Raw genomic sequence first — 57,671 nt, forward strand, 5'->3', positions numbered from 1 at the left:
GCTCCGGGTTGCAGCATCAAAAATTCTATCATTGGTCCGCATGTGGCCATCGGCAGCAACACCACGGTCAACTATTCCATCATCCGCGACAGCATTATTGGTTCGTACACCAACCTGTTTGAAGTAGTGCTCGACAACAGCCTGATTGGTAGCGATGCCAGTGTAAAAGGCCTGAGCCGAAGCCTCAACATTGGCGACAATACTGAGATTGACTTTGGGTAATATTTTGAAACGAAAAGCCGCAAGGTAGCTAAGGATTTTACCACAGAGAAGCACAGGCAACAGAAGGCATCTATTCTGAATAAATTCGTGTCATTCGTGATTATCGAGTGTATTCCAATTTGTGCTTTACTCATTCGTGAAAGTTGGTTAATCCGTGTTTCACTAAATTGCCTGCATGCAAAACAGAATCATCTCTTTATTCGATATTGAATTACCCATCATTCAGGCCGGTATGATTTGGGCCAGCGGCTGGCGACTGGCCAGTGCCGTAGGCAATGCCGGCGGCCTTGGCATGCTAGGCGCCGGCAGCATGTATCCTGAAGTGTTACAATCACATATCCGCCAATACAAAGCCGCCAGCAGTAAGCCCTTTGCCGTAAATCTGCCGCTGCTTTATCCCGATATCGACAAGCACATTCAAATAATTATTGAAGAAAAAGTGCCCATCGTTTTTACCAGCGCCGGCAATCCAAAAACATGGACGGGTATGCTGAAAAGTAATGGCATAAAAGTGGTGCATGTAGTAAGCAGCAGCAAGTTTGCACTAAAGGCACAAGAAGCAGGCTGTGATGCAGTGGTGGCTGAAGGTTTTGAAGCCGGTGGCCACAACGGCCGTGAAGAAACCACCACGTTGGTGCTCATTCCTGCTGTAGCAAAAGCGGTAGACATACCGGTGATTGCAGCCGGTGGCATTGGCACCGGTGCACAAATGGCCGCTGCGTTATGCCTGGGTGCAGAAGCCGTACAGGTAGGCAGCCGCTTTGTGGCCAGCCACGAAGCCAGCAGCCACGAGGCTTTTAAGCAAGCCGTGGTGCAAGCACAAGAAGGCGACACCAAACTCATGCTGAAAACCCTAACGCCAGTCAGATTGCTGAAAAACGAATTTTACCAGGCTGTTGAAGCTGCCGAAAACAATGCTGCCGGCAAAGAAGAACTTGCCGCATTGCTGGGCCGCGGCCGTGCCAAAAAAGGCATGTTTGAAGGTGATATGCAAGAAGGAGAACTGGAAATTGGTCAGGTGAGTGCTTTAATCAATAGCATACAACCAGCTGCAGCAATTGTGCACGAACTCTGGCAAGATTGCCAACGCAGTTTGCAACAAACAGCTACTGCGTTTACATCCAATTTGAAAATTGGCTAATGGAAAGGCAATAACAAATAAGCAATAAAGAATAAGAAATAAGGAAATACAAACAGCCATCACAAGTCTATTCAACTCGTGAACCCCTCGAACACTGGAACGCTGGAACTTTTGAAAGCTCAAACTTGTGAACTCGTAAACTTGTAAACTTACCAACTTCCTTACCCCATGCAACACCTCAAAGTCATAGCCTTCGACGCCGATGATACCCTCTGGGTAAACGAACCTTACTTCCGCGAAACGGAAGATAAGTTTTGCGCCCTGCTCGAAGATTTTATGCCGCTGCATACAGCGCAAAAAGCACTGTTTCAGATGGAAATGAAAAACCTGAAACTCTATGGCTACGGCGTAAAAGGCTTTATGCTCAGCATGATTGAATCTGCTTTGGAAATCAGCAACCATCAGGCAAAGCCTCTCGTGTATGAAAAGATATTGGCTTTCGGAAAAGAGCTGTTGGAAAAGCCGATAGAACTACTGCCGGGCGTAGAAGAGGTCTTGGAGAAATTACAACCACACTACCGCATTGTGGTAGCTACCAAAGGCGACCTGCTCGATCAGGAACGCAAACTCAAAAAAAGTGGTTTGGAAAAATATTTTCACCACATCGAAATCATGAGCGACAAGCAGGTGGCCGATTATGAGAAACTCATCCGCCATTTAGACATTCAGCCTTCTGAGTTCATGATGATTGGCAACTCACTGAAAAGCGATGTGCTGCCGGTGCTCGAAATGGGTGGTCATGCGGTGCATGTACCCTTTCATACCATATGGGAGCACGAACGCATCGACCACCAGGTGGAGCACAAAAATTTTATTCAGGTGGAGCATGCCAATGAGCTCTTATCGGTTTTGATAAAACCCTGACGAAAGCGCCGAATGCTGTAGTAATGTTTCGATTTTGAGGCAAAAACATTGACAACATCTTTTCAAATGCGCAGACTGCTTAATTTTCACACCTTAAAAGACAAGCAGTCATATGAAGGATGTAAAAATTTTACTGAGCGAAGATGAAATGCCCCGGCACTGGTACAATATCCAGGCCGATATGCCCAACAAGCCATTGCCACCCTTGCACCCCGGCACCAAAAAGCCGGTGGGCCCGCAAGATCTGGCACCGCTTTTTCCCATGGAACTTATCAAGCAGGAAGTAAGTCAGGACCCATGGATTGAAATACCCGACGAAGTGCGGGACATTTACCGCCAGTGGCGCCCCTCGCCATTGTTCAGGGCACGCCGGTTAGAAAAGCTGCTGGATACACCCGCTAAGATTTACTACAAATACGAAGGGGTGAGTCCCAGTGGCAGCCACAAAACCAACACAGCAGTTGCACAGGCTTATTACAACAAACAAGAAGGGGTAAAACGCATCACTACCGAAACAGGTGCGGGCCAGTGGGGCACTGCACTCAGTATTGCCTGCCAAATGTTTGGCATCGAATGCGAAGTGTACATGGTGCGCATCAGCTTTGAGCAAAAGCCATACCGCAAAGCACTCATGAATGCCTTTGGTGCCAAAGTATTCAGCTCTCCCACCAACCTTACCAATGCCGGCCGGCACATACTTGCTACCGACCCCAACACAGCGGGCAGCCTGGGCATTGCCATCAGCGAAGCCATTGAAATGGCTGTGCAAGATGAGCATACAAAATATGCATTGGGCAGTGTGCTCAACCACGTACTCATGCACCAAACCATCATTGGGCAAGAGTGCTTATTACAATTAGAAAAAGCCGGCGACTATCCCGATATCGTGATTGCACCGCTGGGCGGCGGCAGCAATTTTGCGGGCATGGCCTTTCCGTTTTTGCGTCACAATTTGGTGGATGGCAAACAAACCCGTTGCATAGCTGTAGAGCCCGCCAGTTGCCCCAAACTTACGCAGGGCGAATTCCGCTACGACTTTGGCGACTCTGCAGGTTATACCCCATTGCTGCCCATGTACACCTTGGGCCACAACTTTCGGCCCGCAGCCATACATGCCGGTGGCCTGCGCTACCATGGCGCCAGTGTATTGTGCAGCCAGCTGCTGAAAGATGGTTTGATTGAAGCCAAAGCCCTGCAACAATTGGAGTGCTTCGAAGCAGGTATTCAGTTTGCCAAGGCAGAAGGCATTATTCCGGCACCGGAAGCTAACCATGCTGTGGCGCAAGCCATCCGCGAAGCAAAGCTGTGCAAAGAATCGGGTGAAAGCAAAACCATTCTCTTCAACCTTTGCGGCCATGGCCACCTCGACCTGCAGGCCTACAACGACTACTTCGATGGTAAGTTGCAAGACCACTACCTCACCGAAGAAGAACTGAAAGGTAGTTTGAAAGAATTGGCCGACTACCCGCCGGTTGCATAACTGCACTTTCGTGATACAATAACAAAAAGGCTGAAGCAAACACTTCAGCCTTTTGTTTTATTCATCAATGAGCATTAGTCTTTTCTAAAAGCCCATTTCCACATTTCTTTCAGTGTTACTTTTTTTCCGTACATCAAAATGCCTGTGCGGTAAATTTTGGCACTCAGCCAGGTAGTACCCAAAAAGCCCAACACCAGCGATACCATGCTCAACGCCAGTTGCCAGTAAGGCACTGTACCCGGTACGCCAAAGGGCAGGCGGGCCATCATTACAATGGGTGAGCTAAACGGAATGATACTGGCCCAGGTAGCCAAGGCACTTTCGGGACGAGTTACCGCATTCATCATAATGACAATACTGAAAATAATGGGCATGGTAATGGGCATCATCAGGCTTTGTGCATCCTGCGGATCTTCATTTACTGCACTACCTACGGCCGCAAACAACGCTGCATAAAACAGGTAGCCAAATACAAAGTAGAACAAGAAACAACCTACAATGAACCACCAGTTAACGCTGCTCAATGTATGCTTAGCTTCAGCAAAAGCCATGGTAGCCTGATTGGCCTGAACAGCCATGCCCGCACCGGGTACACCTTTGTTCATGGCATTTACCTGCTCCATTACTTCGGCGGGTACAAACAGCCCAATGAGAGACGTGAGTCCCACAATGAGCAACACCCACAACACAAACTGCGTAACACCCACCGCACCAATGCCAATGATTTTTCCCAGCATTAACTGCTTTGGCTTTACGCTGCTCACCACCACTTCGGCTATGCGGTTGGTTTTTTCTTCCATCACACCACGCATTACCATGGCGCCGTACAAAAACAACGTAATGTAAATGAGAAAGCCTGCGCCATATCCCACTGCATACGCCACGCCGCTATTACCGGCTTTTACTTCGCTGCCGCCATCAAGCACTTTGTTGTCGAAGCCCACTTCTTTGGCCTGGCTGCGGATAGAATCATAAGCAGCTTTACTCATGCCGCCCTGCTGTGTAACCATGCGGGTTTCAATAGCATCGTTCAGCCTGCGGCGAATGCTGCCTTCGGTAATAACGCTCAGGTTTTTTCTGGTGTAAATTTCGAAGCGTTCTGTGGTGCTGTTCATGCCGTTGCCCGGCGCCAACAGTACAGCAGAATAACCTTTCGACAATAAAGAAGTATCTGCACCGGGCAAAAACTCAAATTTGAGTTGCTCGCCGGGCTCCAGAAATTCTTTGAGCAAACCGTTCTTATCAGCCACTGCAATTTTTTCCTGCTGCACATTTTTTACCGTCATAAAAATGACAGCCGCAATAATGCCTGCCAGTAAAATCGGTGTCAGAAAAGTACTGAGAACAAAAGTTTTTTTGGATACCCTGGTCAGGTATTCCCGTTTGATGATTAACCAGGTTTTATTCATAGAAAATAAGCTTGTAGGTAAAAGAAAAAGTGAAGGGCATTACAACGATGCATCAAACTTGCGGGCAGTGGGCGTGCCTTCTACAATTTTGATGAAGATGTCGTTGAGAGAAGGCAGAATTTCATTGAAGGATTGAATAGACACACCCTGCTGAATGAGGTATTGCAGCACTTCGTTGTTGCTCACACCGTCTTGCAGTTTGATGATGGCTTTCTGGTCTTTTTGCCCAATGACATTAAAGAGAGGCGTTTGCCATTGCCCTGCATCGGCAGCAGCACCTACAGCAAACAGATGTTCTTTAAAGTCTTGCTTTACCTGATCCACGGTGCCGTCCAGTACTTTTTTGCCTTTGTTTACCAGCACTATTTGTTTACAGATTTCTTCTACCTGCTCCATGCGGTGTGTAGAAAAAATAATAGTAGCACCTTCCTGTGCCAAACGGAAAATTTCGTCTTTAATAAGGTTAGCATTCACCGGATCGAGACCGCTGAATGGTTCATCGAGAATGATCAGTTTGGGGCGGTGCAGTACGGTGGTTACAAACTGCAGTTTCTGGCTCATACCCTTGCTCAGGTCTTCAACTTTTTTGTTCCACCAGCTTTCCATTTCGAGGCGTACAAACCAGTCTTTAATAGCGGCCATGGCATCGGCACGGCTCATGCCCCGCAGCTGTGCCAGATACAGTGCCTGCTCACCAATTTTCATTTTTTTGTACAAGCCTCTTTCTTCGGGCATGTAACCAATCTGGGCAATATCTTCTTCCGGCTGAAACTTGCGGCCATCAAAACTGATGCTGCCAGCGTCGGGAAAAAAGATACCCGTAATCATACGGATGAGCGTGGTTTTGCCGGCGCCATTGGGCCCGAGCAAACCAAAGATGCTACCCGGTGCAATGGAGAAAGAAATGTCGTCGACGGCTTTTTGCGAAGCAAAATGCTTCACCAGGTGATTGACCTCTAGAATGTTCATAAGTGATAGGTTGGAGCCATGAAGATAGGCACTACCTCTACTCACTTCATCTTTCTACACCAGTGGTTGCAGCGGCTTATCAGTTACAATAGCGCAGTAGGAATTGCAATACATGCCCCGCTACTTTACAGGCCATTGCGCCGGGTCATTGCTATGAAAGCGATTGTCGAACGAAAGCCATAACCATTTTTTGCTCCCTTTTATTCTGTACCATTTTTCTGCCACAATGCGGCCTTTGGCATCGTATTCAAAATACAAGTAAATGAAGGGGTCTTGCTTGTATGAAATACTGGCGCCATTTACAGCAGCGCCCTTTTCCTGCATCAATTCGATAGTATAACGAGCCTCAATGCTGTTGTAGCTATCTGTTACACGAACGGCATATTTATCCAGCTTCAATTCATCGGGTATCCATTGAATTGTTTTTTCATTAGCCACATTTTTACTCACCCTTATCCGGGATAATTTATTGTTGAAGCCCATTTGATATTCGTACATCTCTGGCTTTTGTAACAGTAAAAGATGAACGTCGAATGGCAGGATAGAATCTGCCATGAAATTCTGGCCTTCATCATCCATGGCATCTGTAAAACTGCCCCGCCAGTTGTAGTTGAGGATTACACTGGGACCTGCTTTGCCGTCAGCATCATAGGTAGTAACCACCCGTTGGCGAATAATATTGTCGAGATAATTAATGGAGTCTTTGTATTTAATGCCCACACCATTGAGTGTAGCAACTCCTCCGGCTGGGCCAATTATTTTTTGCCCAAGACCATACAACAAAATCGCATCTACACCTTCGGCCTTTCCAAGCTCCTGCAGTTTGCTGATGAGTTCGTTTGTTTCTACCGAAATATCAGCACTCACTTCTACAATATGCGTAGCGATATACGGCTGCGTTGGTTTGCTGTCGGGTAAAAATATGGCAGGTGTTTTGCCAGTATATACCAATGGCAACGGATGCAGCGAAGCAGGTGTACGTACAATAGTTGTTTGCGCATGCAATACAGTAGCAGCAAGGCACAACAAGATGCCGGAAATGAGCTCTCTCATACAACAGAATTTACAGAGCAAGTAACAGCGATTGGCAATGCCACTGCGCCAGCAAAACGTTAATCGTAGCGAAAGAAAACGCTAATGTTATGCAGCGAAAATAGGAACGAATTATTGGTAAACACCCGCTATTTTTTTCACGGTGTTCTCGCCATCCATGGCAGCACTTACAATGCCACCGGCATAGCCAGCACCTTCGGCACAGGGGTACAAGCCTTTAATCTGCGGATGTGCATGCGTATCGGCCAAGCGAGGAATGCGAACTGGTGAACTGGTGCGGCTTTCCGTAGCTACCAATACTGCTTCGTTGGTATAATAGCCTTTCATTTTTTTACCAAAAGCCTGCACTCCTTCCCGCAGGGCATCGGCTACAAAACGGGGTAATACCGAGCTCACATCGGCGGCGGTAATGCCCGGTAAATAAGAACAATCGGGCAAATCGCCGGAAGCTTTGCGTTGCACAAAATCTACCATACGTTGTGCCGGTGCTACCAACTTGCCGCCACCTGCAGCATACGCTTTACGTTCTACGTATTGCTGCAAATACATCATGCCCAATGGCGATTCCAATACCGACTTCGGCATGTCCATCACCTGCGAAAAATCTTTGTAAATATGCGGCACATCATTGAGGCGAATTTCCACCACAGTACCACTATTGGCATAAGGATTATTGCGTTTGCTGGGGCTCCAGCCATTCACCACAATTTCGCCGGGTGCAGTAGCGGCCGGCGCAATAATACCACCGGGACACATGCAAAAAGAAAACACGCCACGGCCCGCAGCCTGGTGCACCAAACTGTAAGAAGCCGGTGGTAAAAATTCGCTGCGAATGAGGCAATGATACTGTGCCGCATCAATCACCGTTTGCGGATGCTCAATGCGAACGCCCAATGCAAATGGCTTTGCTTCAATGGCAATGCCTTGCTGATGCAACATTTGAAAAACATCACGGGCAGAATGACCTGTGGCCAACAAACAATGATCGGCTTTCATCACATCGCCATTGGCCGTTTGCACTGCGGTGAATCGATCACCATCAATATGCAACTTCACCACTTTGCTATTGAAATGAACTTCGCCGCCATGTGCTTCAATCGTTTCACGTATGGCGGTAATGATATGCGGCAATTTATTGGTACCAATATGCGGATGCGCTTCGTATAAAATACGTTCATCAGCACCATAATTTACGAGCAGTTGCAATATGCGGTGTACATCGCCCCGCTTGGTGCTGCGGGTGTAGAGTTTACCATCGCTGTAGGTGCCGGCACCACCTTCACCAAAACAATAATTACTTTCTGCATTTACTTCGCCCTGCTTGTTCATGGCGGCCAGGTCGCGGCGGCGGCTGCGTACATCTTTACCCCTTTCGAGCACAATGGGTTTGATGCCATGCTCCAAACAGCACATGGCGGCAAACAAGCCTGCGGGGCCGGCGCCAACAATTACCATGCGTTTATCGGCATGGCGAACATCGTGATGTTGAATGTGCAATGCTGGCCGCTCCAGAAAAGGTTCGTTGATGTAAGCCTGCACCTGCAGGTTCATCCAAACAGTTTTGCTGCGGGCATCAATAGATTGGCGGCGGATATAATACCCCGTAACCGCCGAAACCTTTACACCGGCTTCGGCAGCTATCAGTTGGGTAATGCGTTGTGTATCGGCAGCTTCCTGAGGAAGCACCTTCATGTTGAGGAGCTGTTGCATGTACTCGTGTTAGGTAGTTATCCTAAAAAACGGTGAGAGAAATTAGAACGGCAAATCGTCGGCACCCATGTCTGGTGTGGGCGGATCAATGAACTGATCGGGAGCCGAACCTTGTGCGCCAGATTGCACAAAGCCTTCAATACGCCAGGCATCGAGGTTGGTGATGTAATTTTCACGACCATCCTTCATCCACTTGGTGCCTTTGATGTTGAAATGCACTTTTACTTCTTCACCTAATTTAAATTTATCCAGCAATGCAGTTTTATCCTGCACACATTGAAACTTAGCGTAGTTAGTGATGGTTCGGCTGCCAATATCTTCTGTTTTCTCTACCACAAATTCACGGGTTTTGAAAGTTTCGCTGCGCTGCATTACAGGATAAATGGCGGCAATTTTGCCAGTCAGTTCGTAAGACATGAAATGTTGAAATTTTTGGGCAAGTTCTTTGACAGCTATCAAAAAAACGGGCCTGTTGTAATGGAAAGTTTGGCGCCAAAACTACGGGCATTTTTTATTTTCTATTTTTTATTGAGAAAACAAACCGGAATCAGCTATCCCTATTGATTTGCACTGCATTTTTGCAGGCTCTTATGAAACCACTGTTCCGCTATTTTTTGATACTGGCATTAGGCTGGCAAAGCTGTGCCCCCTCCTATTATCAGGCGGGCCAAATGGCCTACACCCGATACGACATCAAACCCGGGAAAAAAGACAGCAGCGTACAGCAGCTGATGGCGCCCTATGCGCAGCAAATCAACAGCACCATGACGGCGGTGATTGGCGAACTCACCAGCACCCTCGAAAAAAAGCAAAGCGACAATACCCTCGGCTACTTCATGACCGATGCTTTTTTGAGTGAATCAAAAAAAGTATTTCAACAGCCCGTAGACATTGCCTTGATGAACTTTGGTGGCATTCGTTCGCCTGCCATGCAAAAGGGCAACATTACCGTGGGCACGATTTACGAACTGATGCCCTTTGATAACCTGATGGTATTGGTGACTATGAGTGGTACAGAATTGCAGCAGTTGCTCAATCATGTAGCTGGCCGTGGTGGCTGGCCCATTAGCGGCGGCAGCTACAACATTCAAAACAAACAAGCGGTGGATGTACGCATTGCTGATGCAGCATTGCAACCCAACAAACAATACACCGTAGCCCTCAGCGATTATGTAGCCAATGGTGGCGATGACTGCAGCATGCTTACCAAACTGAAGCAAATCAACAAAGGCTATTTGCAACGCGATGCCTTGATTGATTATGTAAAAAGCCTGACGGCTGCCGGTAAAAAGCTGGACATACCTGCTGGCAAGCGTGTCAACATTCTCTAATTTTTGCTCAACCCCTTTCGGCTGTTATGAATAGAAGACATTTTTTGACACAATCGACGCTGGCTGCCGGTAGCCTGCTGCTGCCCAACTGGAGCATGGCCGAAGACAATGCCACACAACAGCTGGTGATTTTGCACACCAATGATGTGCACAGCCGCATCGATCCTTTTCCAATGGATGGTGGCCGCAACCAGGGATTGGGCGGCGTGGCCAGTCGTGCTGCTGTGATTAATGAAATACGCAGCCAGCACGAACATGTGCTGCTGCTCGATGCCGGCGATATTTTTCAGGGTACACCCTATTTCAACCTGTACAAAGGCGAACCCGAGATTAAAGCCATGGCCGCCATGCAATACGATGCCTGCACCATGGGCAACCACGACTTTGATGCCGGCCTCGACAATTTTGCTACTCAACTACAGCATGCTGCTTTTCCAGTGCTCGTCAGCAACTACGATTTCACCGGTACCGCCATGGAATACAAGGCGCTGCCTTATAAAATATTCAAGAAAGGAAGATTGAAAATTGGTGTATTTGGCGTAGGCATTGAACTGGAAGGTTTGGTGCCTGAAAATTTATATGGCAAAACCATTTATCAGGACCCGATTGTAAAAGCCAACGAAACTGCAGACTTGCTGAAGCGCAAAGAAAAGTGCGACATGATTATTTGCCTGAGCCACCTGGGCTACGATTACAGAGGCAGCAAAAAAGTAAGCGATAAAATATTAGCAGCAGAAACACAGTATATCGACCTGATAATAGGCGGACATACACATACGTTTATGGCTGAACCTGAGCTGGTAAAAAACAAACAAGGCAGCGATGTACTCATCAATCAGGTGGGTTTTGGCGGCCTTATTTTGGGTCGCTTAGATTACGTTTTTTCTGACACAAATAAGAAAAAGTTTTTTGGAAGCAAATCGATCTCCATTGCGAAAAAAACTGACATCTAAAAAATTTTTTTTTCAACAGAAAGAGTTGATATTCGCTTTATCCTCACTTATTCACAGTCATGCAGAACAGTATACTGTAAATATGTGAACCACCAACAAAGGATTCTTAGTAACTCTACAAATTGCTATCCGAAGAAATGACGAAGACTTGCGAAATAGTTTGGCAAAATTGTCTGGAAATAATAAAGGACATCGTTGATTGGCAACATTTCAAAACCTGGTTCGAACCCATCACTCCCGTATCACTCAAAAATAAAGTTCTCACCATTCAGGTACCAAGCCAGTTCTTTTATGAATATATTGAAGAACACTATGTAAACCTGCTTGCAAAAACACTCAAACGTGAACTTGGCAAAGAAGCAAGATTGGAATACCGCATCATGGTGGACAGTGGCAATAGCTCACACCAACCACAAACGGTAGACCTGCCGACCAACAACATCAAATTGTATAATAACAATGTAATGGACTTTCCACTGGTGACGACAAATCCTGTAAAGAATCCATTCGTGATTCCCGGCCTCAAAAAGATTCAGATTGATCCACAACTGAATCCTACTTACACCTTCGAAAGTTTTATTGAAGGCGATTGTAACCGTGTGGCTCGTCGTGCCGGCAAAACCGTAGCCGACAAGCCCGGCGCCAACTCATTCAACCCACTCGTTATTTATGGTGGCGTTGGTTTGGGTAAAACGCATTTGGCGCAGGCCATTGGCAACGAAGTAAAAAAGCAACACCCTAATAAAGTAGTGTTGTATGTAAGCAGCGAAAAGTTTATCAACCAGTTTCAGGATCATAGCCGTAACAACGCTATCAACGACTTCATTCATTTTTATCAACTCATCGATATCCTGATTATTGACGACGTGCAGTTTTTTGCCCGTGCCGAAAAATCTCAGGATGCTTTCTTTGCCATCTTCAACCACCTGCACCAGAGTGGCAAGCAGCTGGTACTTACATCAGACAAAGCCCCCAAAGACCTCGATGGTTTGCAGGAGCGTTTGCTGAGCCGTTTCCGTTGGGGCCTCAGCGCCGATTTGCAAATGCCGGACTACGAAACCCGCATTGAAATTCTGGAACGCAAAATGAAAAACGATGGCCTTGACATGCCACGTGAAGTAGTAAAGTATCTCGCCTATAATATCAATACCAACATTCGTGAACTCGAAGGTGCGTTGATTAGCCTGTTGGCTCAATCATCGCTCAATAAACGCGAAATTGATTTGGAACTGGCGAAGAAAGTATTGCGCAACCACATCAAAACCAGCAGCAAAGAAATTACCATCGAAAATATTCAGAAGATGGTATGCGAATACTTTGATGTGCCATACGAAAAACTGCAGCAAAAAACCCGGAAACGGGAAATTGTGCAGGCTCGTCAGATTACCATGTATCTCGCCAAAGCTTTTACCAAAAACTCACTCAAAACCATTGGGGAGCATTTTGGTGGCCGCGACCATACTACTGTTATTCACAGCTGCCAAACGGTAAAAGACCTGATGGACACCGACAGCGTTTTCAAAGAAAACGTACTCGAATTGACGCAGAAAGTGCAACTGGCTGCATTGTAATTACAACAGCCTTTTCCATAGACCAAGCGGTCGCCTCTTACCGGGGCGACCGCGTTTGTTATCGGCGGTTAATTATGGTTAATACCTTAAACGTTAGGGATAGGCGCTGGTCATTGTATTGTCTCTTGATTATAACACACAAAAAAACAATACCATGAAAAAGACAATGCTCCTGATGCTTCCCTTCTTTGTAGCCATAGTGGCCATAGCTCAACCACCACACCCCGCTGGCAAGCCCGGCAAAGGCCCGGGCGGCAAAGCAGGTATGGAAATGATGAAAGACATTGACCTGACGCCGGAACAAAAAGTGGCTATGCAAAAGCTGCAAGATGAATTGCGCCAGCAAATGCAAGCCCTCAACCGCAATGAAAGCATTACGGTAAAAGAACAACGCGACCGCCGCGAAGCCTTGCTGAAAAAACACAAAGAAGCGGTAGACAAACTGCTGACAGCCGATCAGAAAAAACAACTGGCCGACAAACGTGCCAAGGCCCGTGCCAAAGCGGGTGAAATGCAAGCGCAATACCTGGCCAAAATGGCCGACAAACTACAACTCAGCACAGAGCAGGTAGCCAAAGTGAAAGCCAGCCATACAACGGTAAAAACAAAAATGGATGCAGTGCTGAAAAACGACAAACTGAGCCGCGAAGAACGCAAAGCCAGCATGGATAAAATTAAAGCTGAACATGAACAAGCCATGGCAAGCATTTTAAACGCCGACCAACTGAAGCAGTGGAAAGAACTGCGTCAGCAAGGGCCAAAGCCGGGCATGCACAAAGGCGGCAAGGGCATGCATCGTCATCATGAAGGCATGCGCAATGGTCCGACCGCTGCCAAGTAAACAGTAACGTTTCCTTTATTACAGCCGGCTGCATAATGCAGCCGGCTGTTGTTTTACCATACCCTTACCATGGCTGGCCAAAGCCATGTTTGTTTGCTGGCCACAATAGAAGCATCTTTGCAGCACTGCACAAAAGCAGCATCCATGGGTAATTTTGATAAATTTTCGAAGAAAGAAATAACCGGGGCCAAAAAGAAAGAGGCTTACAGGCAAGACAAACGTCAGGCCAAACAAGAAACCGCCGCTTTTTTTAAAGCCAAAAAAGCACAACAAAAAAAGGGCAGCATTCCTGTGGATGCCTTTGAAAAGAAAGGGCCGGTGGCTGCTAAAAAAACGGTGGACAAAAAAGCTGTAGACAGCAAAGGCATAAAGCCTGAGTTGAAAATCGGGGCCGCATCAAATAACAGCGCCGTGCCTTTGGAAGATCAGATGCCCCTCAATAAATACCTGGCTCATGGTGGCATTTGCAGCCGCCGCGATGCTGCTATAATGGTAAAAGAAGGCAAGGTGAAAGTGAACGGGCAAGTGGTACTGGAACCCGCCTACAAAGTGCAGCCCGACGATATCATTATTGCCAATGGTAAAAAAGTACAACGCATAAAAAACCTGGTGTACATTTTACTGAACAAACCCAAAGATTTCATTACCACTGCCAGCGACGATAAAGGCCGCAAAACAGTGATGGACATTATAAAAACGGCTACCACAGAGCGGGTGTATCCCGTAGGCCGGCTCGACAGAAATACAACGGGCGTTATGCTGCTCACCAACGACGGAGATCTGGCACAGCAGCTCACCCATCCAAAATTTGAGATCAAAAAAATATACGAAGCCAAGCTGGATAAACCCATGACAAAGGCCGACCTTGACCAACTGGTACAAGGCATGACATTAGAGGATGGCCCCATTGCTGCCGACTCTGCTGCCTACGCCGACCCATCCGATAAATCGGTGATTGGTGTAGAAATTCACAGTGGCCGCAACCGAATTGTACGCCGCATGTTTGAGCACCTCGGCTACGATGTAAAAAACCTCGACCGGGTGATGTTTGCCAACCTCACCAAGAAAAATGTAGACCGCGGCAAATGGCGTTACCTCTCAGAAAAAGAAGTACGCTTGTTGAAGTATTTTCAAAAGAGTAAAAAATGATTGTAGCGTTATTGGGCGCCACCGGTCTTACCGGGCAGCTTACCCTCGAAAGGTTGCTGCAACATGATGCTGTTACTTCAGTCATCGTGTTTGGCAGAAGGCCATCGCCTGTAACGCACCACAAATTGCAGCAGTTTCAACTGCAGGCACTGCCAGATACATTGCCAACTGTTGATGCCTTCATCTGCTGCATTGGCACCACCATTAAGAAAGCTGGCAGCAAAGCAGCATTTATTGAAGTGGACAGAACCTTGCCTGTACAACTGGCTACACAACTGCATGCACGTGGTTGCAGTTGCATGGCTGTGGTTTCTTCTATGTCCGCTTCGCCTTCTTCACCGTTTTTTTATACACGTGTAAAAGGCGATATGGAAGAAGACCTGAAAAAAATTGGCTTCACTTCATTACACATACTACGTCCTTCTATCATTGACGGCTCAAGACAGGAAAGCCGACCGATGGAAAAGTTTGGTTTGGCATTTACCAAACTCATGCATCCGCTGATGATGGGTTCGCTCCGGCATTACAAAGCCATTAAGGCCAGCGCCATTGCAGATGGACTGGTGCAATGTGTGTTGCAACAACACCCCGGGCAGTTTACATACCTGTCTGCCGATATTCCGAAAAATTCTTAGCAAAGAAGTCAGTAGTATTGTTAGCATAACCCGAGAGGCTTATGAAAAAAACACTCCTGATGTTGGCGGCTCTTTTGGCCATCCATTGCAGCTACGCACAACCTGCCAAACATTACGATATCATTGGCTACTATAGTGGCGATGGCAAAGCATTGTCAGCATATCCCATTGAAAAACTCACTCAGCTCATTTTTAGTTTTTTGCACCTCAAAGGCAATGAACTGGCTTTCGACAATGAGCAGCGAAAGCAAGATTTGCTTCAGATTGTGGCCCTCAAAAACAAACGCAACCCATCCATGAAAGTGTTGATTTCGCTGGGTGGATGGGGCGGTTGTGCTACTTGCTCTCCCGTATTTGCTACGGCAGAAAACCGGCAGGCATTTGCCAACTCCGTACTGCAAATTTTGCAAACCACCCAAACAGATGGCATTGATTTGGATTGGGAATATCCCACTATTCCAGGCCCACCCGGCCATCCGTACAGCGCTGATGACAAAGCAAATTTTACGGATCTCATTCAGCGATTACGGAAAACGATGGGCAACAAATACGAACTGAGTTTTGCAGCGGGTGGCTTCGATAAATTCATTGAGCAATCGGTGGATTGGGCCGCAGTTACGCCATTGGTTAACCGCATCAATTTGATGACCTATGACCTCATCAACGGCTATAGCAAAGTCACCGGTCACCACACAGCATTGTATAGCCGGCCATCACAAAAAGAATCGACCGACAACTGCGTACAACAATTGCTTAAGCTGGGTGTACCGGCAAACAAACTGGTAATTGGTGCTGCTTTTTACAGCCGGGTATGGGCTAATGTAGCTGCTACCAACAATGGCCTCGACCAAAGCGGTCAACATACTGCAGGCGTTTCTTACAAACATTTTCAGGAGAAACTTACACCGGCACAAGGCTTCACTGCTTATTGGGACGACACAGCAAAAGCCACGCATTTTTACAATGCCGAAAAACAACTCTTTGCCACCACCGACGATCCACAATCCATTCAAGCAAAAGTGGCTTACATGAAAAAATACGGATTGGGTGGCATCATGTTTTGGGAGCTACGAGAAGATGCGCCGGTAAATGGATTACTATCTGTATTGGAAGCTGAAGTAAAAGAATAAATACAAACACGTGATGCTTCGCAGCAGAATAGCACCCACACCCAGCGGCTTCTTACACGAAGGCAACATCGCCGCTTTTTTATACACCTGGCTGCTGGTACAAAAAGCCAATGGCGAACTCCTGCTGCGCATTGACGACCTCGACAATGAACGTTTTCGTGAAGCCTACCTGAACTACATTTTTGAAGTATTGCAAGCCACTGGCATAAGCTATCAAACAGGGCCGACAAATGCGCAAGAATGTCACACTCAATGGTCGCAACAGCTGCGCCTGCCGATGTACGAAATATACCTGCAACAACTGTGGCAAACCGGCCATTTATATGCCTGCACTTGCAGCCGGCAACAAATAGCAAAACATCAGTGCAAATGCTTTCAACAAAAACTGCCGCAGCATACACCCCAAGCTGCATGGCGATTGCATATACCCGACAACACCAATATTCAATGGCATGATGAAGCGTTGAGCAATGTAAGTATACAACTGAACGAAGTGCAGCATGCACCCATAGTGAAACGCAGCAATGGACTACCCGCCTATCACATTGCATCCTTAGCCGACGATGTGCATTTCGGCATCAACTGCATTGTACGGGGTGAAGATTTATTATCGTCTACTGCTTTGCAATTGCACATCGCATCGCTGCTACAATTGGATGCATTTCTACAATGTCGTTTTCTTCATCACCCATTGATGCAGAGTGAAACGGGCGAAAAGATATCGAAGTCTGCAGGTGATGCCCATTTGCAAATGCACCCTCCATTACCAGATATCCGACGTTGTATTCAGCAACTTGTTCAATGGTTTCCGCAACAGTTTGATAACAATGCTACTGCAAATACTGCAGCAGATTTACTCAACTATATGCTATAAGAAAGGCTGCTCTGCAATAAGCAGAACAGCCTTTCTTACTACCTTGATGTCTCATTGAATTATTGAACCCGAATGTTAAAATTCAATTCGATATCTGTTTCACCTTTGGTGATTGGGTCGCCGGCAGCCTTGATACCACCAGGCTTGTGCTTCAATACCACTTTTACAGTACCTGTACTTGCATCACCTGTTACCCAACGTGCGGTAGTACCCAAGGGCAAACCATTTGCATCATTGTTTAAATTGGAAATGGTGACGTTGGCTGCAGATACAACAAAATAGAACTGATGCTCGTCTCCTTCTTCTTTTACTTCATCGGTAATATCAACGGCTGGCGTTTTTGATTCATCTTTCAGCTCAATGGCCATGTCGTAGGTTTTACCGGGAGCCAGCACAATGTTGTCGAAAGCAGTTGGTGCATTACCACCATCGCCATCTATATCTCTAAACGTAAATGTGCTTACGTTAGTAGTTCCTGTTTCTGTAAACTTGAGTTGTACTGTTGTAATCAACTCCTCTTCATTCAACTCTTCTTTGTTCTTCTTACAACCTGTAGCTATGCTTGCAACAACTACCAGGCCGAGCAGCATTTTCTGATACTTCTTCATAGCTTTTTTGTTCTTATTTGGATTTGAAAATTGGAAACTTATTTACCTATGGGCACCTGCACTTTAAAAGCAATGTTGATGCCCATTTCATCGGCATAATACCTGAAAGCATTCATGTAATCGCGGTACACCGTGTTGAGCAAATTGCTACCTGTGAGCAACCACTTCACCGGCTTTTTGCCAATGGTTTGCGTAATGCCTGCTTCCATGCCCAGCAAATGATAGGCAGCCGGTGGCGCCGCATAATCGCTGGCCATTTGTTTGCTGCCATTGGGTAGCGTAACTTCTATATCGCCGGTAGCCGGCACCCTTGTTTGCTCCAGCACCCATTGCCATTGCAATTTGATAAACGGATCTTTCCAACGCTTGCCATCTGCAAACTGATAAGTCAATGCATTCTCGAACCGGTCGGCAGGCATTTGAATAATCCAGTCGTTTGCCTTTTTATCAAAAGCTCTTACAAATGATGCTTTTAACTGCCATGCAATATGACTATTGAATGCATATTGCGATGAAAAATCAACTCCACTGATACGAGCATTTGTTTGATCGTACAAGAACGTGGGGAATGCACCACGAATGGTAAGCTGTGGCGGAAAAGTAGGTCGCAGAAAAATGAAATCGTTGATTTGCTTGTGGTACCAAACCACTTCTGCCTGCCAGTTTTTGCGCTGTACATTCAGCGACAGCATCACACTGTTGGCCCGTTCCGGATTGAGATTCGGATTACCTTTTTCAATGCGGGCTGAACCATGATGCAAGCCATCGCTGTATAGTTCATTTACCTGTGGCGCCCGCCATGCAGTACTCAGGTTGATGGCTGCTGTGAGCCAGTCATTCAAGTGATAGCTGGCGCCGCCATTGGCACTCAGGCTACCATAGTTTCTATCGTAATAAGTGCGGCCGTTATTACGGTTGATGTCGAAGATGCTGCGAACATCGTATCGTACACCCAACTCTGCAGCAAATTGTTTGTGACTGTATTTTTCAATCGCAAATACGCCAGCGTTAATCGCCTGATAGTTAGGTATAAAAAACCTTTGTGAATAGCTATTCAGTTGGTAAGATGATTGCACCCCCACCGAGCCACGAATTTGCTTTCCTGCATAATGATCCCATACTACGTCGGCTCCTACTGTTTGCAAACTAATGTCTAATTGTGGTGCATTACTACTGCTGCTAAAGCGTTTGATATCGTATTCTCTCCGCCAGTTGTATTGATAAGAAACAATAGCATTCAACCGGCTGTTGGTCCCCGTTTTTACAAAGGCTTTGGCCTTGGCCAAATGGTGTTGTATTTGCTGATTCGGCCTGTCGATGTTGTAAGTAAACGGAGCATCGGTAACATATGCCGGCGGTTGCCCGTTGTTGATGATGTTCATCAAGTCTGTTACGTTGCCAATATGTGCTCCAGAGAAAATTCCGAGTTTGGTATTGAACTGGCTGTAAAACAACTCCAGTCCTTTATTTGGTTTTTTCCAACCAGCGGCAGTAGAAAAATTCATTTCCTGCATGCCGGAGTTGGCCAACCAATAATTAGGCGTTCGGGCATTGCCGCCCCGCTTGAACGTGCCTTGCACCCGCCACGAAAAAGCAGGATGTTTTTTGGCATTGCCCTCTATCATGCCCGACATAAATGCCTGTCGGTTATTGCTGAAAAAACCAGTAGAAATTTCACCCCCGATACCGGGCTGATATCGCAGCAGTTTGGGCTCTACCAACACTACACCACCAATGGCATCTGCCCCGTAGCGCAGCGTACTGGCGCCTTTAATAACGGTTAATCTGTTGGCAATAAACGGATCTATCTCCGGTGCATGTTCGCTACCCCACTGCTGGCCCTCCTGACGAATGCCATTGTTAAGCATCAGCACCCGGTTGCTGTGCAGGCCATGTATTACCGGCTTGGCAATATTAGTGCCCGTTTGTAGCATGGTTACGCCACTCAATCGTTGCAATGCTTCTGCCAATGATTGCCCTCTTGTGGCATCCATTTCTTTTCCCTTCAGCTCTGCGCCAATGGCTCCGGATTTGGTATTGGCCGCCGCCACCACGGTTACTTCCTGCAGTTCATTTACTGTATGGGGCATTACAAAACTCAGCTGCACATCTTTTTGCACATGCACATGCATTTGTACCGGGCGGCATTGGTTGTGGGTTACTTTCACAGTGTAGTTGCCGGGGCAAATACCTTTGAGCAGAAAACGACCCTCAGCATCCGTCACCCCTTTTTCGCCGGTTTCGATGATGGTGATGGTAGCCGCCGACAAAGGTTGCTTCGTGTCTTCATCGGTTACAGTGCCGGCAATGCTGAGTATACATTGAGCCATAGCCACCAACTGCCAAAGCATGCCTGCCAGCAACAGCAACGCTGTTTTAGCAATACCACGCCAAGCCTTTTTGGGCCTTTGAATCTGGGAATTCGTTTTTGTAACCACGTTGCAAATTTATAAGTGCAGGCATATTGCTGCCCAAAAATTTATTGCAACATTTTTTTGCAACAAGTAAAGTTTAACGAAGCTTCATCATGAGGCAAACTTTGGTGTCGGTGCCGTTTTGTAGGCGGGCATAGTAGCTGCCTGCCGGCAAAGTGCCGCCCTGAAAAACCACCCGGTCGGTAGTGGGGCCCACATAGTCTTTATCGAGCAGCACCGCAATCACCCGGCCGGTCATGTCAATGACTTGCAGTAAAGTATGGCCACCATTGCTTGTAAACTCGATAGTGGTTTGGCTCTCAAACGGGTTAGGATAGTTACGGATTTTTCCCGCACTGGCAGCAGGTGGTGTAATGCCACAGCCTGTTCCATTCACCACTGGCAGGCGTTGAAAATTTTTGAGCAGCAGGCCCTGAATGGTGGTATTGTCTACACAAAACCAACTCTCCAAAATGCTGGCATACACACTGCGGAAATCGTATTGAAAAGCCACATTATCCTGCACTGTGGGGTTGGCAGGAATAATAGGATTGGTGCCCACTACACCAGGCTGTACATTTTTACCAAACAAAAAAACCGGGGCCGCAGCACCATGGTCGGTGCCTACGCTGCCGTTGCTTTTGATGCGCCGGCCAAACTCACTAAAGGTCATGCCGAGTACCCGGTCTTCTACCCCCAAAAACTTCAGGTCATCCTGAAAAGCTTTTACTGCATCGCTGAGTGTTTTCAACAGATTTGCATGGGTGCCCGTGGTTTTATCGGTATTGTTTACCTGATTGGCGTGGTTATCGAAACCACCCATGCTTACCATGTACACCCTTGTTTTCAAGCCGCCTTTTACCAAACGGGCAACAATTTTGAGTTGGTCGGCCAGGCTGTTGCCTGTGGGGTACGCAGACTGCTGCACTACTTTGGCAGCAGCAGTTTTAATAGTGTCGGCGTACTGTTGGGTTTGCCGGGCTACGGTGCGGATGTAAGTCAGTTCTTTACCTGCAGGTGTATTGGGTGCTGTGTCTTGTACACCATTTACCAAATTGTAAAAACTACTGGGGTTGGTAATGCTCATGCCCATGTTTACCGCCGGGCCTTGCAGCGCCAACGATGTAACCGAACCAATTTGTATGGCCACAGGATCGGGCATGTTGCTGTTGGGATAACCCGATGGATAATTGGGATAGTATTGGTTGAGGTAGCGGCCCGCCCAACCAGAGTTCACAAACTGATTGCTGTCGCTGGCACTCATCCAAATATCCGTAGCTCTGAAATGCGAAAAGTTGGGTGAAGGATAACCCACGGCCTGCACAATGGCCATTTTACCATCGTTGTACAAAGATTGCATACCCGCCATAGCGGTATGCAAACCGGTGGCTTTGTTGTTGGTGAGGCTAAGCACTTTACTTTCCGGAATGGCAATATTGCTGCGGGCATTGTTATAGAGGCTGTACTGATCCAGCGGAATCACGGTATTCAATCCATCGTTGCCACCATTAAGTTGCACCAATACCAGCACGTGGTCGGTATCTTCTGCCAGGCCAAACATGTCGAAAAATGGAGAGGCTTCGCCAAAAGCTTTTACCGAAAAACCACCTACCAATGCAGGCAGTGTTACGCCTTGTAGTGTTTGTTGTAAAAAGGAACGTCTTTTCATCACTGTTGTGCATTTATGCCAACTGGTACTCGGCCAGGTTCATGAAATATTGATACAAACTGCGGAGCCTGTTGCGTACCGTGGTCATGGCCATATTGTCGTTCGGGTTAGCCATGTAGGCATTCCACGCATCAGTCCAGTAATGATCGCTGGACTGACCGCTGAGTAAAATATCTTTTTTGATTTGTGCTTTAGACGCAACAGTCAAAGGAATGCGGTAGAGATACAACAGCGAATCATCAATCAATGTATTCGGGTCGCCGGGATTAGGCAGCGTTTTGGCAAAAGCGATGGCATCAAAACGAATGGTTTGTCCGTTGCGGGTATAGCCATTGATGATCATCGTATCAGTAAACTGAATGCGCTTCGGCAGCGTGTCGCTGTTGATCCAGATTTCGTAAAACTGCGGCTCCTGATAGTACGCTTTCCAACCACTTACATCGGGCGGGTCGCCAATGTTTTGTTGCTGATTGGTGGTGTTGGTTTGCAGCCAATTCCACATGGTATAGTTGTTGGCAAAATCGGTCGCCACCGGAAACTGCACATTGAACTCACGAACCGCACCAATGACCAAATCGGCCGGGCTTTTTATCTGGCATCCCTGATTGAGTGGGTCAAAAAAATGTTCGCTTTTGAGCAGCGCCGCCATCACCGTTTTTATTTCATAATTGCCTTGGCGGAAAAGATTGGCTAAAGGTGTTATCACATCAGCTTCTACTTGTGCATCAATATCGTAATACACAAACCAACGGTATAGTTTTCGCACAATGTGTTTCGCCACTTCGGGCTGCGCAAAAATCATATCGAGCAGCTCATCTAACTCCTGTGCTCCGTTGGTACCAGTTTTTCCTGTAATGATTTTGTTGTTGTAAAAACTACTGAATGTTTTGTTGCCGGTATCATGTTGGTTGGCATCAAAGTAACTGGTTACATCGGCATACTTTATTCGAAAACCAGTGAGCACTCTGGCTGCTTGTTTTACATCTTCTTCTGTGTATTTGCTGTCGGGCCCTTTGCCCAATGTAAATAACTCCTGCAACTCACGGGCATAGTTTTCATCGGGAGCATTTTTCAAATTCTTTTCACCATTGAGGTAGCGCAGCATGGCCGGGTCCAGCGTAATGGCTTTCACCATTTCTTTAAAGTTGCCCAACGCATATTTGCGCAGCAATACATTGTGTTGATAGCAACCAATGCCATAGCTGATATCCACCGTTTCTGTAGCAAAATGATTGTGCCAAAAAAGCACCATTTTCTCCTGAATGTTTCGCTCCTGATTCACCATTTGCCCTACCCACCAGGCTTTGAAAGCTGCCCGTCTGCCACTGTTCACAGAGCCATCGTTGGTATGTACCGCCACCCATGGCTGGCCTTGTGCCAATGCCAAATCCGGATCGTTAGCCGGTGTGGTTTGCGCATTGGGCGTGTACACTTTTACCGGCACGGTGCTGCTGTTACCCGGCACCGTAAGCAATGCATCTACCACTGCCGACATCGACTGTCCGCTGAAAAAATCAACATCTGCTTTTCGGGCACCAAACATGGTTCGTTTCAGCAAATGGATGAGTTCGTTTTTACCCCATGCACCGCCGTACAACTGTACGCCTGATTGCAGGCGTACTTTGCGGTTGGTAGGTGGTGGAGTTGCTGCTGGCAAGGTAGTTGCAGTAGCAGCATCACTGGTATTGATTGATGTACGGAAGAAATCTCTCCGATCCATAGTAAGCAGTTGAGTTGGGTAGACTTGGATACCGGGCAAAAGTTACATGGATTAGAGAAATAAACCATACAAGTTTGCGGCCCTCTTCCTTGACAGGCCATTAACACAAAACCGCCTAATTTCAGCCACCATAATATTGTACATGAAAACGCTTCGTCTGTTGTTCTTTTTATTGCTCTTCCACTTTTCAGGAAATGCCCAATGGTACAATCCTGAAAAAGTAAACAGCAAGCTGCAGTTTATGTACAGCGGCGCCATTGAGCAGCTCACCGATGGTCAGTTTGCTGCAGGCAAAGCCTTGCTGGTAAAAGCATTGAAGCAAGACCCCAAATTTGTAGATGCCTGGCTGAGTTTGGCAGGCGCCTGCGGACAGCAAAAGCAATACGACAGTGCCATTCTGTGCTACGAAACAGGCATTGCACTCGACAGCATTTACAGTCGTGATTATTACCTGCCCTACTCCATCAACCTTGCTGGTGCCGGGCGTTTTGAAGAAGCGCAACACATTATTCAACGCTACCTAAACCTGCCCAACCTGCACCCCCGCAGCAAACAAGCCGCCACATATCGGTCGGGCACTTATGCATTTGCTTTGCAAGCCATTGCCAACAACAAAAGCAGCAAGGAATTTCATCCGCTCAATTTGGGCGATAGCATCAACAGCAATCGTAGCGAATACTATCCATCCTTCACGATTGATGATAGCCGTTTGGTATTTACCCGCAGGGGCATTGGCTTTCGGGAAGATTTTTATCAGGCTTTCAAAACCAGCGATGGCTACAGCTTGGCCAAGCCTATTGCGGGACCGCTCAACGAAGAAGAATCGAAAGGTGGATTGATGATTTCGCAGGATGGCAGCTGGCTCATTTTTGCCGGCAATTTTGAAGAAGGCTTTGGCGATTTTGATTTGTACATCTGCTACGCCGACAACAATGGCTGGAGCGAACCCTTCAATTTGGGCAGCAATATCAACACGGAGTTTTGGGAGAGCAGTCCTACGCTGAGCCCCGATAAACAAACTTTGTATTTCAGCAGCAACCGGCCCGGTGGTTTTGGTGGCAAAGATTTGTATGCGGTAAAAAGATTGCCCAATGGCCAATGGAGCAAGGCCGAAAACATGGGGCCCAATTTCAATACTACTTCTGATGAATTGGCACCGTTTATTCATGCCGATAATCAAACCTTGTATTTCACTTCGGGCGGACATCCCGGCTATGGTGGCAGCGATATTTATGTGAGCCGTAAAGGACCCGGCGGACAGTGGAGTGTGCCGCAAAACCTCGGCTTTCCCATCAATACCATTGAAGATGATGGCAGCCTGAGTGTAGCGGCCGATGGCAAAACCGCCTTCTTTGCCAGTGCCCGTAGCGATAGCCGTGGTGCATTGGATTTGTATCGTTTTGAACTACCAGAATACGACCGGCCGTTTAAAACATTATGGGTAAAAGGCGTGGTGCAAGATGCTGAAACGAAAAAAGGTTTGCCCTCTGCCATTGAATTGAAAAACCTGAACAGCGGTGAAGTGTTGCAAAAAGTAGTCACAGATGAAACGGGCAATTACCTGGTAACATTGCCTGTAGGCAATGATTATTCTTTCACGGTAAACAGACAGGGGTATTTGTTTTACAGCGATCGGTTTGAACTGGCAGCACAACCAGCTGACAGCACTTACACCAACAACATTTTGTTGCAACCCATTCGCATCAATAGCTCATTAGAGTTGAAGAATATTTTATACGAAACCAACTCCTTCCAACTCAACCCCAGCTCCTATGTAGAACTCGATAAACTGGTGCAATTGCTGCAAGACAATCCTTCGGTAAAAGTGCAAATCAACGGGCATACTGATAATGTAGGCAAGCCCGCCGACAACCTGCTGCTGAGCACCAACCGGGCCAAAAGTGTGGTAGCCTATTTGGTGAGCAAAGGCGTGGTTGCAACCCGCCTGACGGCAAAAGGTTTTGGTAGCAGCAAACCCATTGCAGACAACAGCACAGAAGCAGGTCGGGCAAAAAACCGCCGCACAGAATTGCAGATTGTGGGTTTGTAGTTGCTTCCGTCAGTTCATCGTTTGTTGTTTTTGGTTTTTTGTTTGTTCGTTGGTAAGTTCAACTGAAAAAAGATTCAATAAGGAATAAGCAATAAGAAATATGGAAGTAGGGAAGCATTTGCTGAAACCTTGCTTGTGAACTTTGGAACTTTGGAACTAAAAAACACCCGAACCCCCAACATGCCCACCGAACTCGAATACCGCATTGCCCTCACACAGGTACCACAAATTGGTTGCGTAGCGGCCAAAACATTGCTCCAACATTTTGGTAACGCCACCGATATTTTCAAAGCCAAAAAATCGATGCTCTCTGCTATTGATGGCATTGGTACAGTCAGAGCAGAAAGCATCAAGCAATACACAGATTTTGAGCTATGCAGCAGCGAAGTGGCTTTTATCGAGAAGCATCACATACAACCATTGTGCTTGCTGGATGAAGCGTACCCAAAGCGATTGCTCAATTGCTATGACAGCCCCACGATGCTGTATTACAAAGGAGAAGCCAACCTCAACCAAAGCAGGATAGTATCCATCATTGGCACTCGTAAAAACAGCGATTACGGCAAGCATTGTGTACAGGAACTGATGGAAAGTTTAGCAGCACACGAAGTACTCATTGTAAGTGGGCTGGCATTTGGTATAGACACATTGGCCCATCGGGATGCGCTGAAACATACATTGCCGACCGTGGCTGTGCTGGCACATGGCTTACAAACCATCTATCCTGCGGAAAACAAAAAACTCGCCAAACAAATGCTGGAAGAAGGCGGCGGTATACTCACTGAATTCATGAGTGGCACCGGCCCCGACAAACACAATTTTCCTACCCGCAACCGCATAGTAGCGGGTATGGCCGATGCTACAATTGTAGTAGAAACGGATGTGAAAGGTGGCAGCATGATTACTGCCGAATTGGCCAACAATTACAACCACGATGTGCTGGCGTATCCCGGTAAAATAACAGACAGTCGCAGCCGTGGCTGCAACCATTTGATTAAAACCAATAAAGCAGCACTCATTACCAGTGGACAAGATGTACTGGAAATGATGAACTGGCTGCCACAGGAAAAGAAAGCACCGGCACAACGCAGTTTGTTTATAGAGCTGAGTGCAGATGAACGGATACTGTACGACCTTTTACAACCATCACCCTTGCACATTGATGAAATCAATTTGCGCAGCCAGCTCTCCGCCTCTGCAGTAGCTACTGCACTGCTGACACTGGAGCTGCAGGGTGTAGTAGCAAGCCTGCCGGGAAAGATGTATAAGGTTATTTGAGATGGGACACGGATTTTGTAGATGAAGACGGATTATCGCAGATTATGAACGATAAACCATTTACGATTTACTTCCAAGCATCGTCTCCGGCACGGGACGTTGCGTTGTATTTTTTTGTATGACTTAGGGAAAGATATAAGACAAACGCAACGTCCCCTGTGGGAGACGTTGCTGGCAAAATAGATAAGACAGATATTTACACCCCAATCAACACCGCATGAACAAAGACCTCATCCTCCGCGAAAAGCTGGCGCTGCAGCGTACCATTATGGCCAACCAAAGTACGTTTCTGGCCTTCTTGCGTACGGCCATGTATTTTCTGGTGGCGGGCATCAGCATCAATCATTTGATTGATATGAAAGACGGCGGCATCGTTGAATACAGCTTTATGGTCATTGCGGCTATCCTGCTCATCATTGGTATTGTCAACTACCTGTACCACCGCCGCAAAATCAAAGAGAGTGAGCAGCACATTGGCGATTATAAAATGGCGTACCTGGAAGCGGATGATGAGTAAATCAACTGCTGATGGGCTGCGGTGACCGGAATGTGGCTGAGGCACGAAGCCAGCCCCCGACGCTTCGGTCGGGGCCGGAGCGAAGCGGAGCATGCAGGGCGCCGGACTGTAGCCGAAGCATGTACAACTGCCGACAGCCCCAGTCCATTTTTGGCTCGAATAGGTTCGTTACCCTACTTTTGCCCATGGCAACAAAAAAATCTCCCCTTACCAAGTCTGTCGATAAGTTTTTTGGCGAAGGCCTCACCTTCGACGATGTACTATTGGTGCCGGCCTACAGCCAGGTACTGCCCCGTGAAGTGGACATCAAAACCCGCCTCACCAAAAACATTACCCTCAACATTCCCATCATTAGTGCCGCCATGGACACAGTGACCGAATGGCAACTGGCCATTGCGCTGGCCCGGGAGGGTGGCATTGGCATTCTGCACAAAAACATGAGCATTGAGCAGCAGGCCGAGCAGGTTAGAAAGGTGAAACGCAGCGAAAGCGGCTTGATCATCGACCCCGTAACGATGCACGAAGAAGCCACAATTGGCGATGCACTCAAGTTGATGGCCGACAATAAAATTGGCGGCATTCCCATTGTAGACAGCAAGAACAAACTGACGGGCATTCTCACCAACCGCGACCTGCGGTTTGAAGACAACCCCCGCAAAAAAATAAAGCAGGTAATGACCAGCGAAGGCCTCATTACCGCACCAGAAGGCACCGACCTGGTAGGTGCCCGCAAAATTTTGAGCAAGTACAAAGTGGAGAAACTGCCTGTGGTAAAAAAAGACGGCACTCTGGTGGGCCTCATTACCTACCGCGATATTCAGAAAGTGCAGAACTATCCTAATGCAGTGAAAGATGCTTACGGCCGACTGCTGGTAGGCGCTGCACTGGGTATTACCGGCGATATGCTGGAACGTGCCGAAGCCCTCATGAAAATAGGTGTGGATGTGGTAACACTCGACAGTGCCCACGGCCACAGCAAGGGCGTGATTGATGCGCTGAAAACACTCAAGAAGAATTTTAAAAACCTGCAGGTAATAGCCGGCAACGTAGGTACCGCAGCAGGTGCCAAAGCATTGGCCGATGCCGGTGCCGATTGTGTGAAAGTGGGCATTGGCCCCGGTAGCATTTGTACCACCCGCATTGTAGCCGGTGCAGGTGTACCACAAATAACCGCCGTAATGGAAGCCAGCGCAGCCCTCAAAGCCAAGGGTGTTCCTGTAATTGCAGATGGTGGTATCCGCTACACCGGCGATTTGGTAAAAGCATTGGTAGCCGGTGCCAGCACCGTGATGATGGGTGGCGTATTTGCCGGTACTGAAGAGAGCCCCGGCGATACCATCATTTACGAAGGCCGTAAGTTTAAGCAGTATCGCGGCATGGGCAGCATTGGTGCCATGCAAAAAGGCAGCGGCGACCGCTATTTTCAGGATGTGGAAGACGGCATTAAAAAACTGGTACCCGAAGGCATTGAAGGCCGCGTAGCCTACAAAGGCCACCTGAGCGAAGTAATACACCAATACACCGGTGGCTTGCGGGCAGGCATGGGCTACTGTGGTGCTGCAGATATCAACACCTTGCAGGAGAAAGCGCAGTTTGTACGCATTACCAGCGCCGGCATAAAAGAAAGCCATGCCCACGATATTGAAATTACCCGTGAGGCACCCAACTATAGCCGCTAAGGTTTCAATACATCATAACGCTAATGCATTGCTGCAACAACCAATGGTTGTTGCAGTTTTTTTATGGGCCAATACGGCGTTAAAAACGGTTGTATTGGTGCTGGCTGCTGTGCCGAATTAAGTAGTATTTACTTAAAAAATAGCTGATACAAGTTTTTGTTTGTTCATTCGCAATCCATCAGTTTTGTTCTAATCAAACTATTGAGCCCGTTATGAAAATATTATTGGTTTCGGCTACGCAATTGGAGATTCAGGATTATGTGTTGAGTGCGCCACACCACGACATCCTTATTACCGGAGTGGGCCTGCATGCAGCCACGTACGAACTATCTGAGCAACTGCATGGACATCGCTATGATTTGGTGATACAGGCGGGAGTGGCAGGTGCATTTGAAGGCAGCGGCCTCAAGATGGGCGATGTAGTAGCGGTGAAGCAAGATGCTTTTGGTGATGCCGGCAGCTACGAAGCCAATCAGTTTCATTCGCTGCAGCAGCTGGGCCTGAGTACCGAAAAGGAATGGCTGGTCAATCCGCACAACATCATCAATAAACTGCAAATGCCGCATGTAAAATCTATTACCATCAACACAGTAACAGACTACACCCCTTACGTGCAAGCATTGCAGCAAAAATGGCAAGCCGATATTGAAAGCATGGAAGGCGCTGCCCTGCATTATGTATGCAGTAAAAAGAACGTGCCCTTTGTGCAGCTGCGGGCCATCAGCAACTATGTAGGCGAAAGAGACAAAACCAAATGGATGCTGGCCACGGCCATTGCCAACCTCAATGCTGCCGTAAAAGCACTGATAGATTCGCTGTAATTTTTTTTGACAATACATTGACGACCGTTCCCATCTTCGCAACTGCGATTGAACGGAACGGTCGTTTCTTTGCCCATATTTCTCTGGCATGAAACTGACACTTGGTTTTTCTCCCTGTCCCAACGACACCTTCATTTTTGATGCACTGGTCAACAACAAAATTGACAGCAGCGATCTGGAATTTGAAGTAGTGCTGGAAGACGTACAAACGCTGAACCAATGGGCGAAAGCAGGCAAGCTCGACATCAGCAAAATCAGCTACGGCGTTACACCAAAAATTACGGACACTTATGTAGTGCTGAATAGTGGCGGCGCATTGGGCAAAGGCGTAGGACCATTGCTAATTTCGAAGAACGAAGTACGAGGTACGAAGGATGAATACAATTGGCAGGAAATACAAGCGTTGGTGAATGCATCCACCATTGCTGTACCCGGCGAAGACACTACTGCGCATTTCTTGTTTTCGCAGGCTTTTCCAAATGCAAAGAACAAGGTGTTCATGCGCTTCGATGAAATAGAAAATTGGGTGTTGAATAATGGAAGTGATTTAAAAGCTTCAGCCGATTCACAAAGCCCGCCCTTTAGGGAGGGTTTGGGAGGGTTTGATATGGGTGTCATCATTCACGAAAACAGATTTACGTACCAGGAAAAAGGCTTGCACAAAATCATCGACCTCGGCGATTATTGGGAGCAAACCACGGGCAATCCTATTCCACTGGGTGGCATTGTGATGAAAAGAAGTTTTGATGCAGCCCTCATTCAACGTGTAGATGCATTGATACACGAAAGCCTGCAGTATGCATTTGCCCACTACCCTGCTGTAACTGACTATGTACGTTGTCATGCACAGGAAATGAGTGAGGATGTAATGCGTCAACACATCAATTTGTATGTGAATGATTACTCACTTAACCTGGGCGATGCAGGTAAGGCAGCGGTATTACAAATGATGGAAACCTTGGGTAAGAAAGCTTATCCACCACAAACGGTTTTTGCGCAGCCCTGAGTTTTGCTTCGCGTTGATGGTTGTACATTTGCAACGCATTATTTCTACAACATTGCCCGCCATTACACCACCATACAATTCGTAGAATGGAAGCCAATGTAGCCAGTCCTTTATCGCCACGAAGCCACTGCATTGCTGTGGCTGTATTTTTTTTCACCGCAGGATTTACGTTTGCCAGTTGGGCCAGCCGCATACCACAAGTGCAGGCAAAGCTGCAACTGAACGAAGCCCAACTGGGTAGCGTGTTGCTGGCATTGCCGTTTGGTTTGTTGGTGAGCTCCTTCATTTCGGGTGCCATGGTTACCAAATTTGGCAGCCGCAATGTGCTGCGCATAGCCGCGTTTGCGTACCCTACTATTTTATTGTCTATTGGTTTTACGGAAGCAATATGGCAATTGGTGGTTGCCTTGTTTTTCTTTGGCTTGTCGGGCAATATGATGAATGTATCGGTAAACACACAAGCCGTGGTCGTTGAAAAATTGTATGGCCGCACCATCATGGCCTCCTTTCATGGCATTTGGAGTTTGGCCGGTTTTAGCGGTGCCGCAGTAGGTGCATTGCTCATGGGATTGCAGCTGCTTACCTGGCAACACTTCGCCATTATTGCCGCCACAGTGTACACACTCACGTTCATTTTTTTATCGAGAACCATTCCTACTACTGCTGCAAAAAAATCGCAATCTGCATTTGCATTGCCCAACAAACAAATTCTCAAACTCGGTGCCATTGCATTTGCCTGTTTGCTTTGCGAAGGCGCCATGTTCGACTGGAGTGGTGTGTATTTCAAAAAGGCCGTGCAAGTACCTGCTTCTTTAACGGGCTTGGGTTATGCAGCATTTATGGGATGCATGGCCACCGGCAGATTTATGGCCGATAAAGTGGTGATGCGGGTTGGCTCCCGTCTTATGCTGCGGGGTGCCGGTTGTTTAATTGCCACCGGCTTAATGACAGCCGTATTGTTTCCCACCATAGTAGCAGCCACCATTGGATTTATGCTGGTGGGTTTTGGTGTAAGCAGCGTGGTGCCACTGGTGTACAGCCAGGCAGGTCGTAGTACTACTTTACAACCCGGACAAGCCTTGGCCATGGTCTCTACATTTGGCTATGCCGGCTTTTTATCGGGCCCGCCCATTATTGGTTTTGTAGCCGAAGCCACCAACCTGCGCTGGAGCTTTGCCATGGTCGCATTGGTAGGACTGAGCACCAGTATTTTGGCGGGTGCATTGCCGAAGAAAAAGTAGCTGCCATTTCATCGTACCAAAAAGTAAATACGTATGGCCTCTTTCATTTCCACTGGTTTGCCTGCAATAGAGCCGGGCTTCCATGCAGGCATTTTTTGAAAAGCATTGACTACCCTTTGAGCCAGTCTTTCATGCTTGTACCCTTCTGCTTTTATCGCTACAATTTTTCCTGAAGTACCCACGGTGAAGGTGATTCTAACAGTATCTGTGATGTCATTTTTGTACGCCCACTTTGGGTACTTTATTGCATTGTGTAAATACTGATGGATAGCACTAATACCACCGGGAAATTCCGGATAGGTTTCATCACAGTTGGGTATAATCAAGTCTTCTTTATACTCAAACTGTGCAAGTAATTTATTACAAGAGAGAAGTAATAGTACTATGAAGTATTTACTGATTTGCATTGTCATCATTTGCTATGATGACAATGATGATTCATTTGCACAATGTGCAGTTGAAAGTTTCTGCAAAAAGATGCACTTAACTTATCGTCAAGTCATCTACAGCTTCCTTTACCCCAACGCTTGCTTGTACACTTCCAGCACCCGTTTGCGGGCCATTTCATGATTCACAATGGGCGGCACATACTTCGTCAGGCTTTCAAATTCGGGTACCCATTTGCGAACGTATTTCAATTGCGGGTCAAACTTTTGTGTTTGCAGGCTGGGGTTAAACACCCGGAAATAAGGCGCTGCATCGCAGCCGCTGCTGGCAGCCCATTGCCAGCCACCGTTGTTGGCCGCCAAGTCAAAGTCGAGTAGTTTTTGTGCAAAATAAGCTTCGCCCCAGCGCCAGTCGATGAGCAAATGTTTGGTGAGGAAAGAAGCCACAATCATACGAACACGGTTGTGCATAAATCCAGTCTCGTTGAGTTCCCGCATGCCGGCATCTACAATGGGATAGCCGGTATTGCCTTCGCACCACGCTTTAAATTCCGCTTCATTATTCCGCCACTGAATCAAATCGTATTGCGGTTTAAATGCTTGTCCTTTGCCCACCTGTGGAAAATGCCAGAGTATCATGTGGTAAAAATCCCGCCAGATGAGTTCGTTCAAAAATCCTTCGCTGAGTGGCTGCGCATAAGCAGCCAGTTTGCGCATGCTGAGCGTACCAAAACGCAGGTGTACACCCAGTCGAGATGTGCCTTCAATCGCCGGAATATCCCGCTGGTCTTTGTATTTTTTTATCAGTTCCGCTTTCAGCAACCGTGCAGGAAAAGGTTTGTCTACCTGCTGAAAACCCATGCTCTCCAAACTGGGAATTGGTTTTACATCCTGTTGTAAAAACGCTGCGAAATACTTTTCTGTAGGATAGGCTTTCAGATAAAAAGCATTGAGCTTGGCTTTCCATTTTTTGCTGTAAGGAGTAAACACCGTGTAGGGTTTGCCATCATCTTTCAGCACTTCGCCTTTCTCAAAAATCACCTGGTCTTTGTAGGTATGAAAGCCGATGTTGTTAGCCGCCAGCATTTGTTGCACGGCAGCATCCCGCTCCAATGCGTAGGGTTCATAGTCGTGATTGGTAAACACATTTGCTACCGGATAGTCCTTCAGAATTTGTGGCCACACGGCATCAGCAAAACCATAATACACATGCATTGTGCTGCCCATAGCTTGCAGCTGCTGTTGCATATCCTGCAAAGCCGCATGAATAAATTCTACTCTTCTGTCGGCCTTGTCTTCCAGCTTATCCAAAATATGCCTGTCGAAAATAAACACCGGCACCACCGGCAAGCCGGCCTTGAGTGCATGGTACAAAGCAGCGTTGTCGGTCAGGCGCAAGTCACGGCGAAACCACATGATATTGACAGCAGACATATTGATGCGATTAGGTTGTGTGCAATAAACAAGCACCCCTGCAAATAGTTTATTGCCACAAGGGTTGCAGCAATTGAGCATGTATTTTGGCCGCCCATTTGCTACCGTATGATTGGTTGCCAATGCGCTGCACCCATTTCAAACCGTAAATGGCGTTGGTCAAAAACACTTCGTCGGCAGCCATTAGCCGTTCCTCAGTTATTGTCGATTCAATGGTAGAAAAGCCTTTGCTGGCAAGCTTTTCCAGCAAGTACCTGCGTACGGTACCACTTACCGGGCCTTCGGTTAATGCAGGCGTTACCAATGTGTCGCCTTCCACCAACCAGAGGTTGGCAATGCTGCTATCCGCTACTCGTCCATGCTGATTGAGCACCAACATATCGTTGCAATGCTGTGCTTTTGCAGCTATGGCAGCCATGGCATAGAGCAGGTAATTGTTGCTTTTAATGTTGGCCAAAGTATCGCAGGCTTTGTGGCCGTCCCGGTAAATGTCGAGCACCAAACCGTTGCTGTTGAGCTGATTGTTTTCTTCATTCAATGGCCAGGATTGAATGAGCAGATTGGGGCGCATGTTCGATGGATCGTACAAGCCGCTATCGCCCCGAAAAACCGTTACCCGAATGCGGGCCAAAGTTTGATGCTGGTTTTTTGCTGCCAGTTCTTCTATGCGCTGTATGATATACGTTGGTGTAAAATAGGATGGGCAATCGAAATACAATTGCGCCAAGGATGCAAACAAACGCCCGGTGTGGTACTGCGGCTGCAACACTTTACCATGCATGAGTTTGATGGTTTCAAAACAACCATCGCCATACCGAAAGGAGCGGTTATTGACAGATACCGTTGCCTTTTGCTCGTTGATAAAATGTCCGTTGAGATAGACTAACATAATGGAGGTTGTACTTGCTTGTGTAGACTGCAAAGTACAACTGTATCAGTAATCTAACGGGTAGGGAAAAAAGCTGCATTAAAGGTTCATGACCGGGATATCACCTTCTACTACGAGGCGGCCTTCAGTTTTGGCTTGTACTTCTGCTACGGTTACACCCGGCGCCAATTCCCGCAGCTCAAATCCACGTTCCGTTACATCAAACAATCCCAGCTCCGTTACAATTTTTTTGACACAACCTACACCAGTAATGGGCAAGGAACACTGCTTGAGCAGTTTGCTTTCACCTGCTTTGTTTACGTGTTGCATGGCCACAATGATGTTTTTGGCACTGGCTACCAAATCCATCGCCCCCCCCATGCCCTTCACCATTTTACCGGGTATTTTCCAGTTGGCAATATCACCGTTGTCGGCTACTTCCATGGCACCTAGTACGGTGAGGTCTACTTTGCCGGCACGAATCATTCCAAAGCTCATAGCACTGTCGAAAAAAACAGAGCCCGGTACGGTGGTAATGGTTTGCTTGCCTGCATTAATCAGGTCGGGGTCTTCCTCTCCTTCAAATGGGAATGGGCCCATGCCCAGCAATCCGTTTTCACTTTGCAGCACAACGTTTACGCCTGCTGGAATATAGTTAGCCACCAATGTGGGAATGCCTATACCTAAGTTTACGTACATCCCATCACGCAGTTCCTGCGCAATACGCTTCGCTATTTGATTTTTATCAAGCATGATTCAATGTGCTAATGTGCTGATTTGAAAATGTGCCAATGGAAGAGCAAGCATGATAATCTGATTCACTCAAAACAGGTTGCATAACTGTAAATGAGTTATTCAGCATTCCGTTTACGAACAGTGCGTTGTTCGATGCGCTTTTCGTAATTAACCCCTTGGAAAATGCGGTGCACATAAATACCGGGTGTATGAATGAAGTTGGGATCAAGTTCGCCAGCGGGCACCAGTTCTTCTACTTCTGCAATCGTAATTTTTCCCGCCATCGCCATCATGGGGTTGAAGTTGCGGGCCGTGTCTTTGTAAATGAGGTTGCCCTGTGTATCACCTTTCCATGCTTTTACAATGGCGAAGTCTGCTTCGAAAGCGTACTCCATCAGGTAGTCTTTTTCTTCACCGTTAAACTCAAATCGACGCACTTCTTTTCCTTGTGCCACTTCAGTACCAACACCAGCCGGTGTAAAGATGGCTGGCATACCATAGCCAGCCGCCAAACAGCGGGTAGCCAATGTTCCCTGCGGAATCAATTCTACTTCCAATTCGCCACTGAGCAGTTGGCGTTCGAATTCAGCATTCTCACCTACATAAGAGGAAATCATTTTTTTTACCTGACGCTGTTGCAGCATCAGGCCGATACCGAAATCATCTACACCAGCGTTGTTGGAAATACAGGTGAGGCCGGTTACTTTTTTTGCCACCAGTGCAGCAATACTATTCTCGGGAATGCCACACAAACCAAAACCGCCCAGCATAAGGGTGGCACCATCTTGAATGTCGGCTACAGCAGCAGCCGCATCGGTATATACTTTATTCATTGGCAGATCGTCTTTTCTTTTGAGGCGGAGGGGCAGGAGCTGCTGTATCAGTGGTGGTTTCTGCAGGAGCAAACAATAACTCTCGCTGCTTGCTGCCGTAAGTATTCACCGAGTCCATCAAAACTCTGTACCGCATCGGATCGTTGCGGTAAATGTCCAATGTATAAAAGAAATCGTCGGCAGAAACTTTGTGAAGGGCAAATATTTTTGCATAAACTGCCTTGGTCGCACTGTCAGCGTTTCGGGCAGAATCTCTTACAAGATAGTAGGTGTGAAAAGCTTCCGCCTTGGAAAGATCCCACATCAACACTTTCATTTTTTGGCTATCCAATTCTGTGTGTGCCCCGGCATTGCATGCGGCCAAAATAATCGTTGCAAAAGCAAATATGAACCAAGTATTGCGGCGTATCATTTCAGCTGATCTCTGTATTTTTTGGCGTTAGTTACATCTACTTTTTCCAACATTGCTACGGCTCTTTGCCGCTGATCGGGTGGCGCTTTTTTCAGTATTTCTATTATTTCATCGCTTTTGCTTTGCATAAAAAACTGCAATACCATAGTGTTTTGGTTGCTGGTATTGTAAGTATGCAACAGGTTTATCACGTTCATCATTTCATCTCTGGCACGGCGTTCGTCATCGTAAAAATAATCGAGGCTGTTTCTGTAATATTGATAGATAGCATCATGCATCAGCGTGTATCGTTCGTTCATTAAATTTTCGGCCAACCAGTATCGATTACGCAAACCATCAAACTGCGACCAACCATAGATTGAATTTCCTGAAGGCGCATTATTGACAATGAACAACGCTTTTTTAAAATAGGGCATGCCGCCTTTTATACTAAAGCTGTTGTAATCAACACCCAAAATCATATTAACGTAGTAAGCGAAAATAGCGGGCAAATTCACGGCCAATGGGTCGGAGCCGGATAGCCGGTTTTCATTGAACTCAACAGGCTGAAATTCTACATAGCGGAAACGAATGTCGTTGTCTTGCCAGTTGATAAGTGGCGATTGATAACTGCTGTTGAATACCGGACGGGCCGCCTGAATGATGAGTGATGCAGTATATACGTTTTGCTCCACCATTTTATCAAGGTTCAACACGAAGTTGCATTCAATCCGTTCGTTTACTTTAAAATTATCCTCTGTCCATTTACGATTGTTCAGCAGGTTGTTCAGCTGTGTTTGCAGCGTATTAAAAATTCGTTTGTCTACCTGTGTGGTAATGCGGTTAGACAACACCGTTACTTTGGCACTTATTTCTTGTGCCTGTATGGTTTGCCAGCTAATGATCAGCATCAATGCAAACACGATATAGTAAAACGTTTTATGCTTTTTCATGGATTCGTTTAGCAATCAGAGAAACGATTTCTTTGGCCAAATCTTGTTTGGACATAAGCGGAAAAGATTGAGACAAGCCGCCCGGCTCAAAAATAGTGACTTTGTTGTTGGCGCTACCGAACGTAGCACCTTCGTCTTGCAGTGAATTCATTACAATCATGTCGGCATTTTTGCGCTGCAGCTTTTCAATAGCATTTGCGGCTTCGTTATTGGTTTCAAGTGCAAAGCCTACCAACAATTGATTGGCGCTTTTATTCATTCCACAATGCTGTAAAATGTCTGGGTTTTTTACCAGCGACAATCCCAACTCGTGGGCTTGCTTCTTAATTTTTTGATCAGCAACTGTGGCGGGACGGTAGTCGGCCACTGCTGCGGCCATTACCCCAATTTGCGTGTGAGGAAATACGTTTGCCACAGCATCAAACATTTGCTGTGCAGTTGTCACCAATATGGTATTTACAGCACTGTTTGCCCGAAGGTGCGTTGGCCCCAATACCAGCGTGGTTTGTGCACCAGCGGCCTGCAATGCATTCGCAATTTCAATGCCCATTAACCCGCTGGAGTGATTGCCAATGAACCTGACAGGATCAATAGGCTCATGAGTGGGGCCGGCGGTTACAATGGCCGAGCGCCCCACCAATGGTTTTGAACCCGAAACCATTTGCACAATATGGGCCAATATAATTTCCGGCTCCAACATTCGTCCTTCACCTGTAAGTCCGCTGCCCAATTCGCCATGTGCAACAGGAAGCACAATATGACCGTCGCTGCGCAGTGTGGCCATGTTGCGATTAGTGGCAGCATGTAGCCACATGTCTTCATCCATAGCTGGCGCAATCATTACGGGGCACGTAGCACTCAGCAGCACGGCCATCAACAAATTATCACACAAGCCAGTAGCAAGTTTGGAAATGGTATTACATGTAGCGGGAGCTACAACAATAATATCTGCCCATCTGCCCAGCATTACATGGTTTGCCCACTGTGCATCGTCTTTCACCCATTCTATTGCTACCGGGTGCTTGCTGAGCGTAGCTAAAACCAAGGGCGATACAAATGACGCAGCTGATGGAGTCATCACAACTTGTACAGTGGCGCCTTCCTTTAACAAGAGCCGGAGTAGTAAAATGCTTTTGTAAGCAGCAATGCCCCCCGTTATGCCCAACAATATTTTTTTTCCCGACAAGATGCCATTCATACATGAAAGGTATTGAAACAAAAAACGATAGCCTTGGTGCTATCGCTTTTTAAAGGAATATTTTAGGTTGGCATAAACCAACGAAAATTATTAGCTGAACAAATCCTGATCGTTGCGGCGATGGTAGATTTTATCTTCCAGAAACTCCTGAGATGCCAACAGTGCTGGGTTTGGCATTCTTTCATATGCCCGTGAAATTTCAATCTGCTCCTTATTCTCATGAATTTCTTCCAGGCTATCGGTATGGCTGGCAAACTCTTCCAATTTATTGTGCAATTCTTCTCTCAAAGAAATGTTGATTTGGTTGGCACGTTTTGCAATAATCGCAATTGATTCATACAAGTTGCCGGTTTTACCCTTTATCTCCAGCAGGTTTTTGGTTTCTACAGAACTGCCTGTATTAACGCTTAGTTGACGCCTGAGTTTGCTCATCTTTTATGGATTTAATGATGTTTTGTGATTGTGTTTTATAACGAACAACTTCCTCGCCTAATTTACTATCCGGAAAACGGTCGGTAAAATCTGCGCATTCGTTGAGTACGGTTTCAAATCTTTCTTCCTGCTTGTTGGTATAGCTGTTTTCAGCATACTTAAACCAGCTACGTATCACCATGAGTTTGTATTTGTCGGCCTCATCTGAATCGGGATAGGTATTCAACAACTCAGTAAAGGCTGTAGCCGATGCCCTGAAATATCCCAACTGATAATACAATTCTGCACTCTTAAAATCTTTTATTTCCAGCTTACGACGCAGTTCTTCAATCATTTGCAATGCCTCTTTTGCCTTTGGAGAACTGCTGTGCGTATTGGCAAAAGTTTGCAAATGTGTGATGGCCTTCATGGTAGTCGTTTGGTCGAGCTCCGGTTTAGGCGATTGCTTGTAGTAGCAAAAGGCCCGCATGAACTCGGCCTCTTCGGCACGGCTGCTATTGGGAAAATTTTCAAAGAATCCCTTGAATAAATTCTCTGCGTTCAGGTAATCTTTTTGGTTGTAATGGCAGTAGGCCCATTTGTAATACGTGTTTTCGTATTCTGCAGACCCTTTTATAACAGGCATTACATCTTCATAAATAAGTTGGGCCTGAGTATATTTTTTAGCATCATAGTACTCATTCGCTTTGGCCAACTTCATATTATAATCGCTGCTTTTCAAAATCTTGCCCACATCTGAGCAAGAAACAAGTACCACAGCCGACAGAAAAAGACTTACTAAAAAACGCATAAGGATGGCAAAAGTAGGTAAAAAGCGAAAATGCACATAATCTGGAAAAAAAGAAGTCGGTCGGATGTAAATGTATCACAAAAAAGCCCCTCCAAAAAGGAGGGGCTCTATAGCAAAAAGTTTCAATGAATTACTTGCTCTTGCGGTATTGTGGGTGTGGTGCAGGTACCATGTTTGGACCTTCTTCGCCACTGCAATCTTGCAGATCTACAGTATTGGCGTCACCTTCTTCACCATACTTGAATACGAAGCGGTCGCGGCTGATACCCTGCTTTTCAACCAGATAGTTGATTACAGCATTGGTACGATCCCAGCTCAACTGCTGTTCACGCTTGCTGGCGCCACCGTGGCCTACCACACAAATCTTACAGTTAGGGTTAGCCTTGATAGTTGCAGCAGCTGCATCGAGGATAGCAGTACCGGCAGCATTGAGGCTTACAGCGCTACCACCAAACTGTACGCTGGGGAGGCTTCCGATATTACAAGCGGGAGGAGGAGGAACGATGTTTTTGCAGCACTCAGGATCTGGGCACTTACCAACACCATCAGCATCAACAGGCTGGCAAGTAGTTGGGGTAATCAGTTCTTTATCGCGGCAATCAGGAACACCGTCGCCATCTGTATCGCGGCTCTTGCCTTTTGTATCTACAGGGCAACCGGCAGGAGTATTTGGTTCTACGTCGAACTGGTCAGCAACACCATCGTTGTCAGAGTCATCCAAAACGGGTTTTGGAAACTTCATAATGCTTGGATTGCTGATTTCGCTATATGGGTAAGCCAATGGGTTGTACCACCAGAGGGGGGCAACACGCTTATCAGTAGAACCAGTTTGCTTTTTGTAAGCAGCTTTGTCAGCGGTTTGGCCAAAAGCAGTAGCACCGAGGCTAAGCATGATGGCGGCTACCAGAAAATATTTCATGTTTTTCATAGTCGATATTAGTTTGATGGGTGAGCGAATGCCTCCAATGTTTTACTTCAAAAATTACAGGTTGAAGTTTACAAAGAGATTTGTGAAGATGGCACCATCTTTATCTGGAGACAGGCTGCCATTGTTCATGAACCATCCGTCAACATAGTCGTCACGAGTCCAGAGGTACTTAAATTCAAAGCCAAGTGACATACGTGAAGCAATGCGGAGTTCAGTACCGAGGCCGGTGCTGAAAGCGTGGCGCCACTGATACTTGTCATTGCCGCCGTTATTGAAGTTCTGTGAACGATCATTTACAGCTGCAAATGTTTCGTAAGAGCCGTCAAAGAAATTCTTCAAATCATTACGAATATCCTTTCTTGGACGGATAAAAAATGATCCTGGGAGTGAAGCATAATTATATGCAGCATTGCCGTTCAACACATCCATCTTAGTTTGATAGATCATTGGAGAATATCCAACCAAACCATAGAAAGCAAACTTGCTTGACTTACGATGGAACATGATATTGTTGAAATTGATGATCAAATCCAAGCTTGGAGTGATCATTGTGGTTTTGTAGTTGTGAACATACTTAGACGCATTGGGAGGCAAAGAGCCATAAGTAGAAACCAAAACTGGGTTGTTCAACAAGTTGCCATTGTCACGGTAATCCAAACCTTTTGTTTGGCCATAGTTAATACCTCCACGGAGAGACACTGTATAACCAAGAGCTTTGCGGTAAGAAACGCCGATATTCCAGCCTGGAAGTGGAGGACAGTCAGCATCCAACATAAATAAACCACCGTTTATTGAGAGTTGGCCCATTGCCTTGGGTACTGGAGGGAAGAAGTTAGACTTTGAATTGCTTTTCCACTCGTTGTACTTGGGAAGGTTACGTGAGCTTACTTTGGTTGAATCGAGGTAATCGAGTACTCCGCCCAGCTGGCTAAAACCAGTAGAAACGGCAGCTACTACCAAAACCACTAACAGTGTGAACTTTTTGCTTGCCATAGAAAAATTAGTTGTGATTATAGAATTGCAAGGGGTAATCGGGGGCAAATTTATGCATGTGGGACTAATAAACAAATTTAATCTGCTGTATCTCATCTATTTAATACAGGATTTACAAAGTATGGTCTGGCCAGAAATCATCAGTCTTTTGTCGCAGATAAATCCATTATTTTGCCCCGAAACTTTTTTAATTGGCTGCATACTCCCCGGTAATCGACGCTGAATTGGCTGCCTTTGAAGTAAAATTCAAGGAGGCGGTGAAAAGTCGTGCCCCGCTGCTCGACCGTATTACGCATTATATTATTAACCGCAAAGGTAAGCAACTTCGCCCCCGCTTTGTGTTGCTTTCTGCCAAGCTTTTCGGCCCTATTACCGATGTTTCGTACCGTGCCGCCAGCCTGGTAGAGCTGCTGCACACTGCTACATTGGTACACGATGACGTAGTGGATGAAAGCCTCGAACGCCGGGGTTTTTTCTCTATAAACGCCCTTTGGAAAAATAAAGTCGCCGTTCTTGTTGGTGACTATATGCTCAGCAAAGGCATGCTTATGTCTGTCGACAATGAAGATTTTGAGATTCTCCGCATCATGAGTTCGGCCATCCGTAGCATTATTGAAGGAGAACTGCTTCAACTCGAAAAATCCCGCCGGCTCAACCTGAAAGAAGACGTTTACCTCGAAATTATACGAAGCAAAACCGCATCCCTGCTGGCTTCAGCCTGTGCCGCTGGTGCATGGAGCACCACCCAAAACATGGACATTGCCAACAAAATGCACCGGTTTGGCGAACTCGTGGGCATGGCATTCCAAATGAAAGACGACCTGTTTGACTACGGAACTGATGACGTAGGCAAACCCACAGGTAACGACATCAAAGAGAAAAAGCTTACCCTGCCGCTCATTTATACCATCAATCATGCTCCTGCCGACCTTCGCAGGCAACTCATTTACAGTATAAAAAATGAGAACCGCAAACCCGACCGGGTAAAATGGATCATCGATCAGGTGATTGCAGCCGGAGGAATTGAATACGCCAGCCAAAAAATGGACGAATACCGCTTACAAGCAGCTGCTATTCTCAATGAATTTGAAGATTCGGAAGTAAAGCAAGCCCTGCTGCAATTGGTAGAATATACCACCAACCGTAAATACTAGCCAACTCCTTTTCTTGCCCGCCCCTTACATTTACGCCATGGAAAAGCGTTGGAAGCTGCTGCCCACACATACCGACCAAACGAATGCCTTGCAACAAGCACTCAAGGTGCACCCGGCTATTTGCCGCCTTTTGGTGCAGCGCCATGCCGATTCATTTGACAAAGCCAAAGCCTATTTCCGCCCATCGCTGACCGGCCTTCATGATCCATTTCTGATGAAAGACATGGGCAAAGCGGTTGTGCGTCTTTTACAAGCTTTTGACCAAGGCGAACGCATCATGGTATACGGCGACTACGATGTGGATGGCACCACATCCGTGGCTTGCATGTACCAGTTTCTGCACGACCTTCACCCCAATGTTGAATTTTATATACCACACCGCTATAGGGAAGGCTACGGTGTTTCCAAAGCGGGTATTGATACTGCCATACAAAACGGCGTCACGCTAATTGTTTCGTTAGACTGCGGCATCAAATCGGTCGAGTTGGTGGCTTATGCAAAAGCCAACGGGGTAGACTTTGTGATTTGCGACCACCATATGCCAGATGAAGAAGTACCCGATGCCGTGGCTATTTTAAATGCCAAACAAAAAGACTGCGCATACCCTTTTAAAGAATTGTGCGGTTGTGGTGTAGGCCTCAAACTCATGCAGGCAATTTGCACCCGTCTGCAGCTGCCCGATGAAAAATGGATGCGTTATCTCGATCTGGTGGCCACCGCTATTGCAGCCGATATTGTACCCATGGTTGATGAAAACCGCATCCTAACGTACTTTGGATTGCAGCAGGTAAATAATCATCCCTCTTCCGGCATACAAGCATTAATGCACCTTGCTGAATTGAAAGCGCCGGTACATGTAAACAATCTGGTGTTTGCCATTGCCCCAAGGGTAAATGCAGCAGGCCGCATGGACGATGCCAAAAAAGCAGTCGAACTGTTTATTGAAAAGGACATTGACAAAGCAATGACCATTGCAGAGCAACTGCATTTAGACAATACCGATCGCCGGGAAGCAGACAGCACTATTACAGAAGAGGCGCTGGCCATGATTGAATCCTTCGATGCCAGCGACAATCGCAAAACCACTGTACTCTATCAAAGTCATTGGCACAAAGGCGTAGTGGGTATTGTAGCCAGCCGGCTAATTGATAAATACTATCGCCCTACCATTATCCTCACCAATAGCGGTGATAAAGTTTCTGGCTCAGCCCGCAGTGTCATTGGTTTCAATGTATACGAAGCCATTCATCAATGCAAGGATTTATTGGAAAGCTACGGTGGTCATTTTTACGCTGCCGGCCTCACCATGAAACCGGAAAACGTACCCGCCTTTTGTGCCCGTTTTGAAGAAGTGGTGCAGCGTACAATTGCTGAAGAAATGCTGACGCCCGAAATCACCATAGATACCTGTATCGAGTTTGCCGATATCAATCCGAAGTTTTACAATATTCTCTGTCAAATGGAACCATTTGGCCCGGAAAACATGCGGCCCGTTTTTGTAGCCAAAAATGTATACGAAACAGGTGCTTCCCGCATAGTAAAAGAAACCCATATCAAATTCTCTTTAAAGCAGGGCGCTGTGGTGCTCGATGGCATTGGCTTTGGCATGGCAGAGAAGTTTCCACTGCTGCAGCCCAACCAACCAATCGATGTGGTTTTTACCTTAGATGAAAATGAATGGCAGGGCAACAAACGGATACAATTGCGGGTCCTCGACCTCAAGCCTGCCGGCAGTCTCTATCAGGAATGATGCGTAGAACTTGGGCATACATCCAATACTTTTTTTTCATTGCCCGGCACTGGGATGTCCGGCTGGCAGCGTTTGTGCTGTACCACGAAATAAAAGGAGAGCATAAATACAATACCCGTTCTACCGGTATTGATGAACTCCGCAGCAGTCTTACAGAGCAAGACCTGCAACACGCCAGTATTTACCAACCCGTTAGTTTTTACATAGCAGAACTACTGTTTCAACAGCTGCCGTACCACGTTTTGCATACAGCTTTTTTGGATGCCGGCTGTGGCAAAGGCCGTACCATGGCCATGGCCGCATACCACGGATTTAAGCAGGTTGAAGGCATTGATTTATCCGCCGCCATGATAGCTCATACCAACGCAGCCATCGCAAGCTGGGCTTCATACTACCCTCATGCCAGCTTTCATGCTTGGCAGCAAAATGCGATGTATGTACAAGTGCCCCTGCACACCAGCGTTATCTTTTTATTCAATCCGTTTGACGCTTTTGTAATGCAAGCGTTTGTACAACGGGTAACAGAAAGCTTGCAGCAACAACCCCGTGAAATGTATGTGCTCTACTGCAATTCCTTATACAAAGACATTTGGGAAGCAGCCGGATTTGAAAGCATTTTTCAATCGCAAAAAATGCATTACCTCGAAGGCACTATACTGCGCTATATACCACAATAAAAAAGCCGGCTGCACTTTGCAACCGGCCATATTTTTTACACAGCTTTATTTTATGCTTCAGCAGATGCTGCCTGCTTGCTATCCATGAGTTCTACACTGCGGTGGATGAATGCAGTCAAATCACTTCCCTTGAGCATGCCTTGGCTCAGCAATGCCAGGTCAATCAAATTTTGCGTCAGCTTTTCCTTTTTCGCTTCATTGCCTTCCTGCAAAATTTGCTGGTGAATGGGATGGTTGCCATTCAGCGTAAAGTTTACTTCATCGGGCATGTTGGCGTAAAAACTCATCATTCCGCCACCGCCACTTATAGCTGCCATGTCTTTCATACGACGGCTCCATTCGGGGCGGGTGGCTACCACTGGCGCCGTATCCGGGCTCAGGCCTTTTACTTCTACCACGGCACTTGGATTGGAGAGCTTTCTTTTAAACCACTCTATCAGGTTGGTGCTTTGCTCCTGCGTCAATACGCTTTCGTTCTTTTCGTCTTTGTCAATCAGGTTGTCGGCAATATCGCTGTCTACCCGCACAAACTGCACATCACTCAACTTAGCTTCCATTTGGCCCATCCAGCTGGGGTCTATCAGGTCGTTCAGTTTTACCACGTAGTAGCCCTTACCCTGCGCTGCTTTTACAAACGCATCCTGCTGCACTTCGTCGCTGGTATACAGCACCACGGTTTTCTTGTCCTTGTTTACCTGCAGGCTTTCTACTGCTTTTTTATATTCTTCAATGGTGAGGAAATTTCCGCTGTTGGTATCCTGCATAATCAGGAAGTTCTTGGCCTTGTCGAAGAACTTGTCATCGGTCATCATGCCATACTTCACAAACAAACCGAGACTCTCCCACTTGCTTTCAAAATCGGCCCGGTCGTTACGGAATATTTCATCCAGTTTGTCAGCTACTTTCTTGGTAATGTGGGCGTTGATCTTCTTCACATTCGGATCGCCCTGCAGGTAGCTGCGGCTCACGTTCAGCGGAATATCGGGGCTGTCAATTACACCATGCAGCAACATCAGAAATTCAGGCACGATGTCTTTTACTTCGTCCGTTACAAACACCTGATTGCTGTACAACTGAATCTTGTCTTTCTGTATTTCGTAGCTCTTCTTGATTTTAGGGAAATACAACACACCCGTGAGGTTGAACGGATAGTCAACGTTCAGGTGAATCCAAAACAGCGGCGTTTCGCTAAAGGGTCCGTACAGCTCTTTGTAAAAGTTTTCGTAGTCTTCTTTGCTTAGCTCACTGGGCTTGCGTACCCATGCAGGGTGCGTGTTGTTGATGGGTTTGGCTTCTTCCACCACTTCGGCTTCTTCCACTTCACCCTCAGCCTTATCCTTAACCTCAGCCTTGTCCTCCTTCTTTGCATTCGCATCGCGGAAGAAAATAGGCACAGGCAAAAACTTACAGAACTTTTCGAGGATGCCTTTCAGGCGATATTCATCCAAAAACTCTTCGCTGTCTTTGTCTACATGCAGGCGTATTTCTGTACCCCGTTCAGTGCGTTCTGTTGTTTCTTCCAGTTGATATTCGGGGCTGCCATCGCACTCCCAACGTACGGCCGGTGCATCTTTCCAGCTCTTGGTAAATACTTCCACTTTGTGGGCCACCATAAACGAGCTGTAAAAGCCCAAACCAAAATGCCCGATGATGCTGGCTTCGGCCTGGCCTTTGTATTTCGCCAAAAACTCTTCGGCACTGCTAAACGCCACCTGGTTCAGGTATTTGTCTACCTCTTCGGCGGTCATACCAATGCCCTGATCAATGATGCTGATGGTTTTGTTTTTGGCATCCAGCACCACTTCAATGCGGGGCTCGCCCAGTTCGCCGCTAAACTCGCCAACGCTGGCCAGCGTTTTCAGTTTGCGGGTGGCATCCACGGCGTTGCTCACCAGTTCACGAATAAAAATTTCATGATCGCTGTACAGGAATTTTTTAATGATCGGAAAGATATTTTCCGAACTCACCCGAATGTTTCCGGTCGCCATATTGATACGTGTTTTATGTGAAAATGAAAGCCCGAGCAGGTCGGGAAAATTACCTGCACACACACGGCAAATTCGGTGCCCGCCTGCCTCTGCCTGACAAAGTTTCCCCTCCGGCCGAAAGGCTGTCAGTTTACCGCTACGACCAGCAGACTTGGTGTGACAATCTGCGCAGGTTTTTGGCTCCTCTCCCTCTAGGGAGAGGCAGGGGTGAGGGTCTCACTCTCCGGGCAGCGCAGCCCATCAGCTAAGTAGCAGCACCCAACAAAAAAACACACAAGCCCGAAGGGCTGACAGGATTGTAGAAAAATCCAACAACATGTCTTCTCAACCCCGAAGGGGTGGCATTTTCAATGGCTAAAAAATATATCACCCCTTCGGGGTTTTGAGCACTACAACAACATTTGGCTTTCTATAATCATTGCACCCCTTCGGGGTTGGGGTGATGACAATGCACGGGATTCTTTTACCAGCAACGTCTCTCGCAGAGGACGTTGCGTTTCAATTTATTTTTTCCAACTACGCAACGTCCCTTGCAGGAGACGTTGCTTGCAAGGAGAACGTTTCGATTTACTGCTTCACCAACTTCAGCTGCACTTCATTCAGCTGCAGCAAATAATAGCCCGTAGGCAAGCCCGTTACCGCAGTTTGAATGGCGGGCTGTGTAGCCGCTGCAGCGGTTTTACCTGATGCGAGTAGTTTGCCATCGGCTGTGCGCAAAGCCCACTGCACGGTTTGCACCGCTGCTGGCAGTTGCAATTGCAGCTGGCTCTGCACAGGATTGGGGTAAATGGCATAGCCCTGCGTGGCCTGTACCCGCAAGTTGATGATGTTGCTCAACTGCACCGAACCATCCACATCTACCAACCGCAACCGGTAGCGATAATGGCCAGCCACCAGCGGTCCGTCGTTGAGTTTATATTGCGTGGCCACACTGCTGTTGCCAGCGGCTTTCAACGTAGCCACGGGCACAAATACAGCACTGTTGCCTGCTGCTCTTTCTACTACAAAATGACTGGTGTTTTGCTCTTGTAACGTACGCCATTGCAGCTGCGCCGTTTGCTGCTGCACTTTGCCCTGCAACGGTTGCAGCGTTGCTGGCAATGGCTGGTCGAGTACAAAGCGGGCAAACACCGGCAGGTGGTCGCTGGTGGTGCTGGTGTAGCTGGTTACGTAGGTGCGCGGGTCTTCCACATCGGCACTGCCGCTGATGTATAGGCTATTCATTTCATTGCTCACAAACAAGTGGTCAATCATGCTGTTGCCACTGCCTACAAAGCTGCCTTTGCCGGCTGCACTAAAGCCTCCGGTGAGAGCTGCATAACTGGCCGCATCATCAACAAACGGCTTGTACGGCGACGGCTGCCCCGTGAAGGTTGAGTTGATGGCATCATCATTATAGTCGCCAACAATAATCACCGCATCATTGGCATAATACGCATCCAGTGAGTCTTTCAATACACGGGCATCGTACACCCGGCGGTTGTAATCTTCTGCCGCAGCACTGCCCGATTTGGCATGTATCACTACTACATGCAGCGTACGTTGTGCCCCATTGATATTCGCATTGAACGTAGCCATAAACGGCAAACGTCCACTCGCCCAAAATGCACTGGCACCCTGTGGCGATGGATACGAAGGCAAGGTATTGCTACCACTACGTGCCGCATCATAAATGGTTTCAAACATGGCCCGGCTGCTTACCAAAGTCATGGTGGCAGGGTTGTACAACACCCCTACTTTTTGTGGCGGAAAATTTGGATCGGGTGCATCAAAAGAACGGCTCCATCTTGGAGATAATACCGCTGCATAACCCGGCATTTCACTCAGCAATACATTCCATACCGAGTCGCTGCTGATTTCCTGCACACCCACTACATCAACATTCAATCGATTGATAACGGTCTTGGCATTCTGCTTCTGGGTTTCTTTATACGGTTGTGTTGCTGTGTTGGTACTGTTGCTGCCAAAAAATGTCATGTTCCAGGTGGCTACATCCAGCGTTTCGGTTTTGAGATAAGAGGAAGCAACATACATCGCCAACACACTATCGAGGCCGGTAGCAGTGGCTTTCAAACGGCCGGTATCCCGCAGTTGTTTTTGCAGTGGCGTATAACGCACATACACAGTGGCACCCGCAGCCAGTGAAGCATTGCTCAGCAGCAAACTACTACCAAAACTACTGTTGTCGGCAGAGAGCTGCCAGCCGCTGTTCATACTCAGCGTTACATCGCCAAAGCCTTTACCCGTGAGGGTTACAGCTTGTGCGGGACTGCTGCTGCCCACACTCACTTCACCCAGATTGGCAGCTGCCGGCGAAGCCTGAATATAACTGCTCACGTTAGCTACTTGCACATCATCCAACGTCCAGCGGGCTGCGCCTAATGCCACTGTAGATGTGTATTTAAAAGCGACATACACATGACTGGTTTTGTAGGCACTCAGGTCTATGTTGTCGGATAACGTCCATGTATTGCTGGCAGTGCCGGGCAGGTTGGCAGGCAAGGCTGTCCAGGTGGCTGCGGCGGGGTTGCCGCTACCACTATAGTTGGTGCTAATCAGCACTTGCATGGCAGGACCGTTAAACTCCGTGCGGCTCCAAAAGCGCAACACCGGAATATTGAAACCAGCACTCAAATCAATCGGCGGCGATATCAGCCAGTCTTCATTTTCTATCACACCAGCACTAAAGCCATTCATTTGAATGCCATTGCTGCTGCGGCCAAAGCTGGTGCAGTTCCACACTTGGGCCCCTGTGGTACTATATTGTGTAAAGCCACTGCCGGGCTCACCGGCTACCGTGCAAGTATTGAAATCGAAATTCAAATTGGATGGGTCAAATCCCTGACCCGACAACGTAATTGTTTTTTCTGCAGCGCCGGCACTGTTGTGCGTAATGCTTCCATTGGCAATACCTGCCACGGTGGGCGAAAATTTTACATAAATATTTTTGCCAACGGCTGCTTCAAACATTGTGATGCTGGCAGTGGTTCCAAAAGAAACATTGTCGGTAGAAATGCTGAAAGGAGCTGCAGTTTGCAGGTTTACATTACCCGTAAGGCCAGTACCACTCACAGTGTATTGATGCGCCACACTGGTAGCACCGATGTTGGTGAGTGGTAACGTCAACAGATTGCTGCTGAGTGAAATAACGGGTGTAGAACCTGCGGCGGCAACCGACCCATTGATAATGACATTATCAATACTAAATGTACCTGCACTGCCTTCTGCATTGAAGCCATAAAAGCGAAACGTCAGCGGACCCGTTACATCGGTATGGCCGCTGCTCAGCGTAATCGTGCTGCCAGCATTGGCCGCAGTGCTGGCATCGCTTACCTGAAAAATATTGCCCGACACCACACTCAGGTTCGCATTGCCACTCACACTGGCGGGCAGGTTGGCACTATAGCCATCGGCACTGCTGCGTACCGCATACTGGCGAATGCCCGTACCACTGCGCTGAATGGTAAAACTGATGCTGCTCACACTCAGCGAAAAGCCTGCATTTGGGGTAATAGTGACCTGATAATATTGGCCGGTTTGCAAGCTGCCCGTAAACACATCGCTACCATTGGTGGCGCCGGTTGGCCAGCCCACAAAACTAAAACGCCCCGTTGCGTTGGGGTTGAGGCCCATGCTGTAAGGATTGCCCGTAGCAGGCACAGCAGTAAACTTGTCGAATGTGGCACCGGTAGCTGTAGGTACCGGTGTAGGGTCGGTGTAGCCGCCGCTGCCGCTGGCCACACTGGCAAAATCATAGGTTACAGCAAATGCCTGACTAAAGATGTTCGAAGGCACACACATCATCAGCACAGCTGCCAGTAGCAGCACACGAACAGAAGCGATCATAACAGTTTCCTCATCGGTTTTTTCAGAGCAGCAAAGTAAAGGCCTGGCCAATGGGCAGCTGCATTTTGATGCAGGAATCTGTGCACAATTTGCTGATGCTTCCACAAGTGTGCATCCATCAAAAAAGGCTTCCAGGAATCCATCCTGAAAGCCTTTGTATTGACCTAATTAACCAATCAACTAATTATCCAATCACCCTTCTATTGCCCCTGCGCCAGGCTGTAGGCCTTTTTACCTTCCCACATGTTCAGCAGTTCCAGAGAGCATACTTTGTATTCACTCATCACCCGCTTGTACAGTTCCAGTACATCAATTTGCGTCAGCGGAGAATCATCTTCACTTTCAAAGCGGCAACGGTATTGGTTTACCAGGTTGGTAAATACACTGCCCTTAGGCCATACCTGCGTACCCCGGTTGCTGATGGTAACCAGTTTGAACAGCACACCGGTATGCTGCAGCAACTTGTTGGCCAAATCCGTTGGCTGCTCATTGCTTTCCAGAAAAATATCGACACCAACAATTTGCTCACCGGCCATTTCAGCACTTTCCAGCATGGGGTTTTTTTCCAGCTTAAAATGCGTTGGGGTCATGGGCATATTGGGCAGCACGGGCTTGGCACCATGGGCAGGCAGCTTGCCAATGTTGGCAATGATAGCATTGGCAAACTCCGTTGTATTGACACTGGGAATGCTCTTATCGCCAAAGTCGCCGGTATGAATGCCGCTTTCGAGGGTAAAGAGCAATGCATTTTCAATATGCGCTGCACTTTCCATAAAGCCCAGATGACGCAACATAGCAATGCCGCTCAGCAACAGCGCAGTGGGGTTGGCAATGTTTTTACCCGCAATATCAGGAGCAGTGCCATGCACGGCTTCGAAAATGCAGATATGGTCGCCAATGTTGGCGCTGGGTGCAAAACCCAAACCACCCACCAAACCAGCGCAAAGATCGCTGACGATATCGCCCTGCAGGTTGGTGAGCACCACCACATCAAAGCTGTCGGGGCGGGTTACGAGTTTCATGCAGAGGTCATCTACAATTACATCGTCGGCCTTCAAATCGGGGTATTCTTCAGCCACTTTGTAAAACACTTCCAGGAAGAGGCCGTCGGTAATTTTCATGATATTGGCCTTGTGACCGCAGGTAATGCGGCGGGCACCTTTCTTCTTGGCCATTTCAAAAGCGTAGCGAATCACCTGCTCACTACCGGGGCGGGTAATGAAACGGCGGCTCAGGGCTACGTCGTGGGTGAGCATGTGTTCAATACCACCGTAGGTATCTTCAATGTTTTCACGAACCACGGTTACATCAATGGGGATGCCGGCTTTGCTAAACACGGTATCTACGCCGTGCAGGGTTTGAAACACCCGCTTGTTGGCGTAGGTGTTCCAGGTTTTACGGGCTGTTACGTTTACACTTTTTACGCCTTTGCCCTTGGGGGTTTCCATGGGGCCTTTGAACAGGATGCCCAGTGTTTCGATGGCCTGCTGGGCTTCGGGGGTCATGCCATTGCTATAACCTTTGTCGAACACCCATTTGCCCATGTCGACAAACTCGTATTCCAGCGGTACGCCGGCAGCGTTAAAGATTCCCAACACGGCGTCCATTATTTCCGGACCGATACCATCTCCTTTGGCAACTGCGATTTTCATAAATGAAGCGATTGATAGTTATGTACACGGCCAGCCGGCCGTAAAAAATTGTTGCAAAAGTAAGGATGCCAGCCGCAGCGGCTACGTTAATTTGCGAATGGTTTTTTATAACCGGTGGATGTAAGTTTTGCAACTTTTTTTGCTGGCAAACGTTGAAATTGCCCCTACCTTTCCAATCAGGTAAGCAGTAGCCCATGCATTCATTAATCACACAAGGTGTAGAGATCACCGTTGAAACCTACTACCAGCCGGATTTCAGCAATCCGACACACAATGAGTACATGTTTGCGTACCGCATTACGTTAGAAAATCACAATCCTTTTCCTGTTCAACTCCTGCGCCGCCATTGGGATATTTTCGACAGCAACGGCGAATACCGCGAAGTAGATGGCGACGGCGTGGTGGGCCAGCAACCGGTGCTCAACCCCGGCGAAGTGTTTCGCTATGTAAGTGGCTGCAACCTGCAGTCTGACATGGGCAAAATGCACGGTTTTTATACCATGATGAATTTGCTTTCGCAAAAAGAATTCAGCGTGGATATTCCGGCCTTCGATATGATTGCCCCGTTTAAGGGGAATTGATTTGAAGCTTTACCAGTTCACAAGTTGGGATGATTGTTTGGCATTTTTGCGGCCTTCTCCTACTTCCTCATTTTTTATTTGTTATTCCTTCTTTCTTATTCCTCAAGGCTTATACCCCGCTTGCTCAAAAACCTGCCGGGCAGGCATTTTCATCAGGTCGGGAAATTTGGTGTCGGGAAATTTGGTCAGGTAGGCGTTCACTATTTTCCGGCCTACAAACAAGGCAATGTAACCCGGAGCACCCTCGCCCAGCTCCTGGGTTTTGGGACCATCTTTCAGATAGCCTTGGTTGATGAGCGGATCTTTGCTGTAGAGCAAATCGTTTTTCATGAAGAAGTTCCAGATAAGTGCCTCGTTGGCTTCGCAACCTTTTACCTGCTTGCCGGTGTAACCGAGTTGCAAGCTATCTGCCACATCGGGCAGCAGGCGTTGCAGCAGCGCCATGCGTTTGCCTTTTTCTACCATGTCTTCCAGCAGCGTCAGGCCTTCGGGCTTGTACGGAAAGGCATCTTCAATCAAATTTTTAGTCGCATTCACCAGCATAGTGGCGGGGGTAAAACGGCGGGTTTGATAATCGAAAAACACACCGGCCCGTTTGCCTTCGTCGTACACCTGTGCCTGCTCGCCCAAGTGCAACTGCAGGGCAATGCCCACGCCATTTTGGGTACGCACATCGCCATAATCGCCAATGGCAAACGGCTCATACGCATCCATGGGACTGATGAACGTGGTGATGACAAAGGGCGAATCGGGTTTGTAGCCGGGCACATAATGCTGCAGGTAGCGCAGCACTTCTACCATGTCTTTTTCCAGTTGCGGCAAATGCTGATTGGCCACGCCATTGGCTACCTCGTACACGGGTGTATAGCTGCGCAAAAAAGCCGTGATGGCCGCCAGCGCCTGCGGGTCGCCGGGGTTGATGCCGAGCATGGAGCTCAGGTAGTTTTGTAAAAAACCAGGGTACTGCTGCTGCAATTGGTTGAGGCCGGGCACCAGCTGATTGGTATCCAATGCAAAAAAGGACTGATCAAAACGTTCCGTTTTTACACTGGCCGAAAAAGCGCTGACATCAGGCTTTTGCTGGCCACTGTCACAAGCATACACACCCGCCAGCAGGCTCATCCACAGCATTATTCTTTTTACCATACCGCAAAAGAACGTTGTGTGTTGGAATTTATTGGACAAGGAAAATACAAAGCTGTGGAAAGGCTAATACCTGAACTCGAGGATGCGTTCGTCGTGCATCATTTTGTCTACCAGGCGCAGGTGGCGTTTTTGCGGGCCTTCAACATACCAGCTGCTTTCTACCGTGCCATTGGCCCGGCGGTGGCTGTTGATTTTGTATTGCAACTTTGCCGCTTTCAGCATGTTTTCGATGTGCAGCAAATCGCCCTGATGGCTATGTGTAACGAGATAATAGGTCCGTTGCAAATTCACCCGGTCGATAATGACTTCGAGCTTGGGCAAAAAAGCCATCACCACAAACACAATACCCGTGGCCAGCAAAGCAAACCATGGATGCCCCGCTCCCACGGCCATGCCCAGGGCCGCCGTTACCCAAATACTGGCTGCTGTGGTGAGGCCATGTGCACGGTCGTTGCCTTTGAAAATAACACCGGCACCTACAAAACCAATGCCCACCACAATGTTGGACGCAATGCGTTCTGGCGCCATGCTACTGCCAATCATGGGGCTGAGCATGGTGTACAAACAGGCCCCAATACTGATGAGCATCATGGTACGAAAACCAGCCGACTTGCTGCGGTATTCCCGCTCTGCGCCGATAATGCCGCCTACCAATAAGGCCATCAATAATTGTGACACTTGTTCTCCTGTAATCATGGCGCCAATCGTTGTTGCTGCTTAAAGGTAGCACTACCCGGCCAATGACTGCATCTTGCTACCTTAGCGGCCTATCTTTCAAAAGCATTCATTTGTTGTATTTATGAAAATCGCCATCGCCCAACAGAACTATCACATCGGCAATTTTGCCCGCAATACGCAGCACATTATTGAGGCCATTGAAACAGCCAAAGCTGCAGGCGCAGACCTCGTTCTGTTTAGCGAACTCAGCATCTGTGGCTACCCCGCCCGTGACTTTCTGGAGTTTGATGATTTCATTCATCAATGCCAACAATCACTCTCGCAGATTGCTGCACATTGCAACAGCATAGCTGCACTGGTGGGTGCCCCCGAACGCAACCCCAACCTTAAAGGCAAAGACCTTTTCAATACAGCTTACTTTTTATACGAAGGAAAAGTGCAGCAGGCCATTCATAAAACGTTGCTGCCTACCTACGATGTTTTTGATGAGAACCGCTACTTTGAACCAGCTTACGAATGGAACATTGTACATTTCAAAGGCAGGAAGCTGGCAGTCACCATTTGTGAAGACATCTGGAACCTCGGCGACAATCCGCTGTACCGCATTTGCCCCATGGATGAGCTGATGAAACAGCAACCCGATGTAATGCTCAACCTCAGTGCTTCACCATTCGATTACACGCATGATGAAGACCGCAAAGCCACCATTAAAGCCAATGTGCAGAAGTACAAGCTGCCCATGTTTTACTGCAATGCCGTAGGCAGCCAAACCGAGATTGTGTTTGATGGCGCCAGCCTCGTGTTTGATAAGGATGCCAACCTCTGTGGCCAGCTGCCGATGTTTACCGAATCGCTGCAATACTTTACCCTGCGGGAAGATGGTAGCATAGATGCCCCCATACTGGAACCTGCCAGCCGGGTGCCCGATAAAGAACTGACACCGCATGGCCTGGAAGCCGAACTGAACATTGCACAAATACACGATGCGATTATCCTCGGCATTCAGGATTATTTTGGCAAGATGGGTTTTCAACAAGCCATTGTGGCCAGCAGCGGTGGTATTGACAGTGCGGTTACACTGGCACTGGCCGTACGGGCATTGGGTGCGGCCAATGTGCGGGCCATCCTCATGCCCTCGCAGTACAGCACCGGCCACAGTGTAGACGATGCCGTGCAGCTGAGCCGCAACCTGCAGAACCCTTACGATATTGTTCCCATTAAAAACATTTTCGATCAGTTTACAACAGAGTTGCACCCCTTGTTTGGCAACCTGCCGTTTAATGTAGCAGAAGAAAACATCCAAAGCCGGGTGCGGGGCAATCTGGTGATGGCCATTGCCAATAAGTTTAACTACATACTGCTCAACACCAGCAACAAAAGTGAACTGAGCACCGGCTACGGCACCCTCTACGGCGATATGGCCGGTGGCTTGGGCGTACTGGGCGATTGCTACAAACTGCAGGTGTATGCACTGGCCCGCTACATCAATAAGGATGGAGAAGTGATTCCGGAAAACATCATTACCAAACCACCGAGTGCTGAGCTGCGCCCCGGCCAAAAAGACAGCGACAGCCTGCCGGAATACGATGTGTTCGACCCGCTGCTGTACCAGTATATCGAACGCAGACAGGGGCCAAACGAAATAAAAGCGATGGGCTTTGATGCGGCACTGGTAGACCGGGTGCTGCGCATGGTAAACATCAACGAATACAAACGCAATCAGTTTTGCCCCATCATACGGGTAAGCCCCAAGGCCTTTGGTGTAGGAAGAAGGATGCCGATAGTGGGGAAATATTTAAGCTGATTTTTGGGACGCGGATTTATTGGGACGCGGATGGGAAGGATGGAAGAAGGATTTTCGCGGAGATACATTGGTTGCTCTTCGATTGTTGGACTGAAGAATCCCTTTCATAAATGTGATTA

The 57,671-nt window shown here is 47.5% G+C and carries 50 protein-coding genes and 1 pseudogene (1 of these 51 cut by a window edge); 24 read left to right on the forward strand and 27 right to left on the reverse strand.

All coding sequences use genetic code 11. The annotated features are described in order from the left end of the window. The 4 genes from V7Q13_RS04615 to V7Q13_RS04630 form a co-directional block, all read left to right on the forward strand. Nucleotides 1-222, forward strand: partial view of a sugar phosphate nucleotidyltransferase gene (locus tag V7Q13_RS04615; protein ID WP_333799508.1) — the 3' portion only. 774 nt of this gene lie to the left of the window's left edge; the window shows 222 of its 996 coding nt (coding positions 775-996); its start codon lies off the left edge, out of view; it ends in the stop codon at nucleotides 220-222. Between the two features lie 175 nt (nucleotides 223-397). Further along, nucleotides 398-1,363 carry an NAD(P)H-dependent flavin oxidoreductase gene (locus V7Q13_RS04620; protein ID WP_333799509.1) on the forward strand — a complete coding sequence of 322 codons (966 nt, stop codon included), beginning with the start codon at nucleotides 398-400 and terminating at the stop codon, nucleotides 1,361-1,363. Between the two features lie 168 nt (nucleotides 1,364-1,531). Then, nucleotides 1,532-2,227, forward strand: a complete 696-nt coding sequence (locus V7Q13_RS04625; protein ID WP_333799510.1) for an HAD family hydrolase — start codon at nucleotides 1,532-1,534, stop codon at nucleotides 2,225-2,227. A gap of 112 nt (nucleotides 2,228-2,339) precedes the next feature. Next, nucleotides 2,340-3,707 carry a TrpB-like pyridoxal phosphate-dependent enzyme gene (locus tag V7Q13_RS04630; protein WP_333799511.1) on the forward strand — a complete coding sequence of 456 codons (1,368 nt, stop codon included), beginning with the start codon at nucleotides 2,340-2,342 and terminating at the stop codon, nucleotides 3,705-3,707. Between the two features lie 74 nt (nucleotides 3,708-3,781). On the opposite strand, the gene V7Q13_RS04635 is transcribed toward V7Q13_RS04630, so the two are convergent. The 6 genes and pseudogenes from V7Q13_RS04635 to V7Q13_RS04655 form a co-directional block, all read right to left on the reverse strand. Further along, a complete protein-coding gene (locus tag V7Q13_RS04635) occupies nucleotides 3,782-5,116 on the reverse strand; it encodes an ABC transporter permease (protein WP_333799512.1) in 1,335 nt (444 codons plus the stop codon). Nucleotides 5,117-5,155: 39 nt separating this feature from the next. After that, complete coding sequence (locus V7Q13_RS04640; protein WP_157479608.1) at nucleotides 5,156-6,085, reverse strand: ABC transporter ATP-binding protein; 930 nt, start codon at nucleotides 6,083-6,085, stop codon at nucleotides 5,156-5,158. Nucleotides 6,086-6,205: 120 nt separating this feature from the next. Next, complete coding sequence (locus tag V7Q13_RS04645) at nucleotides 6,206-7,138, reverse strand: hypothetical protein (RefSeq protein ID WP_333799513.1); 933 nt, start codon at nucleotides 7,136-7,138, stop codon at nucleotides 6,206-6,208. A gap of 111 nt (nucleotides 7,139-7,249) precedes the next feature. Further along, nucleotides 7,250-8,002: an NAD(P)/FAD-dependent oxidoreductase gene (locus V7Q13_RS17405; RefSeq protein WP_442958252.1), complete on the reverse strand. Its 753-nt coding sequence runs from the start codon at nucleotides 8,000-8,002 to the stop codon at nucleotides 7,250-7,252. 105 nt (nucleotides 8,003-8,107) lie between these two features. After that, a pseudogene (locus tag V7Q13_RS17410) lies at nucleotides 8,108-8,848 on the reverse strand (FAD-binding protein); the annotation flags it as partial. A 42-nt stretch (nucleotides 8,849-8,890) separates the two neighbouring features. After that, nucleotides 8,891-9,265 (reverse strand): DUF3127 domain-containing protein, encoded by a 375-nt coding sequence (locus V7Q13_RS04655; RefSeq protein WP_333799515.1) that lies wholly within the window; start codon nucleotides 9,263-9,265, stop codon nucleotides 8,891-8,893. Between the two features lie 173 nt (nucleotides 9,266-9,438). Between V7Q13_RS04655 and V7Q13_RS04660 the strand changes: the two genes are divergently transcribed. From V7Q13_RS04660 to V7Q13_RS04695, 8 genes are all read left to right on the forward strand, one after another. Continuing rightward, nucleotides 9,439-10,179: a 5'-nucleotidase C-terminal domain-containing protein gene (locus V7Q13_RS04660; protein WP_333799516.1), complete on the forward strand. Its 741-nt coding sequence runs from the start codon at nucleotides 9,439-9,441 to the stop codon at nucleotides 10,177-10,179. Between the two features lie 26 nt (nucleotides 10,180-10,205). After that, entirely contained in the window at nucleotides 10,206-11,132 is a 927-nt protein-coding gene (locus V7Q13_RS04665) for a bifunctional metallophosphatase/5'-nucleotidase (protein WP_333799517.1), read from the forward strand. A gap of 137 nt (nucleotides 11,133-11,269) precedes the next feature. After that, nucleotides 11,270-12,703: a chromosomal replication initiator protein DnaA gene (dnaA, locus tag V7Q13_RS04670; RefSeq protein ID WP_333799518.1), complete on the forward strand. Its 1,434-nt coding sequence runs from the start codon at nucleotides 11,270-11,272 to the stop codon at nucleotides 12,701-12,703. Nucleotides 12,704-12,857: 154 nt separating this feature from the next. Continuing rightward, nucleotides 12,858-13,544, forward strand: a complete 687-nt coding sequence (locus V7Q13_RS04675) for a hypothetical protein (protein WP_333799519.1) — start codon at nucleotides 12,858-12,860, stop codon at nucleotides 13,542-13,544. A gap of 144 nt (nucleotides 13,545-13,688) precedes the next feature. Further along, on the forward strand, nucleotides 13,689-14,693 hold the full coding sequence (locus tag V7Q13_RS04680) for a pseudouridine synthase (protein ID WP_333799520.1): 1,005 nt from the start codon (nucleotides 13,689-13,691) through the stop codon (nucleotides 14,691-14,693). Then, the gene (locus tag V7Q13_RS04685) at nucleotides 14,690-15,328 is read left to right on the forward strand and encodes a hypothetical protein (protein WP_333799521.1); all 639 of its coding nucleotides are present in this window, start codon (nucleotides 14,690-14,692) and stop codon (nucleotides 15,326-15,328) included. The genes V7Q13_RS04680 and V7Q13_RS04685 overlap by 4 nt, the downstream gene beginning before the upstream one ends. Before the next feature lie 41 nt (nucleotides 15,329-15,369). After that, the gene (locus V7Q13_RS04690) at nucleotides 15,370-16,458 is read left to right on the forward strand and encodes a glycoside hydrolase family 18 protein (protein ID WP_333799522.1); all 1,089 of its coding nucleotides are present in this window, start codon (nucleotides 15,370-15,372) and stop codon (nucleotides 16,456-16,458) included. A 13-nt stretch (nucleotides 16,459-16,471) separates the two neighbouring features. Further along, the gene (locus V7Q13_RS04695) at nucleotides 16,472-17,332 is read left to right on the forward strand and encodes a glutamate--tRNA ligase family protein (RefSeq protein WP_333799523.1); all 861 of its coding nucleotides are present in this window, start codon (nucleotides 16,472-16,474) and stop codon (nucleotides 17,330-17,332) included. A 59-nt stretch (nucleotides 17,333-17,391) separates the two neighbouring features. Here the strand turns inward: V7Q13_RS04695 and V7Q13_RS04700 are convergent, their stop codons facing one another. From V7Q13_RS04700 to V7Q13_RS04715, 4 genes are all read right to left on the reverse strand, one after another. Beyond that, nucleotides 17,392-17,940: a hypothetical protein gene (locus V7Q13_RS04700; protein ID WP_333799524.1), complete on the reverse strand. Its 549-nt coding sequence runs from the start codon at nucleotides 17,938-17,940 to the stop codon at nucleotides 17,392-17,394. A gap of 38 nt (nucleotides 17,941-17,978) precedes the next feature. Beyond that, entirely contained in the window at nucleotides 17,979-20,270 is a 2,292-nt protein-coding gene (locus V7Q13_RS04705) for a TonB-dependent receptor (protein WP_333799525.1), read from the reverse strand. A gap of 181 nt (nucleotides 20,271-20,451) precedes the next feature. Beyond that, on the reverse strand, nucleotides 20,452-22,023 hold the full coding sequence (locus tag V7Q13_RS04710) for a DUF1501 domain-containing protein (protein WP_333799526.1): 1,572 nt from the start codon (nucleotides 22,021-22,023) through the stop codon (nucleotides 20,452-20,454). 13 nt (nucleotides 22,024-22,036) lie between these two features. After that, on the reverse strand, nucleotides 22,037-23,743 hold the full coding sequence (locus tag V7Q13_RS04715; RefSeq protein WP_333799527.1) for a DUF1800 domain-containing protein: 1,707 nt from the start codon (nucleotides 23,741-23,743) through the stop codon (nucleotides 22,037-22,039). Between the two features lie 142 nt (nucleotides 23,744-23,885). Between V7Q13_RS04715 and V7Q13_RS04720 the strand changes: the two genes are divergently transcribed. The 7 genes from V7Q13_RS04720 to V7Q13_RS04750 all read left to right on the forward strand — a co-directional run bounded on the left by V7Q13_RS04720 (nucleotide 23,886) and on the right by V7Q13_RS04750 (nucleotide 32,335). Continuing rightward, nucleotides 23,886-25,793, forward strand: coding sequence for an OmpA family protein (locus V7Q13_RS04720; RefSeq protein WP_333799528.1), 1,908 nt, complete (start codon nucleotides 23,886-23,888; stop codon nucleotides 25,791-25,793). Between the two features lie 180 nt (nucleotides 25,794-25,973). After that, complete coding sequence (gene dprA, locus V7Q13_RS04725) at nucleotides 25,974-27,071, forward strand: DNA-processing protein DprA (protein WP_333799529.1); 1,098 nt, start codon at nucleotides 25,974-25,976, stop codon at nucleotides 27,069-27,071. 217 nt (nucleotides 27,072-27,288) lie between these two features. Beyond that, on the forward strand, nucleotides 27,289-27,588 hold the full coding sequence (locus V7Q13_RS04730) for a DUF202 domain-containing protein (protein ID WP_157479627.1): 300 nt from the start codon (nucleotides 27,289-27,291) through the stop codon (nucleotides 27,586-27,588). 185 nt (nucleotides 27,589-27,773) lie between these two features. Further along, a complete protein-coding gene (guaB, locus tag V7Q13_RS04735) occupies nucleotides 27,774-29,267 on the forward strand; it encodes an IMP dehydrogenase (protein ID WP_157479628.1) in 1,494 nt (497 codons plus the stop codon). 212 nt (nucleotides 29,268-29,479) lie between these two features. Next, nucleotides 29,480-30,088: a futalosine hydrolase gene (gene mqnB, locus V7Q13_RS04740; RefSeq protein ID WP_333799530.1), complete on the forward strand. Its 609-nt coding sequence runs from the start codon at nucleotides 29,480-29,482 to the stop codon at nucleotides 30,086-30,088. An 88-nt stretch (nucleotides 30,089-30,176) separates the two neighbouring features. After that, nucleotides 30,177-31,094, forward strand: coding sequence for a 1,4-dihydroxy-6-naphthoate synthase (locus V7Q13_RS04745; protein ID WP_333799531.1), 918 nt, complete (start codon nucleotides 30,177-30,179; stop codon nucleotides 31,092-31,094). Between the two features lie 86 nt (nucleotides 31,095-31,180). After that, on the forward strand, nucleotides 31,181-32,335 hold the full coding sequence (locus V7Q13_RS04750) for an MFS transporter (RefSeq protein WP_333799532.1): 1,155 nt from the start codon (nucleotides 31,181-31,183) through the stop codon (nucleotides 32,333-32,335). Nucleotides 32,336-32,343: 8 nt separating this feature from the next. Here V7Q13_RS04750 and V7Q13_RS04755 read toward each other — a convergent pair whose 3' ends face one another. From V7Q13_RS04755 to V7Q13_RS04810, 12 genes are all read right to left on the reverse strand, one after another. Next, nucleotides 32,344-32,742, reverse strand: coding sequence for an energy transducer TonB (locus V7Q13_RS04755; RefSeq protein WP_333799533.1), 399 nt, complete (start codon nucleotides 32,740-32,742; stop codon nucleotides 32,344-32,346). A 108-nt stretch (nucleotides 32,743-32,850) separates the two neighbouring features. Further along, nucleotides 32,851-34,155, reverse strand: coding sequence for a cryptochrome/photolyase family protein (locus V7Q13_RS04760; protein WP_333799534.1), 1,305 nt, complete (start codon nucleotides 34,153-34,155; stop codon nucleotides 32,851-32,853). A 49-nt stretch (nucleotides 34,156-34,204) separates the two neighbouring features. Beyond that, on the reverse strand, nucleotides 34,205-35,044 hold the full coding sequence (locus V7Q13_RS04765; protein ID WP_333799535.1) for an aminotransferase class IV: 840 nt from the start codon (nucleotides 35,042-35,044) through the stop codon (nucleotides 34,205-34,207). A 78-nt stretch (nucleotides 35,045-35,122) separates the two neighbouring features. Further along, entirely contained in the window at nucleotides 35,123-35,776 is a 654-nt protein-coding gene (locus V7Q13_RS04770; protein WP_333799536.1) for a CoA transferase subunit B, read from the reverse strand. Nucleotides 35,777-35,874: 98 nt separating this feature from the next. Further along, nucleotides 35,875-36,591 carry a CoA transferase subunit A gene (locus V7Q13_RS04775; RefSeq protein WP_333799537.1) on the reverse strand — a complete coding sequence of 239 codons (717 nt, stop codon included), beginning with the start codon at nucleotides 36,589-36,591 and terminating at the stop codon, nucleotides 35,875-35,877. Further along, nucleotides 36,584-37,003, reverse strand: coding sequence for a DUF4296 domain-containing protein (locus V7Q13_RS04780; protein WP_333799538.1), 420 nt, complete (start codon nucleotides 37,001-37,003; stop codon nucleotides 36,584-36,586). The genes V7Q13_RS04775 and V7Q13_RS04780 overlap by 8 nt, the downstream gene beginning before the upstream one ends. Continuing rightward, the gene (gene porD, locus V7Q13_RS04785; RefSeq protein ID WP_333799539.1) at nucleotides 37,000-37,935 is read right to left on the reverse strand and encodes a type IX secretion system protein PorD; all 936 of its coding nucleotides are present in this window, start codon (nucleotides 37,933-37,935) and stop codon (nucleotides 37,000-37,002) included. Before porD ends, V7Q13_RS04780 begins: the two co-directional genes overlap by 4 nt. Continuing rightward, on the reverse strand, nucleotides 37,922-39,133 hold the full coding sequence (gene coaBC / locus V7Q13_RS04790; RefSeq protein WP_333799540.1) for a bifunctional phosphopantothenoylcysteine decarboxylase/phosphopantothenate--cysteine ligase CoaBC: 1,212 nt from the start codon (nucleotides 39,131-39,133) through the stop codon (nucleotides 37,922-37,924). The genes porD and coaBC overlap by 14 nt, the downstream gene beginning before the upstream one ends. A gap of 90 nt (nucleotides 39,134-39,223) precedes the next feature. Beyond that, nucleotides 39,224-39,565, reverse strand: coding sequence for a DNA-directed RNA polymerase subunit omega (locus V7Q13_RS04795; protein ID WP_333799541.1), 342 nt, complete (start codon nucleotides 39,563-39,565; stop codon nucleotides 39,224-39,226). Next, nucleotides 39,534-40,355, reverse strand: a complete 822-nt coding sequence (locus V7Q13_RS04800; RefSeq protein ID WP_333799542.1) for an outer membrane protein assembly factor BamD — start codon at nucleotides 40,353-40,355, stop codon at nucleotides 39,534-39,536. The genes V7Q13_RS04795 and V7Q13_RS04800 overlap by 32 nt, the downstream gene beginning before the upstream one ends. 130 nt (nucleotides 40,356-40,485) lie before the next feature. Then, entirely contained in the window at nucleotides 40,486-41,274 is a 789-nt protein-coding gene (locus V7Q13_RS04805; RefSeq protein WP_333799543.1) for an OmpA family protein, read from the reverse strand. A 63-nt stretch (nucleotides 41,275-41,337) separates the two neighbouring features. Beyond that, nucleotides 41,338-42,276, reverse strand: a complete 939-nt coding sequence (locus tag V7Q13_RS04810) for a hypothetical protein (RefSeq protein ID WP_333799544.1) — start codon at nucleotides 42,274-42,276, stop codon at nucleotides 41,338-41,340. A gap of 257 nt (nucleotides 42,277-42,533) precedes the next feature. Between V7Q13_RS04810 and V7Q13_RS04815 the strand changes: the two genes are divergently transcribed. The 3 genes from V7Q13_RS04815 to V7Q13_RS04825 are packed head-to-tail and all read left to right on the forward strand — an operon-like array spanning nucleotide 42,534 to nucleotide 45,857. Next, nucleotides 42,534-43,430, forward strand: a complete 897-nt coding sequence (locus V7Q13_RS04815; protein WP_333799545.1) for a polyprenyl synthetase family protein — start codon at nucleotides 42,534-42,536, stop codon at nucleotides 43,428-43,430. Between the two features lie 37 nt (nucleotides 43,431-43,467). Continuing rightward, entirely contained in the window at nucleotides 43,468-45,180 is a 1,713-nt protein-coding gene (gene recJ / locus V7Q13_RS04820; RefSeq protein ID WP_333799546.1) for a single-stranded-DNA-specific exonuclease RecJ, read from the forward strand. Further along, entirely contained in the window at nucleotides 45,177-45,857 is a 681-nt protein-coding gene (locus V7Q13_RS04825) for a class I SAM-dependent methyltransferase (RefSeq protein WP_333799547.1), read from the forward strand. The genes recJ and V7Q13_RS04825 overlap by 4 nt, the downstream gene beginning before the upstream one ends. 50 nt (nucleotides 45,858-45,907) lie before the next feature. Here V7Q13_RS04825 and htpG read toward each other — a convergent pair whose 3' ends face one another. From htpG to V7Q13_RS04840, 3 genes are all read right to left on the reverse strand, one after another. Continuing rightward, nucleotides 45,908-47,845, reverse strand: coding sequence for a molecular chaperone HtpG (gene htpG / locus V7Q13_RS04830; RefSeq protein WP_333799548.1), 1,938 nt, complete (start codon nucleotides 47,843-47,845; stop codon nucleotides 45,908-45,910). 567 nt (nucleotides 47,846-48,412) lie between these two features. Continuing rightward, entirely contained in the window at nucleotides 48,413-51,691 is a 3,279-nt protein-coding gene (locus V7Q13_RS04835; RefSeq protein WP_333799549.1) for a choice-of-anchor J domain-containing protein, read from the reverse strand. A 200-nt stretch (nucleotides 51,692-51,891) separates the two neighbouring features. Beyond that, nucleotides 51,892-53,343, reverse strand: coding sequence for an NADP-dependent isocitrate dehydrogenase (locus tag V7Q13_RS04840; protein ID WP_333799550.1), 1,452 nt, complete (start codon nucleotides 53,341-53,343; stop codon nucleotides 51,892-51,894). A gap of 194 nt (nucleotides 53,344-53,537) precedes the next feature. Between V7Q13_RS04840 and apaG the strand changes: the two genes are divergently transcribed. Next, nucleotides 53,538-53,924, forward strand: coding sequence for a Co2+/Mg2+ efflux protein ApaG (gene apaG / locus V7Q13_RS04845; protein ID WP_333799551.1), 387 nt, complete (start codon nucleotides 53,538-53,540; stop codon nucleotides 53,922-53,924). Between the two features lie 102 nt (nucleotides 53,925-54,026). Here apaG and V7Q13_RS04850 read toward each other — a convergent pair whose 3' ends face one another. Together V7Q13_RS04850 and V7Q13_RS04855 are read right to left on the reverse strand one after the other, a co-directional pair. Further along, nucleotides 54,027-55,070, reverse strand: a complete 1,044-nt coding sequence (locus V7Q13_RS04850) for a gliding motility protein GldB-related protein (RefSeq protein ID WP_333799552.1) — start codon at nucleotides 55,068-55,070, stop codon at nucleotides 54,027-54,029. Between the two features lie 63 nt (nucleotides 55,071-55,133). Next, nucleotides 55,134-55,766, reverse strand: coding sequence for an MgtC/SapB family protein (locus V7Q13_RS04855; protein ID WP_333799553.1), 633 nt, complete (start codon nucleotides 55,764-55,766; stop codon nucleotides 55,134-55,136). A gap of 103 nt (nucleotides 55,767-55,869) precedes the next feature. Here V7Q13_RS04855 and V7Q13_RS04860 point away from each other — a divergent pair, with 103 nt between their 5' ends. Beyond that, complete coding sequence (locus V7Q13_RS04860) at nucleotides 55,870-57,552, forward strand: NAD+ synthase (protein WP_333799554.1); 1,683 nt, start codon at nucleotides 55,870-55,872, stop codon at nucleotides 57,550-57,552. Nucleotides 57,553-57,671 lie beyond the last annotated feature (119 nt).

This window comes from Phnomibacter sp. (genome assembly GCF_036803085.1).
In the GTDB taxonomy this organism is placed as follows: domain Bacteria; phylum Bacteroidota; class Bacteroidia; order Chitinophagales; family Chitinophagaceae; genus Phnomibacter.

Bases quoted from the DNA above. Each gene is read 5' to 3' on its own strand.
- V7Q13_RS04620 (WP_333799509.1), top strand. From the start codon at position 398: ATGCAAAACAGAATCATCTCTTTATTCGATATTGAATTACCCATCATT.
- V7Q13_RS04625 (WP_333799510.1), top strand. From the start codon at position 1,532: ATGCAACACCTCAAAGTCATAGCCTTCGACGCCGATGATACCCTCTGG.
- V7Q13_RS04630 (WP_333799511.1), top strand. From the start codon at position 2,340: ATGAAGGATGTAAAAATTTTACTGAGCGAAGATGAAATGCCCCGGCAC.
- V7Q13_RS04635 (WP_333799512.1), bottom strand. From the start codon at position 5,116: ATGAATAAAACCTGGTTAATCATCAAACGGGAATACCTGACCAGGGTA.
- V7Q13_RS04640 (WP_157479608.1), bottom strand. From the start codon at position 6,085: ATGAACATTCTAGAGGTCAATCACCTGGTGAAGCATTTTGCTTCGCAA.
- V7Q13_RS04645 (WP_333799513.1), bottom strand. From the start codon at position 7,138: ATGAGAGAGCTCATTTCCGGCATCTTGTTGTGCCTTGCTGCTACTGTA.
- V7Q13_RS04655 (WP_333799515.1), bottom strand. From the start codon at position 9,265: ATGTCTTACGAACTGACTGGCAAAATTGCCGCCATTTATCCTGTAATG.
- V7Q13_RS04660 (WP_333799516.1), top strand. From the start codon at position 9,439: ATGAAACCACTGTTCCGCTATTTTTTGATACTGGCATTAGGCTGGCAA.
- V7Q13_RS04665 (WP_333799517.1), top strand. From the start codon at position 10,206: ATGAATAGAAGACATTTTTTGACACAATCGACGCTGGCTGCCGGTAGC.
- dnaA (WP_333799518.1), top strand. From the start codon at position 11,270: ATGACGAAGACTTGCGAAATAGTTTGGCAAAATTGTCTGGAAATAATA.
- V7Q13_RS04675 (WP_333799519.1), top strand. From the start codon at position 12,858: ATGAAAAAGACAATGCTCCTGATGCTTCCCTTCTTTGTAGCCATAGTG.
- V7Q13_RS04680 (WP_333799520.1), top strand. From the start codon at position 13,689: ATGGGTAATTTTGATAAATTTTCGAAGAAAGAAATAACCGGGGCCAAA.
- V7Q13_RS04685 (WP_333799521.1), top strand. From the start codon at position 14,690: ATGATTGTAGCGTTATTGGGCGCCACCGGTCTTACCGGGCAGCTTACC.
- V7Q13_RS04690 (WP_333799522.1), top strand. From the start codon at position 15,370: ATGAAAAAAACACTCCTGATGTTGGCGGCTCTTTTGGCCATCCATTGC.
- V7Q13_RS04695 (WP_333799523.1), top strand. From the start codon at position 16,472: ATGCTTCGCAGCAGAATAGCACCCACACCCAGCGGCTTCTTACACGAA.
- V7Q13_RS04700 (WP_333799524.1), bottom strand. From the start codon at position 17,940: ATGAAGAAGTATCAGAAAATGCTGCTCGGCCTGGTAGTTGTTGCAAGC.
- V7Q13_RS04705 (WP_333799525.1), bottom strand. From the start codon at position 20,270: ATGGCTCAATGTATACTCAGCATTGCCGGCACTGTAACCGATGAAGAC.
- V7Q13_RS04710 (WP_333799526.1), bottom strand. From the start codon at position 22,023: ATGAAAAGACGTTCCTTTTTACAACAAACACTACAAGGCGTAACACTG.
- V7Q13_RS04715 (WP_333799527.1), bottom strand. From the start codon at position 23,743: ATGGATCGGAGAGATTTCTTCCGTACATCAATCAATACCAGTGATGCT.
- V7Q13_RS04720 (WP_333799528.1), top strand. From the start codon at position 23,886: ATGAAAACGCTTCGTCTGTTGTTCTTTTTATTGCTCTTCCACTTTTCA.
- dprA (WP_333799529.1), top strand. From the start codon at position 25,974: ATGCCCACCGAACTCGAATACCGCATTGCCCTCACACAGGTACCACAA.
- V7Q13_RS04730 (WP_157479627.1), top strand. From the start codon at position 27,289: ATGAACAAAGACCTCATCCTCCGCGAAAAGCTGGCGCTGCAGCGTACC.
- guaB (WP_157479628.1), top strand. From the start codon at position 27,774: ATGGCAACAAAAAAATCTCCCCTTACCAAGTCTGTCGATAAGTTTTTT.
- mqnB (WP_333799530.1), top strand. From the start codon at position 29,480: ATGAAAATATTATTGGTTTCGGCTACGCAATTGGAGATTCAGGATTAT.
- V7Q13_RS04745 (WP_333799531.1), top strand. From the start codon at position 30,177: ATGAAACTGACACTTGGTTTTTCTCCCTGTCCCAACGACACCTTCATT.
- V7Q13_RS04750 (WP_333799532.1), top strand. From the start codon at position 31,181: ATGGAAGCCAATGTAGCCAGTCCTTTATCGCCACGAAGCCACTGCATT.
- V7Q13_RS04755 (WP_333799533.1), bottom strand. From the start codon at position 32,742: ATGCAAATCAGTAAATACTTCATAGTACTATTACTTCTCTCTTGTAAT.
- V7Q13_RS04760 (WP_333799534.1), bottom strand. From the start codon at position 34,155: ATGTCTGCTGTCAATATCATGTGGTTTCGCCGTGACTTGCGCCTGACC.
- V7Q13_RS04765 (WP_333799535.1), bottom strand. From the start codon at position 35,044: ATGTTAGTCTATCTCAACGGACATTTTATCAACGAGCAAAAGGCAACG.
- V7Q13_RS04770 (WP_333799536.1), bottom strand. From the start codon at position 35,776: ATGCTTGATAAAAATCAAATAGCGAAGCGTATTGCGCAGGAACTGCGT.
- V7Q13_RS04775 (WP_333799537.1), bottom strand. From the start codon at position 36,591: ATGAATAAAGTATATACCGATGCGGCTGCTGCTGTAGCCGACATTCAA.
- V7Q13_RS04780 (WP_333799538.1), bottom strand. From the start codon at position 37,003: ATGATACGCCGCAATACTTGGTTCATATTTGCTTTTGCAACGATTATT.
- porD (WP_333799539.1), bottom strand. From the start codon at position 37,935: ATGAAAAAGCATAAAACGTTTTACTATATCGTGTTTGCATTGATGCTG.
- coaBC (WP_333799540.1), bottom strand. From the start codon at position 39,133: ATGAATGGCATCTTGTCGGGAAAAAAAATATTGTTGGGCATAACGGGG.
- V7Q13_RS04795 (WP_333799541.1), bottom strand. From the start codon at position 39,565: ATGAGCAAACTCAGGCGTCAACTAAGCGTTAATACAGGCAGTTCTGTA.
- V7Q13_RS04800 (WP_333799542.1), bottom strand. From the start codon at position 40,355: ATGCGTTTTTTAGTAAGTCTTTTTCTGTCGGCTGTGGTACTTGTTTCT.
- V7Q13_RS04805 (WP_333799543.1), bottom strand. From the start codon at position 41,274: ATGAAATATTTTCTGGTAGCCGCCATCATGCTTAGCCTCGGTGCTACT.
- V7Q13_RS04810 (WP_333799544.1), bottom strand. From the start codon at position 42,276: ATGGCAAGCAAAAAGTTCACACTGTTAGTGGTTTTGGTAGTAGCTGCC.
- recJ (WP_333799546.1), top strand. From the start codon at position 43,468: ATGGAAAAGCGTTGGAAGCTGCTGCCCACACATACCGACCAAACGAAT.
- V7Q13_RS04825 (WP_333799547.1), top strand. From the start codon at position 45,177: ATGATGCGTAGAACTTGGGCATACATCCAATACTTTTTTTTCATTGCC.
- htpG (WP_333799548.1), bottom strand. From the start codon at position 47,845: ATGGCGACCGGAAACATTCGGGTGAGTTCGGAAAATATCTTTCCGATC.
- V7Q13_RS04835 (WP_333799549.1), bottom strand. From the start codon at position 51,691: ATGATCGCTTCTGTTCGTGTGCTGCTACTGGCAGCTGTGCTGATGATG.
- V7Q13_RS04840 (WP_333799550.1), bottom strand. From the start codon at position 53,343: ATGAAAATCGCAGTTGCCAAAGGAGATGGTATCGGTCCGGAAATAATG.
- apaG (WP_333799551.1), top strand. From the start codon at position 53,538: ATGCATTCATTAATCACACAAGGTGTAGAGATCACCGTTGAAACCTAC.
- V7Q13_RS04850 (WP_333799552.1), bottom strand. From the start codon at position 55,070: ATGGTAAAAAGAATAATGCTGTGGATGAGCCTGCTGGCGGGTGTGTAT.
- V7Q13_RS04855 (WP_333799553.1), bottom strand. From the start codon at position 55,766: ATGATTACAGGAGAACAAGTGTCACAATTATTGATGGCCTTATTGGTA.
- V7Q13_RS04860 (WP_333799554.1), top strand. From the start codon at position 55,870: ATGAAAATCGCCATCGCCCAACAGAACTATCACATCGGCAATTTTGCC.